The organism is Ruegeria sp. I1 (genome assembly GCF_056532675.1).
Window position 1 is genome coordinate 336,731 of the sequence record NZ_JBQFNM010000004.1, and the last position, 50,044, is coordinate 386,774.

Consider the following 50,044-nt stretch of genomic DNA (forward strand, 5'->3'; position numbering starts at 1 on the left):
CATCAGAACCTGATGAACAGCCCGGGCCACCGCGCCAATATCCTGAATCCGAACTTCGACTATATCGGGATCGGGATCGAAACAGGCGATATGCAGGGTTTTGATGCCGTGATGGTCACGCAGAACTTTGGTGCAACCGGTGGTACGGTGGACCTGGATACAGGCACCACCCCAACCCCTACGCCGATGCTCGAAGAGCCCGAAACACCGGAAGAGCCTGAGACACCCGAAGAACCTCAGACGCCGGAAGTTCCAGAAGAACCAGAGACACCAACTGAACCTGGAACTCCGGAAGAACCGGAAACGCCCGAAGAGCCTGAGACGCCAGAAGAACCGGAAACGCCTGCGGAGCCGGAAGCGCCGGAGGAACCAGAGACTCCCATGGAACCCGAAACGCCAGAGGAACCCGAAGAACCTGTGGAACCTGAGACTCCGGAAGAACCAGAGGCGCCTGAAGAGCCAGAAACGCCTGAACCAACGGCTGAGAATGGTTTTGATATCGAAGCCTTTGTTGCGGCGCTGGAAGAATTCCTGAACGAGGTGCTGGCACTGGTCGATGATTTCGACTGGATCGACATCGAACTACCCGGCGCGCAACCCGGCGGTGATGTACCAATGGATGACGGTCTGATCCTGATCTCGGAAGCAGGCGATGGTGGAACGCCGCCGACAGAAGAACCCAACGCGGGCTTCACCGACGATGACGATATGCTGATCTTCTCCCCAATGGGTGGAGAATGCATGGTGGACGTCGTTTAACAACTCGTATTCTGGCGAGGCGCGATAATTCGCGCCTCGCTTTTTCCAGCTCGAATCCAGTTCCGCCTAGTAGATTTTCGGAACGTACAGCTCGTCGGGCAGAATACGACGTTCGTAATCAGGGTTATACCTACGATCAGGCAGATCGACCCGCTCCTGCGGCACGTCCGTATAGGGGATCTTGGTCAACAGATGCTCGATACAGTTCAAGCGTTCGCGCTTTTTGTCATTGCCCTCGACAATGTACCACGGCGCCTCAGAGATATTCGTTCGGAATAACATGTCCTCTTTGGCCTTGGTGTAGGATTCCCAGCGAATACGGGATTCCAGATCCATCGGAGACAGTTTCCACTGTTTCATCGGATCATGAATCCGCATGAGGAATCGCAGCTGTTGTTCTTCATCGGTGATCGAGAACCAGTATTTCAGCAAGATGATCCCGGACCGAACCAACATCCGTTCAAATTCGGGAACGTCCTGAAAGAACTGTTCGACCTGATCCTCGGTCGCAAAGCCCATGACGCGTTCAACCCCTGCCCGGTTGTACCAGGACCGGTCGAAGAACACGATTTCACCCGCCGCAGGCAAATGCGGGACATAGCGCTGGAAATACCATTGGCTCTGTTCCCGGCGGCTGGGTGCAGGCAGCGCCACCACACGCGCGACCCGAGGGTTCAGGCGTTGGGTGATCCGTTTGATCACGCCCCCCTTGCCCGCACTGTCGCGACCTTCGAACAGGATGCACACTTTGGCCCCGGTATGCTGCACCCAATCCTGAACCTTGATCAGCTCGGCCTGCAGGCGCAGCAGGTTGCGGAAATAGACCTTGCGATCTAGCATTTCGGGATGCTGATCCTTGTAGATCTTGCGCACTTCCATCGACAGCATGGGTTCGCTGAACTCGATCTCAAAATCTTCGTCCAGCGTGTCTTCCAGCTCGGCCTCTAGCCAGTCTTTGGGAGAGTCGTTGTTTTCATACGCCAAAGTCTGTTCCTTCTTCATTCACCGGGTGCGGACAGTAATGCGCCTGTGTAACCGCCTGATGTCATCGGATAAGTTGATCTTACTACAGGCGCCGATGAGGTGACCGCTGCTAAGTAAAGACATTACGTGTAATTCTGAACCGCTCGCGCGGGGGATACAACCGTAAGAATTGCCGCAACTGGAAAGGCTTGCACCAGGGAAAGCTGCGCGCCATGACTAAGCCAGTCGAACTGTCGAGGCCACCGTGGCGTATGTGCTGACCCTTCTTCCGATGATCTGGCCCTGGCTGATACTGATCGCGGCCCAGATTACCGCGCTGAGCGGACGGATGGGCGTGGCATTGGCGCTGCTGGTTCTTTTCATCAGCGTCAGCTCAGTTGCCAATCTGATCACGCCATGGGCGATTGCAGTGATTGCGATCGGGTTGCTAGGGGCCGCGACCCTGCCACGCCTGAGCGGCGCGATGGCAGTTGCCGGGCATACGCTTCTGATCCTGTGGTGTTTCACCTTGGGCGCGCATCTGGTTCCTGGGTTCAACAATCTGCTTGTCTTGGATCAGGTCCATGCCGGTGAAAACAGCGCCGCGTTTACGATGTATCTGAACCTCGACAAACCAATGGTGTTCTTTGCGGTCCTATTGGCTTGGCCCAGCATGCTGTTTGCGCGTCAGAAAACCAATGCCACGTGGCTCGTCATCGGGCTTGCTCTACTGCCACTGATCTTTCTTGCAGCTGTTTCAATCGGGGCGCTGCGGCCAGAAGTTAAACTTCCCCCTTGGTGGTTGGTTTTTGCAGTTTCAAACTTGTTTCTGACCTGTTTCGCGGAAGAGGCTTTTTTTCGCGGCTACCTACAATCTCTGTTCAGTTCGAAACTTGACCCTATTGGTGGCGTTGTCGCAGCCAGCCTGTTGTTCGGTTTGGCGCATTTCGGCGGTGGTCCAGCACTCGTGATCTTTGCCACGGTGCTGGGCTTGGGTCTGGGGCTGGCCTATGCCGCGACCGGGCGGCTTTGGGTGCCGATTGCGATGCACTTTGCCTTTAACTTTGTCCACCTTGTCTATTTCACCTATCCCGTGCCGGCCTGATCAGACCGGCAAGGCCGTGGTCTTGAACACCGTCCGCAAGGCAAACGAGCTTTGCATCTGCGCCACGCCCGGCAGGCGCGAGAGATATTGGCGGTGAATGCGGGCGAAATCTTCGGTGTTTTCGGCCACGACTTTCAGAAGGTAATCTGCCGTCCCCGCCATCAGGTGGCATTCCAACACATCCGGAATGCGGGCCACCGCCTTCTCGAATGCATCCAGAACCTCTTCGGCTTGACCTTGCAAGGTGATCTCAACAAACACGGTTGTGGGAACATTCATCTTCCGCGCGTCCAGCAAGGCCACGTAGTTTCGAATATAGCCCTCCAACTCTAGCCGTTGGACCCGGCGATGGCAGGCCGAGGGTGAAAGGTTCACCTTTTCGGACAGGTCCGCATTCGAAACCCGACCATTCTTTTGCAGGGCGGCCAGAATCTTACGATCAGTCGTATCCAAGCTCATTTGCGCATATCCATTGCGTTGATTCAGTATCTTTCGCTGGATTCTTTCAAAAGAAAGCCCAATAGCAGGCATTGTTTCACAGAAATTGCGCCACGTAATGCACATAATTTAGGCAGCTTATGAACGGAGGAGGGTCACATGAAAATCGGGTGCCCAAAAGAAATAAAACCACAGGAATTCCGCGTTGGCATGACACCGAATGCAGCTCAGGAAGCGGTGTCGCGTGGACATGAGGTGCTTATCGAAACCGGTGCCGGGATCGGTGCGGGGTTCGACAATGACGCCTATATCGCGGCTGGTGCGCGCATTCTGGACACGGCAGAAGAGGTGTTTGCCACCGCCGACATGATCGTGAAGGTCAAAGAACCCCAGGCCGGAGAGCGCAAGATGTTGCGCGAAGGTCAGTTGCTGTTCACCTACCTGCATCTGGCACCCGATCCGGATCAGACCCATGATCTGCTGGAATCGGGCTGTACGGCGATTGCCTATGAAACCGTAACCGATGCCAATGGGGGCCTGCCTCTGCTAGCCCCGATGTCCGAGGTGGCCGGGCGCCTGGCCCCTCAGGTCGGGTCATGGACCTTGCAAAAGGCCAATGGCGGGCGCGGTGTGCTGATGGGTGGCGTGCCTGGGGTTGGCCCGGCCAAGGTCGTCGTGATCGGCGGTGGCGTGGTTGGCACCCATGCGGCGAAGATCGCCGCTGGCATGGGAGCAGATGTAACCGTTCTGGACCGGTCCCTGCCTCGCCTGCGCTATCTGGACGATGTGTTTGGCGGCCAGTTCAAGAACCAGTATTCAACGGCCGGTGCAACTGCCGAGTTGATCCGCGATGCCGATATGGTCATCGGCGCGGTTCTGATCCCCGGCGCAGCAGCCCCCAAGCTGGTCTCACGCGCGCAGCTGTCGACAATGAAACCCGGTGCGGTGCTGGTGGATGTGGCCATCGATCAGGGCGGTTGTTTCGAAACCTCTCGCGCGACCACCCATGCTGATCCGATCTATGAGGTCGATGGGGTGATGCACTACTGCGTGGCCAACATGCCGGGCGCTGTAGCGCGCACCTCGACCATTGCGCTGGGCAACGCAACGATGCCGTTCATGCTGTCTTTGGCAGATAAAGGCTGGAAACAGGCCTGTCAGGACGATCCGCATCTGCTGGCCGGTCTGAACGTCCATGCCGGACAACTGACCTACTACGCAGTTGGCAAGGCGCTTGGGATCGACGTCGTCTCACCCAACGTGGTGATAAAGGCGTAATCCTCCCGCCCCTGAAAGCGCCTTTTGAAAAAGGTGCTTTAAGCCTTGGGCGCCGCGCCACAGGCGCGGCGCGGGTGCTTTAAACACTACGCGTTGAGAAAACGAAACCGCGCCGCACGATAGTGCGGCGCCGGGCCCAACCGGAGAAGGGCATTTTGAATGCCCGTTCGACGGGCGGGAGCCTTTAGCCCTGCTTCTGAATTTCGACCGAATGCGGATAAGGAATCGAGACACCCTTGGCGTCGAAGGCTTCCTTGATGGTCTTGGTCAGCTCGAATTTCACATCCCAGTAGTCCGCCGCAGCACACCACAAACGCGCAGTTAGATCGACCGAGCTGTCACCCAGATTTGTGACCCTCACCCAAGGCTCTGGATCCTTGTGGATGCGCGCATCCGCATTGGCGACATCCAAAATGATCTTCATGGCCTCATCCGCGCTGTCGCCGTAGTCAATTCCGAACACCAGATCGACACGCCGCGTTTCATGTGCGGAATAGTTGGTGATCACCGACCCCCAAGCCTGCCCGTTCGGGACTATGATCTGTACGTTGTCTGGCGTCACCAGCTCAGTGGTGAACAGGTTCAGGTCTTTGACCGTTCCTGCCGTTCCGCCGATATCCACATACTGACCCAGCTTATAGGGGCGGAACACAACCAGCATCACGCCCGCCGCCAGATCGCTGAGCGTCCCTTGCAGCGCAAGACCAATCGCCAGCGAGGCAGCACCCAGAATGGCAACGATACTTGTGGCCTCGATCCCGAAAATCCCCAGAACGGCCACGAGGACGATCGCCAAGATCACCCATTTGACAACGCTGGCCGCAAAATTGCCGAGCGTGGGATCGATCTGAGGCGTTTTGTTGATGCGACGCCGCACTACGCCCGACACCATCCCGGCCACGATCCAACCGATGATCAGGACAATCAACGCCTTACCCGCACTCAACAGTATCGGCAAATAGCCACTCGCTAAATCTACAGCTTGATTTGCCATATCGACTGTCTGATCCATGTCAGGTTTCCTTCTCGATCAAATTAGAAGGGGCACCAACAACGATGCGGAGCCCCGTTTGCTTGCCAACTTCCGGATTTACTTCTTCAAGGCGTCCCGGATTTCCATGAGGATATCCAGCTCGCTTGGGCCAGCGGGGGCTTCTTCGGCTGCTTCCTCTTCTTTAGCGGCTGCATCCTTAACGCGGTTCACGGACCGTACCAGCATGAAGACAACCCATGCGATGATCAGAAAGTTTATGACCGCCATGATGAACGCACCATAGGCAAACACCGAAGCGCCTGTTTCACGCGCGGCCTCCAGGCTCGCCCCTTCGGCAACGTCACCTGCAAGCACGGCATAGTTATTGGTAAAATCAATCCCGCCTGTGAACAGACCAATCAGTGGATTGATCAGGTCCCCGACCAATGATGTCACGATTGCGGTGAATGCAGCACCGATAATGATACCCACAGCCATGTCCATGACATTGCCCTTGGCAATGAATGTTTTGAATTCCTGGATCATGTGTTCCCTCTTTCCTGTTGTTAGCGTTTTTCGCCTCTGTTCGCGCATAGGCGCAGATTAATTGTGCGCTAATTGCACCCTAAAACATATTTTTTTATGGGAAAGCATGCCTATTTTTCCCCAATCAGATCATTCAGGAGAGCCCATGTCCGCTTTAGCCCCCTTCGCCGTGACCCAAAAATGGCCCGCCAAAGATCCATCGGTCATTCAGCTCTATTCCTTCCCAACCCCTAATGGGGTCAAAGCATCGATCATGTTGGAAGAAACCGGTCTTCCTTATGAGGCACATAAGGTCACACTGGCCGATGCCGACGTCAAAAGCCCCGAGTTTCTGTCACTGAACCCCAACAACAAGATTCCGGCGATCATTGATCCCAACGGTCCGGATGGTGAACCTATCGGCCTGTTCGAAAGCGGCGCGATCCTGCTGTATCTGGCCGAAAAGACCGGCAAGTTCATCGGGCAGAGTGCATCCGACAAACACCATATTACCCAATGGCTGATGTTTCAGATGGGTGGCATTGGGCCGATGTTTGGCCAGCTTGGTTTTTTCCACAAGTTCGCAGGCCGCGAGATCGAAGACCCCCGTCCCCGTGAACGCTATGTGGCCGAGGCCAAACGCCTGCTGAACGTCCTGAACACGCAGCTTGAAGGTCAGGATTGGGTTGCCGGAGACTACTCGATCGCTGACATGGCCATCGCCCCCTGGCTGCGCGGATTGGACTTTTACGAAGCGAAGGATTTGGTCGACTGGGACGATCACGCCAATGTCGTGGCCTATCTGGATCGTTTCCTTGAACGGCCTGCGGTTCAAAAAGGCTTGGTGACACCCGCGCGAGACTAGGGCCCACCGTACCCGTTGCCGATATCGGGCTTGCGGCCAAGAACCGGTCACAAGCCCATCTTCTTAGCCAGGCAGCTTACCGGTCAGCACATAGCGCAGAACTTCGACCACCTGAGCGGGTTCCTCAGCTACAGCAAGTGCGGCGGCGTCGACCTCTTTCAGCGCGTGCTGATGATCCGGCCCGTGCAGCACGATCAACGATTTGCCCAATGCAGCTGCGTATCCGGCGTCAAACGCTGCATTCCACTGTTTGTATTTGTCGCCAAATCGCACAACCACTACATCGGCGTCAGCGATACCCTTACGTGTGCGGATCGCGTTGACCATCGCACCCTTATGGTCATGCCAATACTTGTTCGGCTCAGCACCCAGAATGGCAACGCCGCAATCGTCACTGGCGGCATGATCGGTGACCGGGCTGTTGAATGAAACATCCAGCCCCTGTGCACCATCGATGATTTGTTCGCGCCAATCGGTGTGAATTTCCCCAGATAGATAGACGTTCAGGCCCATGGTTTCCTCCAAAACAGTTTGGACCCTACTTAAGCGGCAATCACGCAAAGCCCAATGCGTAAGCCGAAGAAACCGCCCAGGATTGCTATTTCTTTTGCGCCACCAGATACCGAGACGGGGGCTTTGCCGGATAGTTCCCGCTTTCGACAATTTCAAAGCCAGCATCTGTGATCGCAGCTTCAAGCGTTTTTACGTCGAACAGGTTCACATAGGGCGCTTTGCCAAACAGCTGCATCACAGGCAGCATGAGTTTCATCAGTCCGAATTTAAAACCCAAACTTCCCTCGGTAAGGCAAGGTGTTTTGGATATGAACAACCCGCCCGAGGGCAGACGTTCATAGATGTCCGCAAAGGCCTTTTCAATATCCGGCACAAGATGAAACACGTTGAAGCCAAGAATGACATCAAAGGACTGTTCATCGTCTGGCAAGGTGATGTCGATAGGCGTGAACGAGATATTGTCGACCCCTTCTTTTTTCGCCTTATCCCGGCCAATATCCAGCATCGCGTCAGAGAAATCGCTGGCCGTGATATGCGCGACTGACGATGCAAGCAGCAGCGCGGTTGAGCCGGTTCCGCAGCCAAGCTCAAGAACGTTGTGCTGTTGGGTCAGATAGGACCGGGTCCGTCCCAGAGTGTATTCATACGACTCCATGTCACGGATTGGGCTACGCGCGTATTTCGCCGCAATGCCATCCCAAAACTTTGCACCAGTCTTCATGGTAAATCTCCTTTGCGACCTATCTACTCATGCGGATATTGAATAGGAATTGCGGAAGATCGCAGAACACTTATACATATTTGTATGGCCAGCATCGATGAATTTGATTGGAACCACATGCGCGCCTTTCTGGCGACCGCAGATACTGGATCGCTTTCAGCAGCGGCGCGGCAACTGGGACAGAGTCAACCAACCCTTAGCCGCCAGATCGCTGCGCTTGAGGCCGATTTGGGCGTTTTGCTGTTCGAGCGCGTGGGCCGCGCGTTAGAAATCACGCAGGCTGGTTTGGAGATTCTGGAACACACGCGCGCCATGGGCGAAGCTGCCAATCGGATCGCCTTGACGGCATCTGGTCAAGCGCAATCGATCGAGGGGCGTGTTCGGATCACCGCGAGCGATGTCATGTCAGCGCACATTCTGCCGGATTTGCTACGCGAGGTTCAGGCACAAGCTCCACGTCTGCGCATAGAAGTGATCGCTTCGAACGATGTGAGCGACCTGATGCGGCGCGAAGCCGATATCGCAATCCGCCATGTGCGACCTGAACAACCAGATCTTATCGCCAAACTGGTGCAGCAAGCGCCCGGCCACTTTTATGCGTCTTCCGCGTATTTGAACCGCATGGGGCACCCTGAATCCAAAAGCGATTTGCCCAACCACGACTTCATTAGCTTCGGCGACGCCCATCAGATGATCGCTTATCTGGCGCCACTTGGCATTCACCTGACGGAAGATAATTTCAGGCTCGGTTCACAAAATGGCGTTGTTGCTTGGGAATATGCCAAACATGGCTTCGGCATCGCCCCCATGTCGCAGAATGTTGGGGATGCGGCTACGGAGATGGAGCGGGTTCTGCCAGATATGGACCCCTTTGAATTTCCAATCTGGTTGGTCGCGCATCGCGAGCTGCACACCAGTCGGCGCATCCGGTTGGTCTTTGATGTGCTGACCAAGTTCTTCTCAAACTGAAAAGCGCGCCAAAAGGCGCGCTCTGCAAAGTGTATATTGCTGCGACTACCCGCGTAGGACACCGCCCGTCGCTTTGGAAACCTTGGCGATGATCTTCTCGGCCACCGCCTCGATATCTTTTTCTTTAAGCGTCGCATCGGTTGGTTGCAGGCGCACGGTGATGGCCAAGGATTTCTTGCCCTCTCCCAAGCTACCCCCGATAAATTCGTCAAAGACGCGCACATCCTCGATCAACGCTTTGTCGGCTCCCGCAGCGGCGTTGACCAGCGTCAGCGCCTCGACACCTTCATCGACGACAAAGGCAAAGTCACGCTCGACCGCCTGCAAATCACGCAGCTCCAAAGCCGCGCGGGTCGCGCCGGATTTACGGGGCAGAGGCACCTGATCCGGCCAAATGGTAAAGGCCATCGCCGGGCCCTTGATATCCATCGACTGCAGGATGCGTGGATGCAATTCACCAAACACGCCCAGCACCTTTTTCGGACCCAGGCAAATCTTGCCGTGACGGCCCGGATGCCACCAGGCATCCCCATCACGCAGGATCTGAACCTTAGCAGGCGCGCCGATGGCTGCCAGAACAGCCTCAGCATCCGCTTTGACATCAAATAGATCAACCGGTCGGGACGCGCCATGTACGTCCTTTGGACCCGAACGGCCAACCAGAAGGCCGGTGATCTGCGTTTGCTGTTCCCCTGGCTCGCCGTCATGGAACACCGGACCAACCTCAAACAGGGCCACATCCGTATAGCCGCGCGCCTGATTGCGGGCCGCGGCCTGAAGCAATCCGGGCAGTAGATCCGGGCGCATGTGGCTCATCTCGGACGAGATGGGGTTCTCAAGCTGGGTCGCCGCATCCCCGCCTCCGAACAAAGCCGCTGCATCCTGATCAATGAAAGTGTAGGTAACACATTCATTGTAACCCAGTGCAGCGCAGGTGCGCCGCGCCATCGATTGGCGGCGCTGTGTCGGGGTCATCACCGGCTTCGGGATGCCATCGGTCACGCGTGGCAATGGTTTGCCCTGCAACTTGGTCAGCGAAGCAATCCGTGCGACCTCCTCCACCAGGTCAGCCTCACCCATGACATCAGGGCGCCAGCTGGGCACATGGGCCATTTCACCTTCGAGGCGGAAGCCCAGGCGCGTCAGGGTCTGGCGCTGATCGCTTTCAGGAATATCCATGCCAACCAGAGACTTCACACGTTCCGAATCCAGCTTGTAGGCACGCGCATGGTTCGGCGCTTTGCCAGCCTCAACCACCTTGGACGCTTCACCACCACAGATATCTAGGATCATCTGGGTCGCATGTTCCAGCCCTTCCAACGTGTATTCCGGATCAACGCCGCGTTCGAACCGATACCGTGCATCCGAGTTAATCTTGAGCGCACGACCCGTAAGGGCGATCTGCACGTGATCCCAGAAAGCGCTTTCAAGAAAGACATTCACTGTGTCTTCGGTACAGCCAGTCTCTTCCCCGCCCATGATACCAGCAATCGATTCGGGGCCGTTGTCGTCCGAGATTACCATCATGCCGGGGTGCAGCGTGTATTCCTTCTCATCCAGCGCGACCAGTGTCTCGCCACCCTTGGCGCGATGGACGCGCAGGTTTCCCTGTACCTTGTCCGCATCGAACACATGCAGCGGGCGGTTGTGGTCGAAGGTCATGTAGTTGGTGATATCCACCAGGGCCGAGATCGGACGCAGGCCAATCGCCTTCAGTTGATCCTGCAGCCATTGCGGGCTTGGGCCGTTCCTCACACCTTTGATCAGTCGTCCCGTGAAATGCGGCGCACCGTCCAGCGTGTCCTCATCAATGGTCACCTTGATCGGGCTTTCAAAATCACCGGGCACCGGAACGTAGTCGCGTATCTTCAAAGTCCCCAGACCGCGCGCTGCCAGATCACGCGCAATGCCCGCAACGCCCAGCGCATCGGGACGGTTCGGGGTGATCGCAATCTCGATCATCGGGTCGATCTTTGACGGGGCATTCTCGGCCAGCCAGTCAACGAACTGATCACCAACCTCGCCCGAGGGCAGCTCGATGATACCGTCATGTTCATCCGACAGCTCCAGCTCGCGTTCCGAGGCCATCATGCCAAAGCTTTCGACACCGCGGATCTTGCCAACACTGATGGTGATATCCAGACCGGGGATATACATGCCCGGTTTGCAGACCACGACAGTGATGCCTTCGCGCGCGTTAGGGGCGCCACAGATGATCTGCAGCTCGCCTTCGTCGGTGTCGACCTTGCAAACGCGCAGCTTGTCGGCGTCAGGGTGTTTTTCGGCATGTTTCACATGGCCCAGCGTAAAGCCCTTCAACCGGTCCGCCGGGTTCACGATCTCTTCGACCTCAAGGCCAAGATCGGTCAGCGCCTCGGCGATCTCATCAACCGACGCATCCGTATCGAGGTGGTCTTTCAACCAGGACAGAGTGAATTTCATTGCAAGCGGCCTTCTTGGGCAAACATCCGTTTGGCACAGGCAATGGCAAAGAATGGGCCGGGGTGCAAGCGCTGCGCGTCATGGATAGGTCGGGGTGCGTCCCAAAAGCTCGTCCAATTGCCGCCCGATCCAACCGTGGGGGATGAAATGCCCGCCGGGATGGGTGTCCAGCACCACCTGCCCCTGCGCGCAATCGGTCCATTCCATGCGGCTAAGCGTCAGGAACGGCTCGACACTCCAATCCCCGCGCGGGGTTGCATCATGGCAATCATAAGCCGCGCGCCACAGGGCCACCGGATAGGTCGTGTCGCCGTTTGCGCCATAGGGAAAATCCATCACTTTATCGCGCAGGCCATGCACATGGCGCGCCTCGACCGGGGCCTCTGGGCAGGTTTCGGTCTGCTGAATTGAACCGGCCACGGCCAGCAAGGCGGCGATGTCATCGCCCGACTGGCACACATAGCGCCACGCCATCGCGCCGCCATAGGAATAGCCCGAGACATAGATGCGGTCGCGGTCAATCGGATAGTGTTTGGCCACATCCTCCAGCACCCGGTCGGCAAAGGGCACGTCCCGCGTATCCGCCGACCAGAAGTTCCAGGTTTTGCCCAACCCGTTGGGGGCGACCAGCAGCACGCCCCGTAGCTTGGTCGCCCCGGCAATGCGTTCGTGGTTCACCACCACGGTCCCCTGCCGCGCCCAACCGTGGAAATGCAGAAGCACCGGCAGAGGCGTCTCGCCGTCCCACCCCTCTGGCTCCAGCACGTGGTACGAGCGGTCGCCAACCTGACAGGCGGTATCGCCGTGGCATTCGGTGTTCCACGGCCCCATGGCAAAGGCCGGTGTGGCTGTCATCAGAAGGAAAAGCAGTCGATAGATCATGCGCCTGACCGTACCCAGCCTGAGCGCCGAGTCACGTCACAAGCCCGTGGGGCAATGTAACAAGCCGCGTCACCGCCAGACCGTGGGGTGGCGATCCTTTGTTTGTGGTGGGCAGTTTATACTGGCCAAATCCGCGCGCTTTCCGAGCGGTACGCGGGGGGAGACAAATCGCCAGCCCGTGCGGGCGGTCTGGCGATGGCGCGGTGACCTATCGGTCTTTGCTCCGCGCCTATTTCTTATAACGATCAATAAGCTTCTTGGTTTTCCACAATTGAGCCTCTTTGTCTCGCGCCGCTCGTTCTCGTTTTTCCCAAACCTTCTGATTTGCCATCATAAAAAGGAGAGGGAATGGTGCGGATATAAGCAAAATTAGTGCGCTCACCCATCCAGGCAGAAAACTCGCAAGAGCACAAAAGAGAACGAACCAACCAAAGAGGACTACATTCCCCACCCAACGACCATTGCGGGAAGAAAACACAAAACTCCAATCATAGAATTTCGAAAGATATACTCCTAGTAGATACATTATCTACCACCACTTCCAAAAACTGCTGCTCCGTCTATTGATCAGGTCTTGGGTTTTCTCTCTTTGAAACCTGTCGCGCAGATAGAAACCTCCTGTTCGCAAAAACTCCAGCGCCGCAACTAGAACGCCCGGCAGGAACAGAAGCGCGGATAAAAGAAAAGCGATCAACACGGTCGATGAGTCTCTTTCCCAGACCCACGATGCGAGCGTTGGCAGCACAAATACCGCGAGAAACAAACACAACAGCCATAACAAAGGATAGTTGGAAACTCTACGCTTCCACCAATCCCGATATGCTGTGAGCCAGTCGTTCAAAGCTACCTCTATCGCGACAAACCACCATGCAGGTTCGGCATATCCAACGCCGCAAACCCATAGTGCCGCAGCCAGCGCAGGTCGCTATCAAAGAACGCCCGCAAATCCGGAATGCCGTATTTCAGCATCGCCAGACGGTCGATGCCGATGCCAAAGGCAAAGCCCTGATAGACCTCGGGGTCGATGTTGCCCGCAGCGATCACCTTGGGGTGGACCATGCCCGAGCCCAGAATCTCCATCCAGTCATCGCCCTCGCCGATCTTCAGCTGACCGTTATCCCAGGAACAGCGGATATCGACTTCGGCCGACGGTTCGGTGAAGGGGAAGTGCGAGGCGCGGAAGCGCAGTTCGACATCTTCGACTTCGAAGAAGGCCTTCACGAACTCTTCCAAAACCCATTTCAGGTTCGCCATCGAGATGTCTTTGTCGATGGCCAACCCTTCAACCTGATGGAACATCGGAGTGTGGGTCTGGTCATAGTCAGCGCGGTAGACACCGCCCGGACAGATCACGCGGATCGGCGCGCCCTGCAGCTCCATCGAGCGGATCTGTACCGGAGACGTATGCGTCCGCAGCACATGCGGCGGGCGATTTTCGCCCTCAGCACGGTGCATGTAAAACGTGTCCATCTCGGCGCGCGCGGGGTGGTGGCCGGGAATATTCAGCGCGTCGAAATTGTGCCAGTCGGTCTCGATCCGCGGCCCTTCGGCCACCGAAAAGCCCAGTTCGGCAAAGATCGCGGTCAGTTCCTCGGTTGCCTGGCTGACCGGGTGGATCGAGCCCTGACGGCGCGCTCGGGTCGGCAGGGTGACGTCCAGCCATTCGGTGCGCAGACGCTCGTCCAGTGCCGCATCTGCCAGCGCAGCCTTTTTGGCGGCAAGCGCCGAGTTGATCTCATCCTTCAGGGCATTGAGCGCCGGGCCTGCGACCTGACGTTCCTCGGGTGTCATCTTGCCCAGCTCGCGCATCTTCAACGCGACCTCGCCCTTTTTACCCACGGCAGCGACACGGATCGCCTCAAGCGCGTTTTCGTCGCCCGCCTCGGCGATCTGACCCAGATATTTTGTCTTTAGATCGTCCATGACGCTTCCCGAACTTGGCCCTGATTGCTGTTGAAGACCTGCTATCACAGCAGCCCGCGAAAGCAAGAGGGGGCGCGTGGCGCAATCAGACCGAGCGCAACAATGCCACGGCTTTGCCTTGCCAAACAGGTCGGGTAACCTTGCCGTAAGATGCAGGTGAGCGCCGGAGTTCCGGGAACAAGGTAAACAGTTCTTCGGCCGTTTCCGGTGCCAGCCCAGCCAGACCCTGACGGCCAGGGAAAAAGCTCTCTGATACAAGACCAGCCGTGCTGAGTAACTGGTGGTGATCAAACAGCAGGTGAACATAGGTGACGCTGTCGCTCGGCGCCTGGATCACGGTGGTTCCGTTGACCAGCGATATGGCGGGCACCAGTATCTCGGCTTCACCGAACATCAGTTCTGCCTGCCAGCCGGATATCAAAATGCGGTGCTGCGGCGAGACCAGCACATCAGTTTTTGCCCCCAGCGTGCCTGCGCAAATCTGGATCGGCGCGAACCGACCACGCCCGGGCACGGTACGCTGGCCAACCCAACGCACCGGTTGCAGGCCATTGTCCAACGTGCTGACAGAGTCGCCCGGTTGCAGCGTTTCGATCCGTCGCGCCCCATCCGATGTATCCACCATCGTCCCGGCGGTGAAGCAGGCGGCGCCGCTGTCCCCGGGGCTTACGGGAGCATACACCAGCGTATTGGTGTCTGGTCGATTGAACTGCAGCGATGTCGTGGTTTGGTTCGGGCCGACCAGCACGGGCAGATTGACCGAGGTTTCCCCCGCTGCAAGCCCATTCTGAGCAACGATATTCGTCGTGCCGCCACCAATATCGTAAAAGTCGATCACCTCTCCTGTGGCTGTGTTGGTTAGGGCGTACGCTTCGTAGTTTGTCGAGCCGCCACCGTTTGGATCAGTGAGCAGGATCGGGAAGTCATCCGCTGAGATTACATAGACAACCTCATTGTTGTCGGTGTCGACGGTCACTTGCGCCGTTGGAACACTGGTGAGCGGGATTTCAATCCCGACCTGACCATTGGCCTGATAAAAGGACACAGTGAAATTGGCAGGGTCTTCGGAGGCACCAATCGACACTTCCAAAAATTCGCTGACGCCCGAGCTTGCGGCATAGGCGTTGGAATAGTGGAGTTCGCTGATACGGGCCAAACATCACCCTCCGATACAGACACGCGACAATATCCGTCATCCCAGACCGTATTCAATCCGAGAGGAAGACACTGGCAAACCGAATGTTAACCGGAAAATGGCCTATTCAGTAGCTGTATTCGGGATAAATCCGCGTCAGATCGCCGTTCCAGTCACCATTGTAGTGTTCCAGCAACTCATCAGCAGGCACCTTGCCGGTTTCGATGCTTTCCTTCAGCGCATTCAGGAAATGCGTCTCATCTGGCACAAGACCCCCGGCACCCGGACGGGCGCGGGATTTGAGCCCGGCTTCTGAGATCGCCACAACCTCGCGCGCCAGATCGTGCATCTTGATGTCGCCAACTTGCGCTTGCAGGCCTTTGACGGCGGCTTGCACCCGCAATTCCTCGCGCGTTTCAGCATCCCAGCGCTTGACCAGATCCCAGGCGGCATCCAGCGCGCCTTGGTCGTAGGTCAGGCCAACCCAGAACGCAGGCAATGCACACAGCCTGCGCCACGGGCCACCATCGGCCCCGCGCATTTCCATGAATTTCTTGATCCGCGCTTCTGGGAAGGCGGTGGTCAGATGATCGGCCCAATCCGACAAGGTTGGTGTTTCACCGGGCAAAGCGGGCAATTCGCCTTTCAGGAAATCCCGGAAGGATTGCCCCAAGGCGTTGATGTATTCGCCGTTGCGGTAGACAAAATACATCGGCACATCCAGCGCGTATTGCACATAGCGTTCAAAACCGAACCCATCTTCGAACACAAAGGGCAACATACCGGTACGCGCATCATCCAGATGCCGCCAGATATGGCTGCGCCAGCTTTTCTGGCCATTGGGTTTGCCTTCGAAGAACGGCGAATTGGCGAACAGCGCCGTCGCCACCGGCTGCAGGGCCAGCGCGACGCGCAGCTTCTGAACCATGTCGGCCTCGGAGCCAAAATCGATATTGACCTGAACCGTACAGGTGCGGCGCATCATGGCTCGTCCCATGGTGCCGACTTCTTCCATGTAATCGTTCATCAGCCGATAGCGCCCCTTGGGCATCAACGGCATCTCCTCATGGGTCCAGATCGGAGCCGCGCCCAGACCAATGAAACCCACACCGATCTCGTCGGCGATGTCCTTCACCTCACGCAGGTGAGTATTCACCTCATCGCAGGTCTCGTGGATCGTCTCGAGCGGAGCGCCTGATAGTTCCAGCGCACCGCCGGGTTCCAGGCTGACATTGGCCCCGTCTTTTTCCAAACCGATCAGCTTGCCGCCTTCACGTACCTCGCCCCAGCCATGGCGATCCCGCAGCCCCTCCAACACCGCCACGATCGAGCGTTTGCCTTCAAACGGCAGCGGCTTAAGGGTGTCTTTGCAATAGCCGAACTTCTCGTGCTCGGTCCCGATGCGCCAATCTTCCTTGGGCTTGCAACCCGATTCCAGATATTCGGCCAGTTGTTCGTGGCGTTCGATGGGACCGCCGCCGGACTGAGGGATAGACATGAGACCTGTGCTCCGATCCTGATGTGTCTGTCTTGACGGTCAGTCGTGGGCGCAATTGGCGCCAGTGTCAATGCAACCGAAGATGCGCGGGACGTGAGGGCGTGCGCTCCCAAATCACCACCGGATGCGCCGAGCGGCCGTTCAATTCCGTCAGCATTTGCTCGGTTTTCAACCCCGGCAGGGCCGAGAAAACATCGAACAGCGCCTCGGCCCCTTCCGCATTCACAGGAATGTGAAGCGCCGGCTGCCCTGGTTGGTCCAAAACCCAATGCGCCGGGGCCGAGGTGGGATCAAGCGCCAGCCGTTCAATCTCACGCGTGGCAACCATGCCACCGTCCAGCGGTCCGAAATAGGTAATCTGGCCCTCGTCCACCGTCACAATGCCCTGCCCGCCCGATCCCGTACGAAACCGGGCACGTTGAACCCCGATCACAGCCAAGGCACTGGCGACCACAACCAGCACCCATCCAAGCCATCCCAGCAAACCACCCGGTCCGTTGATCCAACTGAGGCCGAGGATCAGAACAAACACAGCGATCAGCACTTCGCGCCAGCGCCATAGGGCCAGCTTTGCTTCGGGTCGGATAAAGCTCATGACAGCACCTTTTGTGGGTTTTGTAAAAGCGCGATGCGATACCAGCCAACCTGCTGGAACCCGAGCGCCTCGTAAGCCCGTGCAGCAGGTGGATTGTTGGCAAATAGAATGGCGGTGTCTGCACCCTGGTCCTTTGCCTGTTGCAAAAGCGCGGTAGTGACCTTGCGGCCAAGCCCCCGGTTTCTGTTCTCACGTGGCACGAAAACTCCGCCGACCTGAATATGACCCGCAACCGCCGCATTGATCGCTGCCATGGCCACCGGGGAGCCCTCATCCAGCAAAACGATGACGCGGCCGGATTGGACATCCATCGTGGCGCGACCGTCAGCCATATCGCGCGCTTCTTGACCGCTGGCCTGACCAGTGTCCTCGAAGTAGTCTGCAAACCAATTTAGCAGGATCGGGCGGTCCGCGTCGGTAGGGGCGCGATATGGCATCGGAGCTGTCGGGAGCTTCTGTAGATCAAGGCGATAAAGCGGCTCATCATGGTGCAGGCGATACGCTGCCTCCCCAATGCCCAGCGCTTTCAGAATAGCCTGAACCTGCGGGGCAACGCCGGTCATACCCAACACCGTCTGATCCTTGATCATGTCTGCGAAACCTTGCGCAGCCTCTGGCGTACTGTCCGGCAGCTGCGCCATCAGATACCCTTTTTTCGTCAGGCCGAACACGCCTTCGATCTGGTTTTTTCCCCAGACAAAGAATCGAGTCGAATGCTCAGATTCTGTGAACCCTACGCCATGCGCTGCTAGATTACTGCGCAGGAACATGGATGTATCGGGATAGTCGGCCAGAAACACCTCAATCGCCGGGGCATCAGATGGGTTGGCTTCCCGGATCATGACCAATCCCCCAATGCCTGTTGCCACATGGTCAGCGAGGCGACCGCTGCTGTATCGGCGCGCAGGATACGGGGCCCGAGGCTGACAACATGCGCATAGGGCAATGCCGCCAAACGCGCGCGCTCTTTGTCAGAAAACCCGCCCTCGGGACCGATGAGAATAGCCCATGGCTGGCCTTTCTCATTGGCGGCCAATCGAAGGGCCGAGCCAGCCTCGGCCTCATCACAAAACATCAGGTTCCGCCCCTCAGGCCATGTGTCCAGCACCCGGTCCAACCGCTTCAACTCGGCGACCTCGGGTACGAAGGTTCCGCCACATTGCTCGGCAGCCTCAACCGCATGGGCTTGCAGGCGATCTTGCCGAATACGTTCGGAATTGGTGAATTCTGTCTGCACCGGCAGAACCCGCGCAGCCCCCATCTCGGTTGCTTTTTCCACAATGAAATCCGTGCGCGCCTTTTTGATCGGTGCAAAAAGAAGCCACAAATCAGGGGGCAACTGCAGCGGTTTGGTCTGCTCCACACAGCTCAGAACACCGCCGCGTTTTCCGGCCTCGGCCACCTCGGCCAGCCACTCGCCATCCTCGCCATTGAACAGGGCCACAGACCCACCCACCGACAGGCGCATGACACCGAACAGGTAATGGGCCTGCTCGCGCGTCAATTCAACGGATTGCCCCTGACCCAAAGGCTGATCTACATACAGTCTGATCTTCGCACTCATGAGGCCTTACATATGCAAGGCAATGCCCCAACACCAGATGGTCAGGTCGCTGATGCCGTAAGCGGGAACTGGGTAGACACATATGCCCCGAACTTCACCCGCCCGTATCTGCGCCTCAGCCGCGCGGACCGACCTATCGGCACATGGCTGCTGCTGATTCCCTGTTGGTGGGGTTTGGCGCTCGCAATTTTGCATGACGGGCAACCCAGGCTCGAAGATTTGTGGATCGCCATCGGTTGTGCACTGGGTGCCTTCCTGATGCGCGGTGCGGGTTGCACCTGGAATGACATCACAGATCGCGAGTTCGACGCGCAAGTGGAACGCACGCGGTCGCGCCCTCTGCCATCCGGGCAGGTCACCGTTCGGCGAGCTGTGATCTGGATGATCCTACAATGTGTGCTGGCTCTGGGCATCCTGCTCAGCTTCAACCAAGCGGCAATTGCGATGGGCGTTCTGTCGCTGTTGCCCGTGACGATCTATCCCTTTGCCAAACGGTTCACATGGTGGCCTCAGGTGTTTCTGGGCCTTGCTTTCAACTGGGGCGCTTTGCTGGCTTGGGCAGCCCACACGGGCAGTTTGGGATGGCCCGCAATCACGCTCTATCTGGCGGGGATTGCGTGGACGTTGTTTTATGACACCATCTACGCGCATCAGGATGCGGAAGATGACGAGCTTGTCGGTATCAAATCCACCGCACGCCTGTTTGGCACCGATACCGCCAATTGGCTCAAATATTTTCTGGTGGCCACGGTGGCCCTGATGGGGCTGTCGATTGTCGACGCCATGGTTCCCCATGCATCCATTATGGCGCTGGTCATTGCGCTTGGCGGCCCCTGGGCCATGGGCTGGCACATGATGTGGCAGTTGCGCGGGCTGGACATCGAAGACAATAGCAAGCTGCTGCAATTGTTCCATTCCAACCGGGACACCGGCCTTATTCCGCTGATCTTCCTCTGCGTTGCACTGTTGCTCTGATTGCACCTTCTGGCCGGGGTCTGTAAGAGTTCGCCAAACGCCCGAGGAGTTCAAAGCCCGCACATGCGTCTGCCCTATGTTCTGTCTGTTTCCCTGATCTTTGCTGTGTCTGCGGGGCTCTCACTGTTGGCGGCCAGTTTTGCCGTCACAAAGATCGAAGAAACGTCGGAATTTGCCGTGCGCCGCGCGCTGGACCTGAACGGCCACGATTGGGCCGAAGTGCAATCCGACGGGCTGCGCGTTGTTCTGACCGGGACTGCACCGGATGAAGCCAAGCGCTTTAATGCCCTGACTGCCGCAGGCACCGAGGTCGATACTTCGCGCGTCATCGACGAGATGGGTGTCACCCTAACCACCGCTCTGGCCGCGCCCCGCTTTTCGACTGAGATTCTGCGCAACGACAGCGGTATCTCGATCATCGGCCTGATCCCGGCCAGTGAGGATCGGGAGGAACTTGTCGACAGGTTAAACGATCTGGACCCGACCGTGGCAGTGTCGGATCTGATGGAGACCGCGGACTATCCCAAGCCCGAGGGCTGGGACGATGCCATTACCTTTGCCATCAGCGCGCTTTCACGACTCCCCCGTGCCAAAATATCGGCCAGCCCAGGGCTGGTTCGGGTGACGGCGATTGCCGACAGTCAGGCCCAGAAAGAAAGGCTGGAGCAGGCGCTGACCCGCGCTGCCCCGCCCAGCTTGCGGATCGGCCTGTCGATCTCGGCCCCGCGCCCGGTGATCACACCCTTCACGCTGCGCTATCTGATCGGCGACGATGGCGGACGGTTCGATGCCTGCTCGGCCCAGGATGAGGATGCCCGCGACCAGATCATGGCGGCGGCTCAGTCCGCAGGTTTGACTGCCCCGTTCAGCTGTACGATTGGCCTGGGCGTCCCTACGCCGCGCTGGCCCGAGGCGGCTTCGCTGGGAATCAAGGCATTGGCGGAAATCGGCCAGGGATCATTGACTATATCTGACGCAGATATGACCCTGATCGCCGCGCAGGGCACAAATCCGAACGTGTTTGATCGTGTGGTGGGCGAGTTGGAAAACGCACTGCCCGAGGTCTTCGCCCTGCACGCCGTTCTGCCAAAACCAGAGGCAGAGGGGGCAAATGAGCCCACCGAATTCTCAGCTACCCGCAGCCCCGAGGGCCTTGTGCAACTGCGCGGTCGGGTCAGCGATGAAACACTGCGCGACATGGTCGACAGCTATGCCCGCGCAACCTTCGGTTCGGAACAGGTGTACACCGCCACCCGTATTGTCCCCGAACTTCCAGGGGACTGGCCCGTGCGCGTTTTGGCCGGGCTTGAGGCGCTGTCTCAGCTTCACAATGGCGCGCTGACCGTTACGACGGAGACGGTCGACCTGCATGGCATCAGCCATGATCAGGAGGCAAAAGCCCGGATCGCTCGCCTGTTGTCCGAGAAACTGGGCGACGCGCAAGAATTTAGCCTGTCGATCACCTACGTGGAGCCGCCCGAGCCCGAGGATGCCCTGCCCGACCCAGAGCAATGCGAAGAACAGATCGTCCAGATACAGTCCGCCAGCAAAATCGCGTTCGAGCCCGGCTCTGCCACGATTGCAAGCGACTCGCGCAATACAGTTAATCAGATCGCCGACATCCTGCGCGACTGTGGTCCAATCCGGATGGAGATTCAGGGTCATACCGACAGTCAGGGCCGCGAAGAGATGAACCAACAACTCAGTCAGGCGCGCGCGCAATCCATATTAAACGAGTTGCGCGGAAGGCGGATTCCAACCTCAAGCTACACAGCCGTTGGCTATGGTGAAACGCAACCCATAGCCGACAATGAGAGCGAAGAGGGCCGCGAAGAAAACCGCAGAATTGAGTTTCGTCTGATCCGCCCCGCGCCCACCGAGAACACCGAGACAGGGCTGGAAGCGCTTGAGTCCGAGACAGGCGCGGCAGAACAGACCGACACGACCGCATCGGAACCCGAGGCGGATGCAGAGGACCAGTAAGTTGAACAGAATCGAATTCATCATCGCCACAGCCATCATCTTGTTCGCGGCGTTCTGCATGGGCTGGTTCGCCAACTGGCTGGCACATCGCCTGTCGCGCGTCCGTCAAAGCGACGTGGCCGATCTGGACCGCATGAGCCAGGAACTTCACGAAGCCGAAGAAACCCGCGATCAGGCGATCACCTACTTGCAACAGCGCGAGGCGGAGCTGACCAACCAACTAACCCAGACTGAGGCCGAGCTGGCCGCCGCCATGGACGGGCTGCGCGCGGCAAGGCAGGAGGCTGAGGAGTTGCGCGGACGGATCAACAACGCGGATTGAGTTCAACCAAAGATCAATGCCAACAGAAACTGTCAGCCTTCATTCGCAGGTTGTGCTCGCTTCAAATGTTTGTCGTGCATCGCCAGAAAATGAATTTAGGTTGGTCTGAATTGACTCAATGAACTTTTGATCTCCGTAACCGCCAATCAACATAAGATACTTGTCCGCAACACGTCGGGAAAACAGTTTTTCATGCATGGGCTCTGCGCCCCCAAAGGCGAAAAATTCGCTTGTCAACCCGCGCTCAATCAGGCTCTGGGCAACTTTGGCGTGGAACAGCTCGAAGGATCTCATGAATTGGACGTAGTTTGCAACTTCAATTTCTGCTCCGAGTGCTATCAACGCACGGCGGGCATACTGATCATAGGGCGAAAACACTTCTGGCATTCTGCAGAAGAGATACTTAGAAACCAGAGAGACGGGCCTTCCGTAGGCAGTTCTCGTCTTATTCAGATCTTCTAAGTCCAGAACAAAACCAGGGCTGCTGATAGCGCACAAATTTTGGTATCGATCAGCAATTTTTGTAAGCGCTTCACACAGTTCCCGCCTTTTGTTCTTGTTTGCATTTCTAGCAACTTTCCAAGTTATCAAAAAACGTTTGAGTTGCTGCTCGGTAATTCTAACGTTGTATCGAATTCTGTCGCTATGCGCTTTTTCGCTTTCGTGTTTTTTCCCGCTTTGGAACCATGCGCGACTTGCTTCGAAACATGCCAATAGAAGTCGGTTTTCCGGATCGGAGAGCTGCACAGATGTTACTTTCCTTATAGTGCGTCTTCGGGAATCTGGTTCGTAGTTCTCACAGAGTAGCTTAGGCAGGGTTAATGATTTACTACCAACGCCCCAGCGCGTCTTCGTCCTCATCCTTTGCGGCAACCCATTCCGCGCCTGAGCGCGTGATCTCTTTCTTCCAAAACGGCGCGCGGGATTTGAGGTAGTCCATAAGGTACTCGGCCGCCTCGAACGCATCCTTGCGATGCGGGGCGGCCGTGGCCACCATCATGATCCGGTCCCCTGGGGACAACCGCCCATAGCGATGAATGACCAGCACATCCCCCAATGACCATCGCATCTGCGCCTCTTCGGCGATCTTGGTGAGGGCGCGTTCGGTCATGCCCGGATAGTGTTCGATCTCCATCACGTCCAGATCACCCGAGACCAGATCGCGCACCACGCCGGTAAAGGTCACGATGGCGCCATTGGCGTCGCCCCCGGCGGCAAAGGCATTAGCCTCGGCCCCCAGATCGAACGGCTGTTCCTGAACGACGATACGCATGTCAGCCGCCGGTCATGGGTGGAAAAAACGCCACTTCGCGCACACCATCCAAGGGCGCATCGAAATCCGATAGTTCCTGATCCAGCGCCACGCGCAGGGCCGAGATATCGGCAAATGCAGCAGCATAGCGGTCTTCACGTGCGCTGAGTTCTGCAACCAGTTCCGACACGGTCGCTGCATCTGTCTCGACCTTCTCTTTCGGCAGACCGATCCGCTCGCGCACCCAGGCGAAATACAGCACGTTCATCGGTTAGCTCTCCTTCAGATGAGGCATGGCTTTACGTAGGTAGTCATAGCCGGTGATCAATGTCAGCGCCGCAGCGATCCACAGCAGCCATAGGCCGATCTGGCCTGACCAGTACATACCCTCAAGCGTCCAGCCTATGTTGTTCACATCCTCTATTTGGCCGGTCAAAACCTGATCAATGGTGGTCGGGTCCATGCCAAACGTGGCCATCACAAAATAGTGCTCGAAGATGCCCTGCGAAAACAGGATTGCGATCGCCACCATTTGCGCGGTGGTCTTCCACTTGGCGAGCTTGGTGACCTTGAGCGTTCCTGCGACATCGCCCAGATACTCGCGCAGGCCTGAGACGAAGACCTCGCGAAACAGGATCACGGTGGCGGGCAGGACCAACCAGGGGGTCCAATGCTCGGTCGAATAACCGACAAGGATCATCAGCGCGACAACCACCATGGCCTTATCTGCAATCGGGTCCAGCATGGCCCCGATCTTGGTCTCCTGCTTCCACGCGCGGGCCAGATAGCCATCGAACCAGTCGGTGATCGCTGCCGACAGGAACAGGATCAGCGCAAACCAATCCGCATAGGGGCGGGTGAAATACAAAAACATTACGGCCAGACCGGGGGCTGCCAGCAGGCGCAGCAGTGTCAGAATATTCGGCAGGTTCCACTTCATGAGCAGACCCTACATCGCCGGGTCAGGACAGAAAAGACAAAGGGTTAAAAAACCGCGCCAATCCCAGAGGCTTGGTCAAAGTGGCACAGCCGACCCGATGTACCCTTTTTCGCACTTGGCCCCGGGCCGGAATGGCGTCAGATTGCCGATGAATTTGCCAAGGGCACAGCATGACCCCACATATCGAAACCGATGCGCGCGCCAATTTGGTTGGCAGCGCCTGGATGATCGGCGCAATGGCGTGTTTCGCGCTTGAAGATGCACTGCTGAAAGCCACCGCCCTGGCCTTGCCCATCTGGCAAACACTCGTCCTGTTCGGGCTGGGTGGGTCGCTGATCTTTGCCAGTGTCGCCAAGGCGCGTGGCACACGTTTGTGGCAGCCCGACGTCTTGTCGCCTGCAATGAAAATCCGTGCAGTTTTTGAGATTCTAGGGCGCCTGTTCTACATTCTGGCCTTCACATTGACTCCGCTATCCTCGGCCACTGTGATCCTGCAAGCCACGCCGCTGGTGGTTGTCGCCTGTGCGGCGCTGCTGTTTGGCGAAACCGTTGGATGGCGACGGTGGAGCGCCATTCTTGTGGGTCTGATCGGCGTCGTGATCATCATCCAACCAACAGGCGACAGCTTTAGCGTCCTGTCTTTGCTTGCCGTGTTCGGGATGTTGGGGTTTGCAGGGCGTGATCTGGCCAGCCGTGCGGCACCGGCCAGTTTGGGCATCGAGGTTCTGGGGTTTTATGGCTTCGCCTGTGTGATCATCGCGGGGTTCTCCTATAGCTTCTGGGAACAAGCACCCATTGTATCGCTGCCCCTCGATACAAGCCTGCATATGGCCGGCGCCGTGATCCTCGGAACCATTGCCTACGCGTCGCTGATGAAGGCCATGCGGACCGGAGAAGTGTCGGCTGTGACGCCCTTCCGTTACTCCCGCCTGCTGTTTGGGGTTGCGTTGGGCGTAATCTTCTTTGGCGAGCATCTGGATCAGACAATGTGGATCGGCAGCGCGCTGATCGTGGCATCTGGGCTTTACATCCTGTGGCGCGGACGGCGGGCCTAGCCCTTGTCATGGAAGAAATCGTAGACTTTTTGCGCCAACCCGGCTGAGATCCCCTCGACCGCTTTCAGATCTGCCAGATTGGCGCGGCTGACCGCCTTGGCGCTGCCGAAATGGGTCAGCAAAGCACGTTTGCGCGCTGCACCCACGCCGGGGATTTCGTCCAGAGGCGTCGCCCCAACCGCCTTGGCGCGTTTCGCGCGATGGGTGCCGATGGCAAAGCGGTGAGCCTCATCCCTGAGGCGCTGAATAAAATACAATACAGGGTCGTTGCGTTTCAGGGCAAAGGGGCGCTGACCGATGCGGTGGAATTCTTCCTTACCGTGGTCCCGGTCGACGCCCTTGGCGACACCCACCATCGGGATGTCTTCAAAGCCATACTGTTCCATGATCTCTTGCACTGCGCTCACCTGCCCGGCCCCGCCATCGATCAGCAGCAGATCGGGCCACATGCCTTTGTCGCGGTCGGGGTCTTCCTTTTGCAGGCGGGTAAAGCGACGGGTCAGAACCTCTTTCATCATTCCAAAGTCATCGCCCGGGGTCAGGTCATCGCCGCGAATGTTGAACTTGCGATAGGCGTTTTTCATGTAGCCTTCGGGCCCTGCCACGATCATGCCACCCACCGCATTGGTGCCCTGGATATGAGAGTTGTCGTAAACCTCAATTCGTGCCGGAGGCGCATCCAGATCAAACGCTTCGGCCACACCGCGCAGCAGCTTGGCTTGCGTGGCACTTTCCGACATGCGGCGCGCCAGCGACTCGCGCGCATTGCGCAGGGCACCGGCGACCAGCTCTTGTTTTTCACCGCGTTGAGGCACAAGGATTTCAACCTTGCGACCTGCCTTTTCAGTCAGCGCCTCTTGCATCAGATCAGCATTCTCGACCCCGTCTGACAGGATCAACTGGCGTGGCGGTTCCTTGTTGTCGTAGAATTGACCTAGGAAGGCCTCCATCACCTCAGCCGGAGACACATCGGCCCCAACCCGGGGATAGAAATCCTTGTTCCCCCAGTTCTGGTTGGCCCGGATGAAAAACACCTGCACGCAAGCCTGTCCGCTGTCCATATAAAGGCCGATCACGTCCGCCTCGGTCACACCGCGCGGATTGATGCCCTGGCTGGTCTGCACCTGCGTCAACGCCCGGATGCGATCACGCAATCCTGCGGCGCGTTCGAACTCCATCGCTTCGGACGCGGCCATCATTTGGTCGGCCAGATCTTCCTGCACCTTGGTGGATCGCCCCGATAGGAACCGTTCCGCATCTTTGACACTTTCGCGGTAGTCGCCCTCGGAAATCAGGCCAACACACGGTCCCGAACACCTTTTGATCTGATACAGCAGACAGGGCCGCGTCCGGCTGTCGAACATGGAATCCGAGCAATTGCGCAGCAGGAATGCCTTTTGCAACTGGTTCAGCGTCCGGTTCACCGCCCCCGCACTGGCGAAGGGCCCGAAATACGTGCCTTTTTCCTTCTTCGCCCCACGATGCTTTTTGATCTGCGGAAAGGCATGATCTTTGGCGACCAGTATGTTCGGAAAGCTCTTATCGTCCCGCAGAAGCACGTTGTACTTAGGCTTAAGCTGCTTGATCAGGTTTTGTTCCAGCAGCAGCGCCTCGGTCTCGGTCCGTGTGGTCAGGAACATCATCGATGCGGTCGCGGCAATCATCTTCTCGATCCGACCGGAATGCCCCGGGCGCGTATAGTTCGACACCCGCGCCTTCAGGTTTCGCGCTTTGCCCACGTACAAAACCCGACTATCGGCATCCAACATCCGGTAGACGCCAGGCGAACTGTCCAGCGTCTTCAGATAGCGCTGAATGCAGGCGTAGCCGGTTGGCTGAGTGTCCGAGGTCGATTCGCTTGGGCCGGTCATAGCTCTGAGATATGATTCTCTGGCATTGGCTGCAATCTTGTGGACCACAGTTCAAGAGAAAACAAATCCACGGTTTCTGTGGATAAGTATGCAGATAAGTTTCCCTGATCTGGGAATCTTCCTTGTTTCATTGCCAGTTCGCCGATTTGCACAAAAATTAGGCGCTCTCCTAATGCTTTGTTTTATAATGCTATTTTTTTGAGGCGCCGGCAAGTACATGAAAAAAAAGACATTTTTGTAACGCGCATGTAACAGGAAAGCGAGCGGTGTAAAACTTACAGCGGATTTACCTATTCTACGCCCAGAACATCGGGGGTTTGCCACCCCAGATGCTGCCCGCCATCAACGCACAAAAGCTGCCCTGTGACCGCATGAGCATCGAGAAAATAGCCAAGTGCCGCCGTGATATCCGAGGGATTCGCACCGCGTTCCAGCACCGTGTTCGCGCGTTGGGCCTGAAAGTGCTCCTCAGATTGTCGATGTCCTTGCATGGTCGGGCCGGGCCCAATGGCGTTGACTCGGATCGCAGGTGTCAGCGCCTGCGCCGCCGTTCGGGTCAGTGCCCAAAGCCCCATCTTGGCAATGGTGTAGGTCATGAATTCCGGCGTCAGTTTGCGCACCCGCATGTCCACCATGTTGACGATCAGCCCGGTCGCCACCGGTTCACCCTGCGCATCAGTTTCGGGCTGCAGGCCCTGTTCTGCCATGGCCTGCGTCAGCACGAAGGGTGCCCGCAGGTTGCTATCGATGTGCCGGTCCCAGCTTTGGCGCGTGGCCGTGTGGATGTTGTCATATTCAAAGATAGAGGCATTGTTCACCAGACAGGTGATCGGCCCGCCCAGCGCCTCAGCCGCGCGTGGAAGCAAGGCCGCGACCTGAGCCTCATCCAACAGATCAGCCTGCAGCGGGACCGCCTTGCGGCCCAGGGCTTCGATCTGTGCAACCGTCTCTGACGCAGGCTGTTCCGAGGTCGCAAAATGAACGGCCACATCATACCCGCGCCCGGCCAGATACAGCGCCATTGCCCGCCCCAAACGGATTCCGGCTCCGGTTACTAAGGCTCGGGACATGGGCTACCTCTCTTTGTCAGATCACATCAGCAATGCGGTGAGATAAAGCGCATAAAGAAACGTCAAGACCAGACCCCAGATGCGAGAGATATCCTGTTTGAAAAACACAAACGGGATCAGCAGCAGCGATGCCCCCAGCATCACCCACAGGTCAAAGCGCAGGAATTCCGGGTCGACGGGGATGTTGCCGAACCAGGTGGCAATGCCGACAATGGCCAGAAGGTTGAACATGTTCGACCCTATCACGTTGCCCAGCGCTACGTCCGCCTGTCGCCTCAGCGCGGCCATAACCGTTGTCGCCAGTTCAGGCAGAGACGTCCCAATCGCGACCAGCGTGAGGCCGATCACGGTTTCGCTGATGCCATACATACGTGCGATAATTGTGGCGTTGTCCACCAGAAGGTGCGCGCCCATGGGCAGGCCGATCAGGCCCAGGATCAAGTAGATCGAAATCTTCCAATACGGCATGTCTGGATCAGCCTCTTCCAGACCATCCAACTCATCATCAGCCGCGCAGGCTTTGCGATGTGCTTTTGCATCTCGAAACGCGTTCCACAGAACCAGCCCAAGTGCGGCCAACAGGATTGCGCCGCTGAACAGGTTGAAGACACCACAAAAGGCCAGGCCAATGAACAGAACACTCGCCAGCAACATAAAGACATAGCTTTTGCGGCTGTCGCATTCGCTTGTGTGCAGGGTCGCTAGCAATGCGGGCACACCCAGTACCAACAGGATGTTGGCCGTATTGGACCCAACGACATTGCCCAGCGCAAGACCAGGCGCACCTTCGTCAATCGCGCTGATGGCGATCAACAATTCAGGCGCCGAGGTGCCAAAGGCCACGATGGTCAGGCTGACGATCAGGGCAGGTACCCCCAATCGTAGGCTCAGGTTCACTGCTCCGCGTACCAGCGCATCGCCTGCCAACAGCAGGATCACCAAACCCAGGCCGGAGAGCAGCCATGCCGTCATGTCCGGCCTCCTTTTTCACAGGCACAAGGCCCCTTGCCGATCTGGAATCTGCCACAGCGCGGACATTTGGCCGAGCTCAAACGTTTTTGCCCGGGAAACCGCAGCTTGCCGAACATCGCCAAAACACCCATGGCAACCAGAAACAAGGTGACAATTTTGATGATCACGTCACAGACCGAAACGCGCGTAGGCCGCCCGCTCCTCTAGCCCGGCAATGGCGTCTTGCACCAGCGAAGCCCCGAAGCGCGACCAAATTGGTTTGCGCACGCCGTAGCGCCGAAATTTAACCTTCTCGCCGAAACGCTCCTGCATCTTGGGTTTGAGATGGGCGATGCCTTCGATCAACCCCAACTCCTGCGCGCGTTTTCCAAGCCAGACTTCGCCCGTAAAAAGATCGGCACTTTCGTCCAGCTTGTCCCCACGGCGGGCTTTGACATGCGCAATGAAGTTTTCATGGATGTCGCCCAACAGGCCCTGCAGACGCTTGACGTCTTCCTTCTTTTCCGGCCGGAACGGGTCGAGCATCGATTTCGACTTGCCAGCCGTATGCACGCGCCGCTCGAACCCCTGCTTTGCCAGAAATTCATGCGCTCCAAAGCTGGCAGAAATCACTCCGATCGAACCCAAGACCGAGCTTTCATCGGCCCAGATTTCATCAGCTGCCGCTGCCAACCAATAGCCGCCCGAGGCCGCGACGTCCTCGACAAAGGCAATCACCGGGATGTCGAGCTCATCAGACAATCGCCGAATACGTGACCCAATCAGCGAGCTTTGAACCGGTGAGCCACCCGGAGAGTTGACCTCTAGCGCGACGGCAACTGGCTTTCCCTTACGAAACGCCTTTTCCAAAACAGGGGCGAGCGAGGTATCGTTTAACGCTCCGCGCCCGGCCATTCCAATAGCCCCGGACAGGCGTATGACGGCGACGACGGGATGTTTTTTGACAAACGGCAGGCGGAGTTTCATGGGTGCCGATGTAGAGTGCCCCCAACCCGTAAACAAGGGACTCATCCGGCCTTAAACGCGACGTGAACCAAATTCACACAGTCGACGGGCAAAAATGCAACGCCTAGCTGCGGATACGCCATCCGGTTTTGAATATCCAACCGATCACCGCAAGGCAGATCAGCGTGAACGCCACGATGGCCAGCAAGCTGAACACAACTGGTACGTCCGCCAGCCCGTAAAACGACCAGCGGAAACCCGATATCAGGTACACGACCGGATTGAATAAGGTGATAGTCTGCCACAAGGGGGGCAGCATCGAAATGGAGTAGAAAGTGCCACCCAGAAAGATCAGCGGCGTCACCACAAGCTGCGGCACCAGCGACATCTGTTCAAAGTTGCTGGCCCAGATACCAATGATGAAACCAAGCAACGAAAAGCTGAGGCAAGACAGGATTAAGAACGCCGCCATCGCAAACGGGTGTTCTATTCGGATATCTACAAAGAATGTGGCCGTCATCAGGATCACCAGACCAACGAACAGAGCCTTGGTCGCGGCCGCACCAACATAACCGATAACAATCTCAATAAAGTTCACCGGGGCCGAGAGCAGCTCGTAAATTGTGCCTAGAAACTTAGGGAAATAGATGCCGAAAGACGCGTTTGAAATCGACAGCGTCACAATCGACAACATGATCAACCCGGGCACGATGAAGGCACCATAAGACACGCCCTCGACCTCTTGAATGCGGCTGCCGATGGCGGTGCCAAAGACCACAAAGTACAGCGAGGTCGACAGAACCGGTGACAGAAAGCTTTGCGCCAAAGTCCTGAAGAAACGGGTCATTTCAAATCGGTAGATCGCAGCGACAGCAGACCAGTTCATGCGGGCTCTCCCGATACCAGATTAACAAATATCTCTTCCAGACTGGATTGCCGGGTCTGAACGTCCCGCAAGACCAATCCGGCCTGCGCCACATCATTCAAAAGCGTGGTGATCCCGGTTCGATCGGCATTGGTGTCATATGTATAAACCAGCGCGTCGCCATTGCCATTCAAGGCCAAGTTATGAGCAGCCAGACTATCCGGTATCTCTGATATCGGAGCCGCCAGCATCACTTCGATCTGCTTTTTGCCCATCTGCGCCATCAGCGTGTCCTTGTCCTGCACCAGCAGCAGCTCACCCTTGTCGATTACCCCGACCCGATCCGCAATCGCCTCGGCCTCCTCGATGTAGTGCGTCGTCAGAATGATGGTGACACCGGCCTGTTTCAACTCGGCCACAATCTCCCACATGTCCTTACGCAGTTCGACGTCGACCCCGGCCGTGGGCTCATCCAGAAACAGAATACGGGGCTCATGCGCCAGTGCTTTGGCAATCAGAACCCGCCGCTTCATGCCCCCCGATAACTCTTTGATCGCATTGCTGCGCTTGTCCCACAGCGATAGCTTCCGCAATATTTCCTCGATCCGGCTATCGTCGCGCCCATACCCGAACAGACCGCGCGAAAACCGCACGGTGTTGTACACTTTCTCAAACGGCTCCAACGCGATTTCCTGCGGCACCAGACCGATCATCCTGCGGGCGGCGCGAAACTCGGCCTGAATGTCATGGCCGCCAACGGTGACTGATCCGGAACTGGGCGTGGTGATCCCACAGACGGTCGAGATCAGGGTGGTCTTGCCCGCCCCGTTCGGCCCGAGCAGCGCCAGAATCTCACCTTCTTCAATGTCCAGCGAAACGCCTTTCAGCGCCTCAAACCCGTCGGCATAGGATTTGCGCAAATCCTTGATGGACAAAATAGCAGTCATGGCTGGCCCTCGTTTCTGGTCGGAACCATATCGCGACTTGCCAGCATGCGACAGGTCAGTTCCGCACAGTGTTCTCCGCATTTTTGTGGAAAGATCAATCGCCACCCTTGCAATCTTACCAATCCGCCGGAAACTTTGGCCAAAACAGGAGGCGTCATATGCTGAACGGATTACGCATCATCGAGGTTGAAGGGCTTGGCCCCGCGCCCTTTGCCGCCATGCTGTTGGCCGATCTGGGCGCGGATGTGGTCACGATCCATCGCAAAACAGGCACGCCACCGCCTGGAATGCCGGATCGCGCAATCCTGGACCGGGGCAAACGATCGATTGCGCTGGATCTGAAAGACGCTGACGATCTGGAAACCGCAAAGCAGTTGATCGACACCGCCGATGCGCTAATCGAAGGGTTTCGCCCCGGCGTGATGGAAAAGCTGGGCCTCGGGCCAGATGAATGCCTGCGAAGCAATCCAAAACTGGTCTATGGGCGCATGACTGGTTGGGGGCAGAACAGCCCCTTGGCCCAGACTGCAGGCCATGATCTGAACTACATCTCTCTTTCCGGTGCGCTTTGGTACGCATCAGCATCGGATGCGGTTCCACAAACCCCAGCCACACTGGTGGGCGATATCGGCGGCGGTGCGATGTATCTGGTCGCAGGGTTGCTCGCAGGCCTCATCAACGCCCAAAGCACTGGAGAAGGCACGGTGGTCGACGCCGCCATCTATGACGGCTCGGCCCATATGATGAACCTGCTGATGACCATGCGCCAAACTGGCAACCTGCAAGAGGCACGCGGTCAAAGCCTGCTGGACGGCCCGCATTGGAGCCGCACGTACACCTGTTCGGACGAACGTTACATCACCGTTCAATGTCTAGAACCCAAATTCTACGCCGAATTCCTGAAGATCATGGGGCTGTCTAAAGACGACACCTTTGAACCTCAATACAAGCCGACGCTCTGGCCCGAGCAGACCCGTCGCTTGGCGCAGCTATTCTGCAAACATCCGCGGGACCACTGGGCAACCTTGTTCCAAGGCTCAGACGCCTGTGTCGCTCCGGTTCTCAGCCCGGACGAAGCCCTCACCCATCCCACGAACGATATGCGTCAAACATGGCAGAGCGTCGACGGCACCCTTCAGGCAGCAGCCGCGCCCCGCTTCTCGAACCGCTGCTGGACCCCGCAGCCCAGCCCAACCCGAGGCCAACACAGCGCCGAGATCAAAGCCGAACTCGACAGCTTGCGCCGATCCAACCCTTCATCTGGCTAAATATATCCCGGGGGATGAATTGGCCGCAGACCAAGAAGGGGGCTGGCCCCCTTTCCCCCTTACCGCCCCCGCACAGTGTCGATCATCAACTGCACATTCTCCGGGTCCGCATCCGGCGTGATCCCGTGGCCCAGATTGAAGATGTGGGGGCCTTTTGAGAACGCCTCGACAATGCGCCGGGTTTCATCAACCAGCGTTTGACCGCCTGTGACCATGTGCGAGGACGCAAGATTGCCCTGAACACAGCCGTCTACCTGCACATGGGCAGCCGCCCAATCGGGCGCGACCGAATTGTCCAAAGCTACGCAATCCACGCCGGTTTCTTTGGCAAAGCCAATATAACCATCGCCGGCTTCTCGCGGAAAACCAATGACCGGGATATCGGGATGGCGCGCCTTGATGGCTTGGGTGATCACTCGGCAAGGCTCGACCGCGTACTTCCGGAACGCTTCACCCTTCAAAGAACCAGCCCAGCTGTCAAAAATTTTGACCACTTCCGCGCCCGCCACGATCTGAGCCGAGAGGTATTCGATCGTTGCCAGCGTGATCCGGTCCAGCAAAGCTTCAAACAGCGCAGTGTTCCCCTCGCGCAGCGCATGCGCAGGACCCTGATCCGGCGTGCCGCGCCCGGCGATCATATAGGTCGCCACCGTCCAGGGCGCGCCGGCAAAGCCGATCAATGTAGTCTCGGATGGCAACTCGCGCGACAGAATCCGCACGGTTTCATAGATCGGAGACAGTGTTTCATGAATATCCTCAACCGGCTTCAAAACATCAAAGTCCGATTGCCGCGTGACCGTCGACAAACGCGGGCCCTCACCGGTCACAAACCACAGATCAGCCCCCAATGCCTGCGGCACCAATAGAATATCAGCAAACAGAATCGCCGCATCGAACCCGTATCGACGGATCGGCTGCAACGTGACCTCGGCAGCCAGCTCCGGATTATAGCAAAGCGACAGGAAATCTCCGGCCTGTGCCCGCGTTGCACGATATTCGGGCAGATACCGGCCAGCCTGACGCATCATCCAGATCGGCGGCACGTCTTGGACTTCACCCGCCAGGGTCCGCAACAACTTTTTCGTCTCGGCCATCTTTGCCCCCAAGTGTTCTAATTGGTCCACGGGGTCATCCTTTGGCGGCAATTTGTCAAGCGCAGCCCCCATTGTCAGGGCAATGTGACGCGACTAAAGCTGTGCCCATGACACTGACCCTGCCCACCCCCGCATCGCCGCTGAAGATCGGCACCCGAGGCTCGCCGCTTGCTCTGGCGCAGGCCTTTGAAACGCGCCAACGGTTACGTGATGCGTTCGATTTGCCCGAGAACGCGTTTGACATCGTGGTGATCAAAACCACCGGCGACAACCGCGCCATGATCGACGCGGACCGACCGCTGAAAGAAATCGGCAACAAGGGCCTGTTCACCAAAGAGATCGAAGAGGCGATGCTGCGCGGCGCTATCGACATCGCCGTGCATTCGACCAAAGACATGCCGGTTGCACAGCCCGAAGGTCTGGTGCTGGACGCGTTCCTGCCGCGTGAAGACGTTCGGGATGCCTTCATCTCTCCGCAGTTTCAGGCCATCCACGACCTGCCTCAGGATGCAGTGGTTGGCACCTCGTCGCTGCGGCGCAAGGCGCAATTGCTCAATCGCCGGCCTGATCTGAGTGTTGTCGAATTCCGGGGTAATGTTCAGACGCGCCTAAAGAAACTGGCAGATGGCGTGGCCGAATGCACGTTTCTGGCCATGGCGGGCATCCGGCGCCTGGACATGGCGGATGTTCCAGCCAGCCCGATCTCGCCCGACGAGATGCTGCCCGCCATTGCACAAGGCGCTATCGGAATAGAGCGTCGCGAAGATGACAGCCGCGCCGCCGAACTGCTTGAAGCAATTCACCATGTGGAGACCAGCAACCGACTGACAGCCGAGCGATCCTTGCTGGCGGCGCTGGATGGTTCATGCGAAACCCCAATCGCTGGTCTGGCCGAGATCAACAATGGTCAGCTAAGGCTGCGCGGCGAGGTTCTGCGCCCCGACGGGTCCGAAGCGATTGGTGAAGACACCACCGGAGCCATCGAAGACGGCGCTGAAATGGGCCGTGCCGTAGCTGATATCCTGCTCAAAAATGCAGGCCCCGGATTCTTTGATTGGAAAAAAATCGAAAAATTTTAACCAATGTGAACTTTTTCACAGCGCAGGGCCGGAATTCAGCTGATAGTGTGTTCATACCGGTTGGAAAATCGGGACAGTCTCGAAAGTATCGAAAAGTTTCAAGTTGTTAGTGTTTTAATCAGTGTTCGAGGGGGCGAGGCTGACCCCGACATTCAAAAGGTCCAGGGTCGCTGTTGGGGGTCAACAGCGGCCCGACTTTTTTGGATCATGACGTATCTTCAGCTTATGGCGCTGACAGCTTGCTGAATGGCATATTGTGTCTGTTCCAGATCCGCCTCGGTGATCGCCAAGGACGGATAGAGCTTACCTGGCGATTTGAAGATACCATGCGCGCGCAACACGTCATTGAACAGGACGTTGTGCTTCGGATCGTCATGCTTGGCGCTGCGATAGTCCCGACAGTCGCTACTGGTGAAGTAGACGTCAAACAGGGTCACGTCACCGCAAATCTGGTGCGCGATCCCGGCCTCATTCAATGTATCGGTCAGCATATTTTGCAAGCGCGCACCAATGTCGCGCAGGCGATCATAAGTGCCGTCGCGGCGCAGAATCTCCATCGTTTTCAGCCCGGCGACCGAGGCAACGGGGTTGCCTGACAAGGTGCCAAGCTGCATCAGCCATCCACCCTCGCCCACTTGCGATTTGTCGAAATGCTTCATGATATCGGCACTTGCGCCCAAAGCGGCCAGCGGGAAGCCACCACCAGTGATCTTGCCCATCGTACAGATGTCGGGTGTCACGCCATAGCGCTCCTGCGCGCCTCCATAGGCCAGGCGGAAACCAGTGACGATTTCATCAAAGATCAGCAAGACATCATGCTTGTCACACAGATCGCGTAGGCCCTGCAGATAGCCGGGCATGGGCGGGATGATCCGCTGCAGAGGTTCGACCATTATCGCGGCGATATCGCCATGTTCGTTCAGCAGGGCCTCAACCGCGTCCAGATCATTAAACGGTGCGATCAGCATCTGATCCGCGACCCCCTGTGGGATGCCGGCGCTGTCCGGTACAGCCTGTGGGAAATTGACCTGTCGGCTAGGGGCCAGGCTCATCTGTGCCTCGGCGCTCATCCCGTGATAGCCACCTTCGAATTTCAGGATTTTATCGCGCCCGGTATAGGCCCGCGCCAGACGGATGGCATACATATCCGCCTCACCCCCCGAAGCAACAAAACGGACCTGTTCGCAACAGGGCACCGCCTCAATGATCGCTTCGGCCAGTTCGATGCCCTTGGCGTTGTTGGCGAAAAAGGTCATACCCTTGGGCAGTTGCTCCAGCACGGCCTCCATCACCTCGGGATGACCGTGGCCCAGCAACATCGGCCCTGATCCGATCAGATAGTCGATGTATTCGTTGCCATCCTCATCCCAGACACGGCTGCCCTCACCACGAGAGATAATGATCCCCGGATCGAAATTGCCAAACCCGCCCGCTGGCAAAGCAGCATTCGCGCGGTCGATCCATTCGGCTTGAGTGTTGATCTTCAGCATGTCACGCGATCTCCATCGTAATAAACTCAGTGACTATTCATAAATCGCGACCGGGTCGCCCAGCGCGTCTTCATCGGGGTGCACGCCAAGGCCCGGAGCCTCGGGCAAATGCAAGTGACCGTTGATATTGCGGGGGCCGCGACCACCGGCAACGTCGACGGTGATCATATCCTGACAGGCCCAGACGGCGTGACAGTTGTGATCCGGGATGGTCGCAGCCAGATGCAGGGCCTCGGTATCGGCCAGAACCGTTCCGCCGGTCGCCATCACGAACATGTCGATCCCATGGGCCAGTGCGATATCACGTAGCCGCGCGGCCTTGGTCAGACCACCGACCCGGTTCAACTTGATCCCAAAGACCTCGGCGATCCCTTCGCGGGCGATGCGGGCGGCATCTTGCAACGTCACCAGACTTTCATCCACCGACACGGGTGAGGCATGACGGCCAGAGAGGGCGGCGATATCGTCGAGTGACTCGCCGGGCTGTTCGAACATCACGTTCAGGTCTTCACAGGCGCTCATCACCTGTAGGGCCTGTTGCCGCATCCAGCCCCGATTGACGTCATACAGGACTATCTCACCCGGTCGCCGGATGCTTTCAACGTCGCGGACACGGGCGATGTCACGTTCCACATCGCCACCGATCTTCACCGAATGGGCCACATAGCCCCGGCTGCGGTAGCGTTCGATCACCTCGCGGGTTTCTTCGACTGTCTTCGCCCCAACGGACGAGGCAATCGGGCGCGGTGTACGGGATCCGCCGCCCATCAGATCGGCAATCGGCAGCCCCGCCGCCTGTCCGGCAATATCCCAGCAGGCCATATCAATCGGGCTTTTGGCATAAAGATGGCCGGGCAAGGCCAGATCCATCGCCCGTTCCACATCCAGCACCCTTCGCGGATCGAGGCCCAGAATGAACGGTGCCATGGTCTCGATCCCAGCCCGAATACCCGGCCCATGTGCGGGCACATAGGTGTGACCCCATGGCGTGCCCTCACCCCAACCGATCAGACCCGTATCGGTTTCTACTTTCACCAGCGTCGCGTCCAAAACTTCGAATTTCAGCCGCCCACCAGACAGCCAATAAGGGTGCTCAAGCGGTAGATCGACGTGATAGACCGAAAGGCGTGTGATCTTCATTTCAGTTCCACCTCGACAAAAGACATCGGTTCGTCGCCCGCGTTAATCACGTTATGCTCGACGCCTTCGTCGCGGCGATAGGCTGTTCCGGCCGGCACAGTGACCTCGTTGACGGAACCATCCGGCAGCTCAAGACGCATGTGACAATCAGTGATGGCCGCGATGACGTAATCCATCTGGTGCCGGTGCCACCCGGTTTCTGCACCGGGGGCAAAGTCAAAACGTGTGACGCGCACGCGCGCGTCGTCGATCATCTGGGTAGCGATGGCTTGAGGCTTCATAAGGCATACTCCGCCACTGGTGCGCCGAGGCTTTCAAAGTCTGGTTTGACACCCAGGCCGGGTGTGTCAGTCGCGTATAGCTTGCCATCACGGGCAATCGGGCCGCCGATGCCGGTGGATCGGGTGTTGTAGTTCATCAAATCGGTTGTGTTCTGCAGATACTCCGACGGGGTCGAGGCCGCGAAATGGGCGACAACAGAAGATGTGATCTCACCGCCCCATGTATCCTCGCTGACCACGGGTATCCGGTTTTCGACCAGATAGTCCCTCACCCGCCGCGCTTTGCTGAGACCGCCGAGGTTCGAGATCTTCAGACAGCAAATCTCGGCCCCGCGATCTGCAACAATCCGCTGCGCCACGTGCATGCTGGTCAGGCATTCGTCCAGCTTCATCGGCTGCTCAGCAACACGTCTGACTTGCTGGCATTCCTCATACGTCCGGCAGGGCTGTTCGAGGATGAAATCCAGATCGCGCGTGGCACGGGCCACCCGGATCGCATTGTCAACCCTCCAGCCCTGATTTGCATCTGCCATCGCCTTTTCGCCGGGTTCCAGAAAGGGCACTGTGCTGCGAATGCGGTCAATGTCACTGGCCCAGTCACCACCCACCTTGATCTGGAACTGGCGGTAGCCCTGATCGCGATACCGGTTCATCTCGGCAATTGTTTCGTCAGTGTCTTTCTGTGGTGCAACCCGATACATCGGCGCACCGTCGGTCAGCTTGCCCCCCAACAGCATCCAGACGGGTTGATCGCAGGCCTGCCCCAGAATATCCCAGCACGCGGCATCGAACGGGGCCTTGGCGTAGCCGTGGCCTTGTACAAGATGATCCATGATCTGTTCGATCTGACTCACTTGTCGCGGGTCTTGACCCAACAGTGAGGATGCAACCAACCGCGCCAGCGCCGCGACCCCTTCGGAATGGGCAACCATGTAATTCTCGCCACAGGGCGTAAACTCACCACAGCCCTGCAGGCCAGCATCCGTGTCGATCACCACGACCGATGCAATGGCGGTTTCAATCGCGTTTCCCGCACCCCAAACATAAGCGCCCCCAACATAGGGCAATCCGGTCTGATAGATGCGGATGCGTGTGATCTTCATGCCGCGTCCATTCTTGGCAGATCGCCCATACCCGCGCCGCGCCACAGAACAAATGTCAGGATGGGTTGATCGGTTGTAACCATGGCATGGCTTTCCCAACTGGAGTGCATTCGGGTTTGATCTGGCCCAACGAATGCCGCATCCTCGGCGCTCTTGAACACAGCGCCGCCCGCCAAGGTCAAATAAAGCTCCTCAGCCTGATGGCTGTGCCAGTCATAGTTCAGCCCCGGCCCCCAATAGGCGATGTAGCCGCGCAGCTGGGTCGAGTAGAAATGGCCGGTTGGGCCAAACAGTTCATAATATCCATAGCGGGCCAGAAAATCCGCACCGACCTCGTCTTCGGTATAGGTCTGTTTCCAATGGGCCAGATGCGTCGTCCCTTGCACCGCGGCCACCAACCTTTGGGTCAATTCGCTGCCCTTGACCTCAAATTCCCGCACTTGGTCTGCCGCTGCGATGTGACTGGGGTGGGCGTGCATAACTGACAGGTCCGAAGGCCACGCGCCAAACGCGGACAGCTCAGGATGTGCCTGATGCACCTGCCGAGCAGCTTCTAGGACATCATACAGCGTCATGGGATCACCACGATGTTGCCGGTATGTTGTTTTGCGATGAACGCGGCCTGGGCCTCTCGCAATTCTTCAAGCGGGTAGGTTGCGGCAAGGGCCGGTTTAATCTCACCCGCTTCGATGTATTTGACGAGGTTCTGCATGACCTGAGGGTCAATCACGGTGGAACCGGTGAAGGTCAGATCGCGCAGATAGAACGTGCGCAGGTCGAACTCGACCATAGGCCCGGCAATGGCACCCGAACATGTATACCGACCGCCGCGTTCCAATACGTCAATCAGGTGCGGCCAATAAGGACCACCCACCACATCTGCCACAACTGTGATTTTCTCAGCCCCAAGCGCTGCGCGCAGATTTTCAGGCGCACGGGGCAAGATTCTATCTGGGCCAAGCTTGGCCACGTCTTCGTGCTTTGCCTCAGAAGCCATCGCGATCACACGGGCACCCCTGCGCCTGGCCAACTGCACCAAAGCACCGCCAACACCACCCGATGCGCCCGGTACCAGAACCGTATCCGCGCCGGTCACATTGGCGCGGGTCAGCATCCCTTCGGCAGTCGAATACGAACAGGAGAAGGTCGCAAGCTCCGCATCCGTCAGCTCCGATGTAATCGGCACGGCATTCACCGCCAATGTCGTCGCGTATTCAGCAAAGCCGCCATCCCGTTCGGACCCACAGTAACCCGTCTTATCCATATTCTCAGGATCGTTAGGATCGCGCAGCCAGCCGTCGGTGATCACCCGCTCTCCGACACGTATTGGATCGACCCCATCGCCAACCGCAACGATATGGCCACAGATATCAGCGCCTTGAATGCGAGGAAAAGTGATGGGGGCACCGCCCCAGGTGGGATCATCCTCGCCCACTTCCTCGAACGCGCCGCCGGTCGTGGCGTCAGTCACGGTCTTCGAATACCAGCCAGATCGCGTGTTCACATCCGTATTGTTCAGCCCGCAGGCGGCGACGCGGATCAACACCTCACCCGGCGCAGGATCGGGACGCGGCCAGTTGTTGTGCAGCACCATTTGCTCAAGGCCGCCGTGCCCCATGGTCACCATGGCCTTCATTGTATTGGGCAGGGTCATGCTCTAGTCTCCTGATGGGCCACAGATCGATGCGCGTTTCATGGCCTGCGATTCTGCTCGACAGGCTAATTTCACAACTGTACCATCGTCAATCATGAATGACACAAATGTATCATCAATCGTTCTGGATCGCCTGTCCGAGGAATGGGACGTGCTAACGCCCGAAGCCCAAAAGGCCGCACGGTATGTGCTGGAAAACCCCACGGATGTGGGCGTATCCACCGTGCGCGAGATTGCCGAGGCGGCCAATGTCAAACCCAACACCTTTGTCCGCATGGCGCGGCAGGTCGGGTTCGAAGGCTACGAAGATTTCCGCGCGCCCTTCCGTGAAGCGATCCGCAAAGGTTCGGCTTCATTTCCCGACCGCGCCCGCTGGTTACAGGAAATCGGCAAATCAGGAGAGATGGGGGGCCTTTATGCGGATATGATCGGCGCGGCCATCCGCAATATTGAAGAGACATTTGCCGGCATCGATGTCGAACGACTGCGCGCAGCCGCCGAAGATATCTGGAACTGTCGCCAGATTTTCACGCTGGGCGTTGGTGTGAACAACTCGAACGCGCGCAACTTTACCTATCTGGCCTCGACAGGGATGAAGCAGTTTCACGCCATCCCCCGGTCAGGTTCGACCCCGGTGGATGATCTGGCCTGGGCGGATGAACAAGATGTCCTGATCGCCATCACCTGCCACCCCTACCGGACCGAAGTGATTGATGCGATCAAACTGGCCCGGCGGCAGGGGATGACAGTTGTTGGCATCTCGGACAGCCCCGCCAGCCCCGTGATCCTGAACGCACAACACGGGTTTGTCGTGGCCGCGGATACGCCGCAGTTTTTTCCCTCCTCAGTATCGACCATCGCCCTTTTGGAAACGCTGTTGTCCTTCGTCATCTCGGTTTCCAGCGATGAAATCGTGGAACGTGTCGAACGGTTTCACCAGCGCAGGCATCAGTTGGGCCTGTATGCGGCAGAGCCTGAATAGACCTACTATGCGGCTCTATCATCGCCCGGTTTCACATCCTCGATGTGGCCCATAGCAACAGGTTGTGGACGATGATCCTGACAAACGCGTCTAGGTTGTTGCCTGCCATTCGCCAGTGATCTATCGATACCGCGATGAGATTTGTTTTGGCCTGTTTTTCTGCGTGTTTTCTGTGCGCTTTACCCCCTGCCCACGCGCAGGAGGCGACGCTATCCCGACCGGACCTTAGCGCCTCGGGGCAGGACTATCTGAAAGCAGTCAGATACCGCGGGATCGACACAGATGTGCTGTATTTCGATCCCACCAAACCCGCGCCGCCACTGGACACGGATTTCACGCCTCAGGCTGAGAACCAACCGGTTCAACTGTCTGCAGATAGTCGCTGGATCGTGGGTCTGGTCTCTGCGATTGCCCTGATTTTCCTGGCGCTTTTCATCTATAACAGTGCGAGTAAAACATCTGTTTCTTTCCGCAGATCCTCGGACAATGCCAGGCGCAAGGGTCGGCATGGCGACCCTGCGGCGGCGATAAACGGCGAGGAAATGCCTGATCTGGACGCGCTACTCAGGCTTAAGGATCGTGATCTGGCCGTCACCGGGTTGGCCCAGCTGGCACTGAGCCGCTGTCTGGCCGCCAATGAGGTGCTGTTCAAACGCAGCTGGACCCACCGCGAGGCCCTAAGCAGCATGCCGCAGAACCTGTGGTACATCCCTGATCTGCGCGCGCTGGTTCTGGAAAGCGAGCGCGTGAATTTCGGTCATCACTCGATCAGCAAGGGCGATTTTGACGCACTGCTCTCACGTATCCGGCCCGTCCTGCGCGAGGTGCGGGCATGAGCGAGACAACAGGGTTCCCACCGACAGATCGTATCCGTTTGGACTGGATCATCGTCGGCGTGGTGATTGCGATATGCGTCGGCATATTCCTCTATGTCATGGCGGGCCGCCAATATGCATTGCGCGAGTCGGCCAGCGGGTTTGACGGGCTGGATCGCTGGCTGAACAGCCAATCGCATACCACACAAAGCTTTACGGGCGGCTGGCCTTTGGATCGCAGCACCGTGGGCCTTCTGGTTCAGCCGCTTTACGACACGCGCCTCGATACGGATCGAACCGCTGCGAAGACCAAAGAAGAGTTGTTGTTTCAACCCGATGAGTTCGATCAGGACATCGACGTCATTCGTGACAAGGCGCAATCGGTTCCCAGCCTGATCATTCTGCCGAAATGGCGCAGCGGCATGCGCCTGACCGGGTTTGGACATCCCTTTCTGATCGCGCAAAGGACCGATCTTGAAACGATCCTGCACGGGCTTGTCGGGCCCGAGGTCGGAGTCCTGCACTTCGCGCGCAGACCGTTTCTGGACTATGAACTGGTCGCAGACCCACAGCTGAAAGCCCGAATTTATGCGGCCCAGACCTTTGCCGGAAACGGGTGCGATCCCATCGTCGGACAACCAGGTGAGATGCTGCTGGGCCTATGCCCGCTGCCGGGGTCTGAGGGCGAGCAACAAGTCTACATCCTGTCCGACGCGGATCTGTTGAACAATCACGGCCTGACCCTGGGTGACAATGCCTGGATTGCGGCGCGGGTCTTGCCTCAGATTGCAGGGGGTCAGCGGATCATCATCGATTACAGCGACCAGAACTGGCTGACCGCACCGGAAAACGTAGTCGCCCGTGAACGTACATGGGATGATTTGAAACGCCTGTTCGAACCTCCGTTTCGGGTTTTGTGGATCGGGGCGGGTCTTTTACTGGCGCTTTCGATCTGGCGTGGCGGTTTGCGCAGCGGGCCCGTGGTGGGCTTTGTCCCGACGCTGGGCACTGGCAAACGTACAGCCAATCGGGCACGCGCACGGCTTATGCGCCTGACGGATCAGGATGGCGCGATGCTATCGGACTATGTCGACACACGGTTGCGCGCCCGTGCCGCCGCGCTGTTTGGCAATACGCAAATGACAGTCGGCACACCTGAAGAGGCGTATCTGAAATACGTCCGCGCCAGAAAGCCTGATCTGGCCGCCCAGCTGGACACGCTGATCCAAACCATAAGCGCCCTGCCCCCGCATCTGGGTGCAGATGACGCGATTTCCTACATTGACCAATTCGAACTGATACTGGAGCACCTTGCCAATGACGCTTGAAGAACTGTTCGCCCGGGCCGAGGCGTTGCGCGCCGAGATCGGCAAAGTTGTGCAAGGCCAGCAAGAGGCTGTTGACCTGCTGCTGACCGCCTTGTTCGCGCGCGGGCACGTGCTGCTCGAAGGCCCTCCGGGCACGGCAAAAACCCTGCTGGCCCGCAGCTTTGCCGGGGCGTTGAACCTGCAATTCGGACGTATCCAATTTACCCCCGACCTGATGCCGGGCGACGTGTTGGGCACCTCGATCTACAACTTTCAAACCAGCGAGTTTGTTCTGACCAAAGGCCCGGTCTTCAGCCAGATTCTGCTGGCGGATGAGATCAACCGCGCCCCGCCCAAGACCCAAGCCGCGCTGCTGCAAGCGATGAATGAGCGGATGGTGACGATTGACGGCACCGACCACATGCTGGGGTCGGAATTCATCGTCGTCGCCACCCAGAACCCGATTGAACAGCAAGGCACCTACCCCTTGCCCGAGGCGCAGCTGGACCGGTTCCTGTTCAAGGTGAACCTGACCTTCCCACCCGAAGATGTGGAACTGTCGATCCTGCGCCAGCATGCGAATGAGCCGCTGGATTTCCTGAGCGCCACGCAAACCGTGCAGCCGCTGCTGGATGCGCCGACCATGTTGGCCGCGCGACGACTGATCGACGGGATCGTGCTGGATGATGACATTCTGGCCTATATCCTGCGGCTGGTTCGCGCCACGCGCGAAAGCGCGGACATCGCCTTTGGCGCCTCGACCCGAGCTGCGGATGCCATTGCCGGGGCCACCCGCGCAACGGCGGCCCTGAACGGACGTGACTTTGCGATCCCCGATGACGTCAAAACCCTGATCATCCATGCGCTTCAACACCGCATCGTGCTGTCCCCCTCGGCCGAGATCGAAGGGCGCGGCCCGCGGCAAGTGCTGGAAAACATCCTCAATCAGATCGAGGCCCCCCGCTGATCCGGCCATCCCGCATATTGCTGATCGCGGCCTGCGCGGCGCTGTGCCTGTCGCTGCTGGCGATTGTTCTGGGGGATGCAACCCGGCCCATCGCTGGCTTGCCCTGGGTTGTGCTGTGCGGTTTGGCAATTATCGATTTGCTGCTGTCCTGGCCACGTCGGCGGTCGGTGACGGTTGAACCGATGCCGGATGTCTTTGTGGGCGAGGCAGGTCAGATCGACTTGACCGTCTCCCCCACCGCGCCGGGGATGTTGGGCGAGATGGACTGGCCTGCAGGGCTGGATGGCCCGTCGGGTTTTGACCTGTCGAAAGGCTCGGTTCAAATCCCGTTTCGCGCGGGACAAAGGGGCACCTGGGATCTGTCTCACCTGTGGTTGTCATGGTCTTCGCGGCTAAGGCTGTTTGAGTTCGTCCCCAAACTGTCCTTTGGTCTGAAGATCCCTGTGGTCCCAAACATCCGCCGGGTCATGTCGGGTGAGATTTCGACAACCGTGCAGTCGCGCCTGTTTGGCGTGAAGGAAAACCGAGCCATTGGCGAAGGCACCGAGTTTCACCAGTTGCGCGATTTTGTGCGCGGAATGGATGCCAGCTCGATTGATTGGAAACGCTCGGCCCGGTATCGCTCGCTTGTGGCCAAAGAGGTGCGGGCCGAGCGAAACCATCATGTGATCATCGCGTTGGATAACGGCTATCAGATGCGCGAAGAGGTCGCGGGATTGCCAAAGATCGATCACGCCATCACCGCCGCACTCGCCACCGCCTGGGCCGCAGCCATCGGAGGCGATCAAGTCGGGCTTTATGCCTATGATGCCAAACCGCGCATGTTCCTGCCCCCCGAACCGGGGCGCGCCGCTTTCAACCGGCTGCGTAGCCGCACAGCTGAACTCAGCTATGAAAGCGTCGAGACCAATCATACGCTGGCCATGACCGAGTTAAACGGACGCACGCCAAAGCGCAGCCTGATCATCGTGTTCTCGGATTTCGTGGACACCACAACTGCCGAATTGATGGTCGAGAATGTCAGCGTTCTGGCAAAGCGGCATCTGATTGTCTTTGTCACGCTGCGCGACCCGATTTTGGAAGCACAGGTCAATGAAGCCCCATCAGATATGGATGGGGTGGCAGAAACGGTTTCAACCGGGCAACTGCTGCGTGAACGCCGCCTTGTGCTGGAACGGTTGCACCAACTGGGCGTCACTGTGATTGATGCGGAGCCAGGTGAGGTCTCGGCCCGCCTGATCTCGACCTATCTGGAAATCAAAGCGCGAGAGATGATCTGATGTCTGACCGTGACCTGATCCGCTCGGCCCGGTTTCGGCAGGAACGCGAAGGCGACTGGCGCAGATTGTCCGATCTGGTCGACAAGGCCGAGGGTCAGGGCCTGCATCGCATGAGCTTTCAGGAGGCGCGCGATCTGGCCGATCTGTATCGGCAGGCCACCACGTCCCTGTCCATCGCTCGCGAGATTTCGCTGGATCGCGGCTTGCTGGACTATCTCGAAGCCCTGACCAGCCGTGCCTATCTGAGCGTTTATGCCCCGCAGCAGCGGTTGGGCGGCACAATCCGCAGGTTCCTGACCAGCGGCGGGCCACGGGCGATGCGATCCTCATGGCGCGTCACACTGCTGGGGTTTCTTTGCATGGCCGCCGGGGCGCTGGCCGGATATTTCTTCTATTTTGACAACACCGAATGGTTCTACGTCTTCATGCCATCCGACCTCGCCGGAGGACGCGGACCTGAGGCCAGCACCGACTACCTACGGTCAGCGATCTATGGTGAAGAGGACGCCACGGGCCTTGGCGCCTTTGCGACCTATCTGTTCTCCCACAACACCCGGATCGCGATTTTTGTCTTTGGCCTCGGCGCGTTCCTATGCGCGCCGACGATCATGCTGCTGTTCTATAACGGACTGATCCTTGGCGTATTCTACGCCCTGCATATCGACCGCGGGTTGGGCTGGGACATGTTCGGATGGCTCTCGATCCACGGCGTGACCGAGCTGTCGGCGATCTGCATCGCAGGCGCGGGGGGGCTGAAACTGGGTCTGGCTGTCCTGTTCCCCGGCCCTCAAACCCGAGCAGCGGCCCTGCGCGCGGCGGGCCATGATGCGGTCAAGCTGGCGCTGATCGCGGCGATGATGCTGGTGGTTGCGGCCCTTTTGGAAGGGTTCGGCAGGCAACTGGTTCAGGATCGCTCCACGCGCATTGCCATCGGCTGGACCATCGGGGCGCTTTGGCTATTGTGGTTCCTTCTCGGCGGAAGGAGGCGGTCATGAGCATTGCCGGAATGGACCGCCTGCTGCCACCTGAAGGTGTGCCGCTTTACTTCCGTGTCGCCGGTGTCGGCGTTCGAACCGCCGCGCAGCTAACCGACATTCTGATCACCGGGGCCGTGGCGGTTGCGCTGTTCCTTCTAGCGGTTTCCTTCGATCTGGTCGAACCGTTCACGGCTTCGGCAATTGGCGCGATGCTTTTCTTCGTCATCCGCATCCCCTACTACGCCGCCTCCGAGCTGATCTGGAATGGTCAAACCCTTGGTAAACGGCTGATGAAGATCAAAGTGGTATCGGCAGACGGTCAGGCCCTGACAACGCAATCGCTGGTCGTGCGCAACCTGATGAAAGAGGCCGAGATCTTCCTGCCCGGCACGATGGTGCTGACGCTGACAACCGATGCTCTGGTGCCATCCCTAATCTCGTTGGCCTGGGTCTTGAGCGTTCTGGCGATCCCTTTGTTCAATAAACGTCGGCAGCGGCTTGGGGACATCATCGCAGGCACATACGTGATCCATTTGCCGAAACCCATTTTGCTGCCGGATATGTCAGAAAACAACCGGCCACTAACAGCTACGCAATCCTCTTATCAATTCCTGTCGCATCAATTGGAACATTATGGTGCGTTCGAATTGCAGACCCTCGAAGGGGTTCTGCGCGGTGCCAATCGCGCCAAAGGCCCCGCCGCCTACAAGCAACAGAAAGAAACGCTGGCCGCCGTCTTTGCGCAAGTGCGCCGCAAGATCGAGTATGCCGACCCGGTTCCGAACGCAGACCACCAGGCCTTCCTCGAAGCCTTCTACAAGGCACAGCGCGCCTTCCTCGAACAACGTCAGTTGTTCGGAGACAAACGGAAGGACAAGCACCACACCGCCGAGAACGGAGACCTCCAATAAGAAGCTGTTGCCGTTTTGCCTAAGGGCGAGATTTAACGCGCGGTTTCCCCTTGCAGATGAAAGGCCGTGCGCTGCTTTATCTGAGCCAAGACCATATCGTTTAGTTTAGGATATACAGATGGCTGACACTGCAACTTCTGACTTCCACGCCCCCTTCGGAGTGGGCGCGGTTCTGAGTGATACATTTTCGATCTTCTTCCGGAAAATTCACATCGTGATCCTGTTGGGTTTCATCCCCGCTCTGATCGACGTCATTGTGAATACATATGCCTGGGATACGGATTTCGAAGCCGTTCCGGGGGTTGAGTTCGACTGGGCGACCTTCAGTTCCACCTTTGTCGTGGCCCTATTGATCTCATCCGTCGCCATCTCACTAACCTCGGCCATGGTCATCCAACTGGCCTATGACGCCAAATCCGGACGGCCCGCCCAGATTGGCCAATACTTCAAAAACGCCTTGGTCAACCTGCCAGCCTTGGCGGTTTTGTCCATCGTAAGCGGCATTCTGATTGTGATCGGGTTTGCGCTTGTGTTTGTACCCGGGCTTTGGCTCTACGCGGTATTCTCAGTCATCGTCCCGGCCATCGTCATCGATAAATCCGGTTTCGGAGCTCTCAATCGCAGCTCGCAGCTCACAAAGGGCTATCGCTGGCCAATCGTCGGCACGTTAGTCCTGCTTATTCTGTGCATCTTTCTGGTGTCTGCAGCAGTGGGGTTCGTATTTGCGTTTGGATTTGGCGACACCTCTGCCATCGGATTTGAACCCACCCTTACGTGGATCGTAGCCGAGGCTGTCCTGAACGCGCTGGCCTATGGCTGGACAGGTGTGGCAATCGCGATGATCTTTGCCCGCCTGAAAGAAATCAAGGAAGGCGTCAGCGTCTCAGATCTGGTCGACGTGTTCCGTTAGAGCCCGCATATGCCCGGCGGCGGCATAACTGCCGCCGGGGCCCTGCTTCGTTTCCAGAACCGGGCTTGAGGTCATAAAAAATGACTCTAGCACCAGAATCGACCTTGTAACTCCGTGACATGCAAGGATATACCCGTCGGCGGAGACGTGGCCGAGTGGTCGAAGGCGCTCCCCTGCTAAGGGAGTAGGCCCGGAAGGGTCTCGAGGGTTCGAATCCCTTCGTCTCCGCCATCTAACCATTTTATCCATATATATATTCAGGTTATGAGCCTGACGAGGTGAAGACGTTAAGCGATTGATCCTGGGGATCAATTGTAGTCTGAACGGGCTGTTCTGAGGTTTTCTGACGCTGGTTGCGGGAGCAGGATTTGAACCTGCGACCTTCAGGTTATGAGCCTGACGAGCTACCGGGCTGCTCCATCCCGCGACACTTTGCGTTGG

General features: G+C 57.9%; 51 protein-coding genes and 2 tRNA genes (1 of these 53 only partly in view). 20 read left to right on the plus strand and 33 right to left on the minus strand.

Annotated features, from left to right (window positions below):
* Window positions 1-759, plus strand: the 3' portion of a protein-coding gene (locus ACR0DH_RS10265) for a CAP domain-containing protein (RefSeq protein ID WP_480548451.1). 297 nt of this gene lie to the left of the window's left edge; 759 of the gene's 1,056 nt are visible here — the last part of the coding sequence; its start codon lies off the left edge, out of view; the stop codon is at window positions 757-759.
* Window positions 760-825: 66 nt separating this feature from the next.
* On the opposite strand, the gene ppk2 is transcribed toward ACR0DH_RS10265, so the two are convergent.
* Entirely contained in the window at window positions 826-1,761 is a 936-nt protein-coding gene (gene ppk2 / locus ACR0DH_RS10270) for a polyphosphate kinase 2 (protein WP_480544422.1), read from the minus strand.
* A 235-nt stretch (window positions 1,762-1,996) separates the two neighbouring features.
* Between ppk2 and ACR0DH_RS10275 the strand changes: the two genes are divergently transcribed.
* Complete coding sequence (locus tag ACR0DH_RS10275) at window positions 1,997-2,827, plus strand: CPBP family intramembrane glutamic endopeptidase (protein WP_480548449.1); 831 nt, start codon at window positions 1,997-1,999, stop codon at window positions 2,825-2,827.
* Here ACR0DH_RS10275 and ACR0DH_RS10280 read toward each other — a convergent pair whose 3' ends face one another.
* Window positions 2,828-3,286 carry an Lrp/AsnC family transcriptional regulator gene (locus tag ACR0DH_RS10280; RefSeq protein ID WP_480544424.1) on the minus strand — a complete coding sequence of 153 codons (459 nt, stop codon included), beginning with the start codon at window positions 3,284-3,286 and terminating at the stop codon, window positions 2,828-2,830. It abuts the gene before it with no gap.
* Window positions 3,287-3,424: 138 nt separating this feature from the next.
* On the opposite strand from ACR0DH_RS10280, the gene ald reads away from it, so the two are divergent.
* Window positions 3,425-4,543 carry an alanine dehydrogenase gene (gene ald, locus ACR0DH_RS10285; RefSeq protein ID WP_480548447.1) on the plus strand — a complete coding sequence of 373 codons (1,119 nt, stop codon included), beginning with the start codon at window positions 3,425-3,427 and terminating at the stop codon, window positions 4,541-4,543.
* A 184-nt stretch (window positions 4,544-4,727) separates the two neighbouring features.
* On the opposite strand, the gene ACR0DH_RS10290 is transcribed toward ald, so the two are convergent.
* A complete protein-coding gene (locus ACR0DH_RS10290; RefSeq protein WP_480544496.1) occupies window positions 4,728-5,537 on the minus strand; it encodes a mechanosensitive ion channel family protein in 810 nt (269 codons plus the stop codon).
* 96 nt (window positions 5,538-5,633) lie between these two features.
* Window positions 5,634-6,062 carry a large conductance mechanosensitive channel protein MscL gene (gene mscL / locus ACR0DH_RS10295; RefSeq protein WP_480548445.1) on the minus strand — a complete coding sequence of 143 codons (429 nt, stop codon included), beginning with the start codon at window positions 6,060-6,062 and terminating at the stop codon, window positions 5,634-5,636.
* A 145-nt stretch (window positions 6,063-6,207) separates the two neighbouring features.
* Between mscL and ACR0DH_RS10300 the strand changes: the two genes are divergently transcribed.
* Window positions 6,208-6,906: a glutathione S-transferase family protein gene (locus tag ACR0DH_RS10300; RefSeq protein WP_480548443.1), complete on the plus strand. Its 699-nt coding sequence runs from the start codon at window positions 6,208-6,210 to the stop codon at window positions 6,904-6,906.
* 63 nt (window positions 6,907-6,969) lie between these two features.
* Here the strand turns inward: ACR0DH_RS10300 and ACR0DH_RS10305 are convergent, their stop codons facing one another.
* Window positions 6,970-7,419, minus strand: coding sequence for a YtoQ family protein (locus tag ACR0DH_RS10305; protein ID WP_353013522.1), 450 nt, complete (start codon window positions 7,417-7,419; stop codon window positions 6,970-6,972).
* A gap of 85 nt (window positions 7,420-7,504) precedes the next feature.
* On the minus strand, window positions 7,505-8,140 hold the full coding sequence (locus ACR0DH_RS10310) for a class I SAM-dependent methyltransferase (protein ID WP_480544428.1): 636 nt from the start codon (window positions 8,138-8,140) through the stop codon (window positions 7,505-7,507).
* 84 nt (window positions 8,141-8,224) lie between these two features.
* Between ACR0DH_RS10310 and ACR0DH_RS10315 the strand changes: the two genes are divergently transcribed.
* Complete coding sequence (locus tag ACR0DH_RS10315; RefSeq protein WP_480548441.1) at window positions 8,225-9,109, plus strand: LysR family transcriptional regulator; 885 nt, start codon at window positions 8,225-8,227, stop codon at window positions 9,107-9,109.
* A gap of 45 nt (window positions 9,110-9,154) precedes the next feature.
* Here ACR0DH_RS10315 and pheT read toward each other — a convergent pair whose 3' ends face one another.
* The 9 genes from pheT to ACR0DH_RS10360 all read right to left on the minus strand — a co-directional run bounded on the left by pheT (window position 9,155) and on the right by ACR0DH_RS10360 (window position 19,148).
* Window positions 9,155-11,551, minus strand: coding sequence for a phenylalanine--tRNA ligase subunit beta (pheT, locus tag ACR0DH_RS10320; protein ID WP_480548439.1), 2,397 nt, complete (start codon window positions 11,549-11,551; stop codon window positions 9,155-9,157).
* 78 nt (window positions 11,552-11,629) lie between these two features.
* Entirely contained in the window at window positions 11,630-12,433 is an 804-nt protein-coding gene (locus ACR0DH_RS10325; RefSeq protein ID WP_480548437.1) for a CE1 family esterase, read from the minus strand.
* Window positions 12,434-12,962: 529 nt separating this feature from the next.
* The gene (locus tag ACR0DH_RS10330) at window positions 12,963-13,274 is read right to left on the minus strand and encodes a hypothetical protein (protein ID WP_480548436.1); all 312 of its coding nucleotides are present in this window, start codon (window positions 13,272-13,274) and stop codon (window positions 12,963-12,965) included.
* 8 nt (window positions 13,275-13,282) lie between these two features.
* Complete coding sequence (gene pheS, locus ACR0DH_RS10335; RefSeq protein ID WP_480548434.1) at window positions 13,283-14,356, minus strand: phenylalanine--tRNA ligase subunit alpha; 1,074 nt, start codon at window positions 14,354-14,356, stop codon at window positions 13,283-13,285.
* A gap of 85 nt (window positions 14,357-14,441) precedes the next feature.
* Entirely contained in the window at window positions 14,442-15,512 is a 1,071-nt protein-coding gene (locus ACR0DH_RS10340; RefSeq protein WP_480548432.1) for a Hint domain-containing protein, read from the minus strand.
* 106 nt (window positions 15,513-15,618) lie between these two features.
* The gene (locus tag ACR0DH_RS10345; RefSeq protein ID WP_480548430.1) at window positions 15,619-16,989 is read right to left on the minus strand and encodes a glutamate--cysteine ligase; all 1,371 of its coding nucleotides are present in this window, start codon (window positions 16,987-16,989) and stop codon (window positions 15,619-15,621) included.
* A gap of 67 nt (window positions 16,990-17,056) precedes the next feature.
* Window positions 17,057-17,584 (minus strand): hypothetical protein, encoded by a 528-nt coding sequence (locus ACR0DH_RS10350; RefSeq protein WP_170535662.1) that lies wholly within the window; start codon window positions 17,582-17,584, stop codon window positions 17,057-17,059.
* Window positions 17,581-18,426, minus strand: coding sequence for a GNAT family N-acetyltransferase (locus tag ACR0DH_RS10355; protein ID WP_480548429.1), 846 nt, complete (start codon window positions 18,424-18,426; stop codon window positions 17,581-17,583). Before ACR0DH_RS10355 ends, ACR0DH_RS10350 begins: the two co-directional genes overlap by 4 nt.
* Entirely contained in the window at window positions 18,423-19,148 is a 726-nt protein-coding gene (locus tag ACR0DH_RS10360; protein WP_480544437.1) for a 16S rRNA (uracil(1498)-N(3))-methyltransferase, read from the minus strand. Before ACR0DH_RS10360 ends, ACR0DH_RS10355 begins: the two co-directional genes overlap by 4 nt.
* A gap of 12 nt (window positions 19,149-19,160) precedes the next feature.
* On the opposite strand from ACR0DH_RS10360, the gene ubiA reads away from it, so the two are divergent.
* From ubiA to ACR0DH_RS10375, 3 genes are all read left to right on the plus strand, one after another.
* Window positions 19,161-20,123: a 4-hydroxybenzoate octaprenyltransferase gene (ubiA, locus tag ACR0DH_RS10365; protein ID WP_480548427.1), complete on the plus strand. Its 963-nt coding sequence runs from the start codon at window positions 19,161-19,163 to the stop codon at window positions 20,121-20,123.
* A gap of 63 nt (window positions 20,124-20,186) precedes the next feature.
* On the plus strand, window positions 20,187-22,106 hold the full coding sequence (locus ACR0DH_RS10370; protein WP_480548425.1) for an OmpA family protein: 1,920 nt from the start codon (window positions 20,187-20,189) through the stop codon (window positions 22,104-22,106).
* A 1-nt stretch (window position 22,107) separates the two neighbouring features.
* Window positions 22,108-22,428, plus strand: a complete 321-nt coding sequence (locus ACR0DH_RS10375) for a hypothetical protein (protein WP_170446384.1) — start codon at window positions 22,108-22,110, stop codon at window positions 22,426-22,428.
* Between the two features lie 39 nt (window positions 22,429-22,467).
* Here the strand turns inward: ACR0DH_RS10375 and ACR0DH_RS10380 are convergent, their stop codons facing one another.
* From ACR0DH_RS10380 to pgsA, 4 genes are all read right to left on the minus strand, one after another.
* Window positions 22,468-23,175, minus strand: a complete 708-nt coding sequence (locus ACR0DH_RS10380) for a hypothetical protein (RefSeq protein ID WP_480548423.1) — start codon at window positions 23,173-23,175, stop codon at window positions 22,468-22,470.
* An 82-nt stretch (window positions 23,176-23,257) separates the two neighbouring features.
* Complete coding sequence (locus tag ACR0DH_RS10385) at window positions 23,258-23,701, minus strand: molybdenum cofactor biosynthesis protein MoaE (RefSeq protein ID WP_480544440.1); 444 nt, start codon at window positions 23,699-23,701, stop codon at window positions 23,258-23,260.
* 1 nt (window position 23,702) lies between these two features.
* A complete protein-coding gene (moaD, locus tag ACR0DH_RS10390) occupies window positions 23,703-23,948 on the minus strand; it encodes a molybdopterin converting factor subunit 1 (RefSeq protein WP_480544441.1) in 246 nt (81 codons plus the stop codon).
* Between the two features lie 3 nt (window positions 23,949-23,951).
* Window positions 23,952-24,620, minus strand: a complete 669-nt coding sequence (gene pgsA, locus ACR0DH_RS10395; RefSeq protein ID WP_480548421.1) for a CDP-diacylglycerol--glycerol-3-phosphate 3-phosphatidyltransferase — start codon at window positions 24,618-24,620, stop codon at window positions 23,952-23,954.
* Window positions 24,621-24,790: 170 nt separating this feature from the next.
* Here pgsA and ACR0DH_RS10400 point away from each other — a divergent pair, with 170 nt between their 5' ends.
* Window positions 24,791-25,675, plus strand: coding sequence for a DMT family transporter (locus tag ACR0DH_RS10400; RefSeq protein ID WP_480548419.1), 885 nt, complete (start codon window positions 24,791-24,793; stop codon window positions 25,673-25,675).
* Here ACR0DH_RS10400 and uvrC read toward each other — a convergent pair.
* The 6 genes from uvrC to ACR0DH_RS10430 all read right to left on the minus strand — a co-directional run bounded on the left by uvrC (window position 25,672) and on the right by ACR0DH_RS10430 (window position 32,345).
* Window positions 25,672-27,546 (minus strand): excinuclease ABC subunit UvrC, encoded by a 1,875-nt coding sequence (gene uvrC / locus ACR0DH_RS10405; protein WP_480548417.1) that lies wholly within the window; start codon window positions 27,544-27,546, stop codon window positions 25,672-25,674. The genes ACR0DH_RS10400 and uvrC overlap by 4 nt on opposite strands.
* Before the next feature lie 290 nt (window positions 27,547-27,836).
* On the minus strand, window positions 27,837-28,616 hold the full coding sequence (locus tag ACR0DH_RS10410) for an SDR family oxidoreductase (protein WP_480548415.1): 780 nt from the start codon (window positions 28,614-28,616) through the stop codon (window positions 27,837-27,839).
* Window positions 28,617-28,637: 21 nt separating this feature from the next.
* On the minus strand, window positions 28,638-29,588 hold the full coding sequence (locus ACR0DH_RS10415) for a calcium/sodium antiporter (RefSeq protein ID WP_170535642.1): 951 nt from the start codon (window positions 29,586-29,588) through the stop codon (window positions 28,638-28,640).
* A gap of 168 nt (window positions 29,589-29,756) precedes the next feature.
* Window positions 29,757-30,554 carry a S49 family peptidase gene (locus tag ACR0DH_RS10420; RefSeq protein WP_480548413.1) on the minus strand — a complete coding sequence of 266 codons (798 nt, stop codon included), beginning with the start codon at window positions 30,552-30,554 and terminating at the stop codon, window positions 29,757-29,759.
* Between the two features lie 103 nt (window positions 30,555-30,657).
* Window positions 30,658-31,419 carry an ABC transporter permease gene (locus ACR0DH_RS10425; protein ID WP_480548411.1) on the minus strand — a complete coding sequence of 254 codons (762 nt, stop codon included), beginning with the start codon at window positions 31,417-31,419 and terminating at the stop codon, window positions 30,658-30,660.
* The gene (locus ACR0DH_RS10430) at window positions 31,416-32,345 is read right to left on the minus strand and encodes an ABC transporter ATP-binding protein (RefSeq protein WP_480544447.1); all 930 of its coding nucleotides are present in this window, start codon (window positions 32,343-32,345) and stop codon (window positions 31,416-31,418) included. The genes ACR0DH_RS10425 and ACR0DH_RS10430 overlap by 4 nt, the downstream gene beginning before the upstream one ends.
* Window positions 32,346-32,503: 158 nt before the next feature.
* Between ACR0DH_RS10430 and ACR0DH_RS10435 the strand changes: the two genes are divergently transcribed.
* Window positions 32,504-33,613 (plus strand): CaiB/BaiF CoA transferase family protein, encoded by a 1,110-nt coding sequence (locus ACR0DH_RS10435; RefSeq protein WP_480548409.1) that lies wholly within the window; start codon window positions 32,504-32,506, stop codon window positions 33,611-33,613.
* A 59-nt stretch (window positions 33,614-33,672) separates the two neighbouring features.
* On the opposite strand, the gene hemE is transcribed toward ACR0DH_RS10435, so the two are convergent.
* Window positions 33,673-34,707 carry a uroporphyrinogen decarboxylase gene (gene hemE / locus ACR0DH_RS10440; RefSeq protein WP_480548407.1) on the minus strand — a complete coding sequence of 345 codons (1,035 nt, stop codon included), beginning with the start codon at window positions 34,705-34,707 and terminating at the stop codon, window positions 33,673-33,675.
* A gap of 107 nt (window positions 34,708-34,814) precedes the next feature.
* Between hemE and hemC the strand changes: the two genes are divergently transcribed.
* Window positions 34,815-35,786, plus strand: coding sequence for a hydroxymethylbilane synthase (gene hemC, locus ACR0DH_RS10445; RefSeq protein WP_480548405.1), 972 nt, complete (start codon window positions 34,815-34,817; stop codon window positions 35,784-35,786).
* A gap of 218 nt (window positions 35,787-36,004) precedes the next feature.
* On the opposite strand, the gene ACR0DH_RS10450 is transcribed toward hemC, so the two are convergent.
* The 6 genes from ACR0DH_RS10450 to ACR0DH_RS10475 are packed head-to-tail and all read right to left on the minus strand — an operon-like array spanning window position 36,005 to window position 41,454.
* Window positions 36,005-37,276, minus strand: a complete 1,272-nt coding sequence (locus ACR0DH_RS10450) for an aspartate aminotransferase family protein (protein ID WP_480548403.1) — start codon at window positions 37,274-37,276, stop codon at window positions 36,005-36,007.
* A gap of 33 nt (window positions 37,277-37,309) precedes the next feature.
* Window positions 37,310-38,416, minus strand: coding sequence for a mandelate racemase/muconate lactonizing enzyme family protein (locus ACR0DH_RS10455; RefSeq protein WP_480548401.1), 1,107 nt, complete (start codon window positions 38,414-38,416; stop codon window positions 37,310-37,312).
* Window positions 38,413-38,697, minus strand: coding sequence for a cupin domain-containing protein (locus ACR0DH_RS10460; RefSeq protein WP_480548399.1), 285 nt, complete (start codon window positions 38,695-38,697; stop codon window positions 38,413-38,415). The genes ACR0DH_RS10455 and ACR0DH_RS10460 overlap by 4 nt, the downstream gene beginning before the upstream one ends.
* Window positions 38,694-39,800 carry a mandelate racemase/muconate lactonizing enzyme family protein gene (locus ACR0DH_RS10465; RefSeq protein ID WP_480548397.1) on the minus strand — a complete coding sequence of 369 codons (1,107 nt, stop codon included), beginning with the start codon at window positions 39,798-39,800 and terminating at the stop codon, window positions 38,694-38,696. The genes ACR0DH_RS10460 and ACR0DH_RS10465 overlap by 4 nt, the downstream gene beginning before the upstream one ends.
* A complete protein-coding gene (locus tag ACR0DH_RS10470; protein ID WP_480548395.1) occupies window positions 39,797-40,375 on the minus strand; it encodes a dimethylsulfonioproprionate lyase family protein in 579 nt (192 codons plus the stop codon). Before ACR0DH_RS10470 ends, ACR0DH_RS10465 begins: the two co-directional genes overlap by 4 nt.
* Window positions 40,372-41,454 carry an alcohol dehydrogenase family protein gene (locus ACR0DH_RS10475; protein ID WP_480548394.1) on the minus strand — a complete coding sequence of 361 codons (1,083 nt, stop codon included), beginning with the start codon at window positions 41,452-41,454 and terminating at the stop codon, window positions 40,372-40,374. The genes ACR0DH_RS10470 and ACR0DH_RS10475 overlap by 4 nt, the downstream gene beginning before the upstream one ends.
* Window positions 41,455-41,548: 94 nt before the next feature.
* Between ACR0DH_RS10475 and ACR0DH_RS10480 the strand changes: the two genes are divergently transcribed.
* The 9 genes from ACR0DH_RS10480 (at window position 41,549) to ACR0DH_RS10520 (ending at window position 49,834) form a co-directional block, all read left to right on the plus strand.
* On the plus strand, window positions 41,549-42,436 hold the full coding sequence (locus ACR0DH_RS10480; RefSeq protein ID WP_480548392.1) for a MurR/RpiR family transcriptional regulator: 888 nt from the start codon (window positions 41,549-41,551) through the stop codon (window positions 42,434-42,436).
* Window positions 42,437-42,570: 134 nt separating this feature from the next.
* The gene (locus tag ACR0DH_RS10485) at window positions 42,571-43,272 is read left to right on the plus strand and encodes a hypothetical protein (protein WP_480548390.1); all 702 of its coding nucleotides are present in this window, start codon (window positions 42,571-42,573) and stop codon (window positions 43,270-43,272) included.
* Complete coding sequence (locus tag ACR0DH_RS10490; protein ID WP_480548388.1) at window positions 43,269-44,579, plus strand: hypothetical protein; 1,311 nt, start codon at window positions 43,269-43,271, stop codon at window positions 44,577-44,579. Before ACR0DH_RS10485 ends, ACR0DH_RS10490 begins: the two co-directional genes overlap by 4 nt.
* Window positions 44,569-45,525, plus strand: coding sequence for an AAA family ATPase (locus tag ACR0DH_RS10495; RefSeq protein WP_480548387.1), 957 nt, complete (start codon window positions 44,569-44,571; stop codon window positions 45,523-45,525). The genes ACR0DH_RS10490 and ACR0DH_RS10495 overlap by 11 nt, the downstream gene beginning before the upstream one ends.
* A 17-nt stretch (window positions 45,526-45,542) precedes the next feature.
* Entirely contained in the window at window positions 45,543-46,805 is a 1,263-nt protein-coding gene (locus tag ACR0DH_RS10500) for a DUF58 domain-containing protein (protein ID WP_480548385.1), read from the plus strand.
* Window positions 46,805-47,800: a stage II sporulation protein M gene (locus ACR0DH_RS10505; protein ID WP_480548383.1), complete on the plus strand. Its 996-nt coding sequence runs from the start codon at window positions 46,805-46,807 to the stop codon at window positions 47,798-47,800. The genes ACR0DH_RS10500 and ACR0DH_RS10505 overlap by 1 nt, the downstream gene beginning before the upstream one ends.
* Complete coding sequence (locus tag ACR0DH_RS10510; RefSeq protein ID WP_480548381.1) at window positions 47,797-48,693, plus strand: RDD family protein; 897 nt, start codon at window positions 47,797-47,799, stop codon at window positions 48,691-48,693. Before ACR0DH_RS10505 ends, ACR0DH_RS10510 begins: the two co-directional genes overlap by 4 nt.
* Window positions 48,694-48,811: 118 nt before the next feature.
* Window positions 48,812-49,603, plus strand: coding sequence for a hypothetical protein (locus ACR0DH_RS10515; protein WP_480548379.1), 792 nt, complete (start codon window positions 48,812-48,814; stop codon window positions 49,601-49,603).
* A 141-nt stretch (window positions 49,604-49,744) separates the two neighbouring features.
* A tRNA-Ser gene (locus tag ACR0DH_RS10520) sits at window positions 49,745-49,834 on the plus strand.
* Between the two features lie 119 nt (window positions 49,835-49,953).
* Here ACR0DH_RS10520 and ACR0DH_RS10525 read toward each other — a convergent pair.
* A tRNA-Met gene (locus tag ACR0DH_RS10525) sits at window positions 49,954-50,030 on the minus strand.
* Window positions 50,031-50,044 lie beyond the last annotated feature (14 nt).

Coding starts and splice junctions, on each gene's coding strand:
- ppk2 (WP_480544422.1), bottom strand. CDS start 1,761: ATGAAGAAGGAACAGACTTTGGCGTATGAAAACAACGACTCTCCCAAA.
- ACR0DH_RS10280 (WP_480544424.1), bottom strand. CDS start 3,286: ATGAGCTTGGATACGACTGATCGTAAGATTCTGGCCGCCCTGCAAAAG.
- ald (WP_480548447.1), top strand. CDS start 3,425: ATGAAAATCGGGTGCCCAAAAGAAATAAAACCACAGGAATTCCGCGTT.
- ACR0DH_RS10290 (WP_480544496.1), bottom strand. CDS start 5,537: ATGGCAAATCAAGCTGTAGATTTAGCGAGTGGCTATTTGCCGATACTG.
- mscL (WP_480548445.1), bottom strand. CDS start 6,062: ATGATCCAGGAATTCAAAACATTCATTGCCAAGGGCAATGTCATGGAC.
- ACR0DH_RS10300 (WP_480548443.1), top strand. CDS start 6,208: ATGTCCGCTTTAGCCCCCTTCGCCGTGACCCAAAAATGGCCCGCCAAA.
- ACR0DH_RS10305 (WP_353013522.1), bottom strand. CDS start 7,419: ATGGGCCTGAACGTCTATCTATCTGGGGAAATTCACACCGATTGGCGC.
- ACR0DH_RS10310 (WP_480544428.1), bottom strand. CDS start 8,140: ATGAAGACTGGTGCAAAGTTTTGGGATGGCATTGCGGCGAAATACGCG.
- ACR0DH_RS10315 (WP_480548441.1), top strand. CDS start 8,225: ATGGCCAGCATCGATGAATTTGATTGGAACCACATGCGCGCCTTTCTG.
- pheT (WP_480548439.1), bottom strand. CDS start 11,551: ATGAAATTCACTCTGTCCTGGTTGAAAGACCACCTCGATACGGATGCG.
- ACR0DH_RS10325 (WP_480548437.1), bottom strand. CDS start 12,433: ATGATCTATCGACTGCTTTTCCTTCTGATGACAGCCACACCGGCCTTT.
- pheS (WP_480548434.1), bottom strand. CDS start 14,356: ATGGACGATCTAAAGACAAAATATCTGGGTCAGATCGCCGAGGCGGGC.
- ACR0DH_RS10345 (WP_480548430.1), bottom strand. CDS start 16,989: ATGTCTATCCCTCAGTCCGGCGGCGGTCCCATCGAACGCCACGAACAA.
- ACR0DH_RS10350 (WP_170535662.1), bottom strand. CDS start 17,584: ATGAGCTTTATCCGACCCGAAGCAAAGCTGGCCCTATGGCGCTGGCGC.
- ACR0DH_RS10355 (WP_480548429.1), bottom strand. CDS start 18,426: ATGATCCGGGAAGCCAACCCATCTGATGCCCCGGCGATTGAGGTGTTT.
- ACR0DH_RS10360 (WP_480544437.1), bottom strand. CDS start 19,148: ATGAGTGCGAAGATCAGACTGTATGTAGATCAGCCTTTGGGTCAGGGG.
- ubiA (WP_480548427.1), top strand. CDS start 19,161: ATGCAAGGCAATGCCCCAACACCAGATGGTCAGGTCGCTGATGCCGTA.
- ACR0DH_RS10370 (WP_480548425.1), top strand. CDS start 20,187: ATGCGTCTGCCCTATGTTCTGTCTGTTTCCCTGATCTTTGCTGTGTCT.
- ACR0DH_RS10385 (WP_480544440.1), bottom strand. CDS start 23,701: ATGCGTATCGTCGTTCAGGAACAGCCGTTCGATCTGGGGGCCGAGGCT.
- moaD (WP_480544441.1), bottom strand. CDS start 23,948: ATGAACGTGCTGTATTTCGCCTGGGTGCGCGAGCGGATCGGTCTGCCG.
- pgsA (WP_480548421.1), bottom strand. CDS start 24,620: ATGAAGTGGAACCTGCCGAATATTCTGACACTGCTGCGCCTGCTGGCA.
- ACR0DH_RS10400 (WP_480548419.1), top strand. CDS start 24,791: ATGACCCCACATATCGAAACCGATGCGCGCGCCAATTTGGTTGGCAGC.
- uvrC (WP_480548417.1), bottom strand. CDS start 27,546: ATGACCGGCCCAAGCGAATCGACCTCGGACACTCAGCCAACCGGCTAC.
- ACR0DH_RS10410 (WP_480548415.1), bottom strand. CDS start 28,616: ATGTCCCGAGCCTTAGTAACCGGAGCCGGAATCCGTTTGGGGCGGGCA.
- ACR0DH_RS10415 (WP_170535642.1), bottom strand. CDS start 29,588: ATGACGGCATGGCTGCTCTCCGGCCTGGGTTTGGTGATCCTGCTGTTG.
- ACR0DH_RS10420 (WP_480548413.1), bottom strand. CDS start 30,554: ATGAAACTCCGCCTGCCGTTTGTCAAAAAACATCCCGTCGTCGCCGTC.
- ACR0DH_RS10425 (WP_480548411.1), bottom strand. CDS start 31,419: ATGAACTGGTCTGCTGTCGCTGCGATCTACCGATTTGAAATGACCCGT.
- ACR0DH_RS10430 (WP_480544447.1), bottom strand. CDS start 32,345: ATGACTGCTATTTTGTCCATCAAGGATTTGCGCAAATCCTATGCCGAC.
- ACR0DH_RS10435 (WP_480548409.1), top strand. CDS start 32,504: ATGCTGAACGGATTACGCATCATCGAGGTTGAAGGGCTTGGCCCCGCG.
- hemE (WP_480548407.1), bottom strand. CDS start 34,707: ATGGCCGAGACGAAAAAGTTGTTGCGGACCCTGGCGGGTGAAGTCCAA.
- hemC (WP_480548405.1), top strand. CDS start 34,815: ATGACACTGACCCTGCCCACCCCCGCATCGCCGCTGAAGATCGGCACC.
- ACR0DH_RS10450 (WP_480548403.1), bottom strand. CDS start 37,276: ATGCTGAAGATCAACACTCAAGCCGAATGGATCGACCGCGCGAATGCT.
- ACR0DH_RS10455 (WP_480548401.1), bottom strand. CDS start 38,416: ATGAAGATCACACGCCTTTCGGTCTATCACGTCGATCTACCGCTTGAG.
- ACR0DH_RS10460 (WP_480548399.1), bottom strand. CDS start 38,697: ATGAAGCCTCAAGCCATCGCTACCCAGATGATCGACGACGCGCGCGTG.
- ACR0DH_RS10465 (WP_480548397.1), bottom strand. CDS start 39,800: ATGAAGATCACACGCATCCGCATCTATCAGACCGGATTGCCCTATGTT.
- ACR0DH_RS10470 (WP_480548395.1), bottom strand. CDS start 40,375: ATGACGCTGTATGATGTCCTAGAAGCTGCTCGGCAGGTGCATCAGGCA.
- ACR0DH_RS10475 (WP_480548394.1), bottom strand. CDS start 41,454: ATGACCCTGCCCAATACAATGAAGGCCATGGTGACCATGGGGCACGGC.
- ACR0DH_RS10480 (WP_480548392.1), top strand. CDS start 41,549: ATGAATGACACAAATGTATCATCAATCGTTCTGGATCGCCTGTCCGAG.
- ACR0DH_RS10485 (WP_480548390.1), top strand. CDS start 42,571: ATGAGATTTGTTTTGGCCTGTTTTTCTGCGTGTTTTCTGTGCGCTTTA.
- ACR0DH_RS10490 (WP_480548388.1), top strand. CDS start 43,269: ATGAGCGAGACAACAGGGTTCCCACCGACAGATCGTATCCGTTTGGAC.
- ACR0DH_RS10495 (WP_480548387.1), top strand. CDS start 44,569: ATGACGCTTGAAGAACTGTTCGCCCGGGCCGAGGCGTTGCGCGCCGAG.
- ACR0DH_RS10505 (WP_480548383.1), top strand. CDS start 46,805: ATGTCTGACCGTGACCTGATCCGCTCGGCCCGGTTTCGGCAGGAACGC.
- ACR0DH_RS10510 (WP_480548381.1), top strand. CDS start 47,797: ATGAGCATTGCCGGAATGGACCGCCTGCTGCCACCTGAAGGTGTGCCG.
- ACR0DH_RS10515 (WP_480548379.1), top strand. CDS start 48,812: ATGGCTGACACTGCAACTTCTGACTTCCACGCCCCCTTCGGAGTGGGC.